This window comes from [Acidovorax] ebreus TPSY, assembly GCF_000022305.1.
Taxonomy (GTDB): domain Bacteria; phylum Pseudomonadota; class Gammaproteobacteria; order Burkholderiales; family Burkholderiaceae_C; genus Diaphorobacter; species Diaphorobacter nitroreducens.
This window is the reverse complement of record NC_011992.1, coordinates 1,377,873-1,432,887: the sequence shown is the minus strand read 5'-3', so window position 1 is coordinate 1,432,887 and position 55,015 is coordinate 1,377,873. Positions and strand designations below refer to the sequence as shown.

Genomic DNA, 55,015 nt, shown 5'->3' with positions numbered 1-55,015 from the left:
TGAGCAGCGCAAAGCCGAAATCGGCCGTGGTCTCGGTCAGCACGTCGGGCGTGTTGGTGCCCTGCACGCCGGCGGCGGTCATCGCGGCGATGTCGAAGTTGTTGTAGCCCACCGTCATGTTGGCCGCGATGCGCAGCTGCGGGCAGGCGGCCAGCAGCTCGGCGTTCACCGGCTGGGTGCCGGTGAGCAACGCGCCGTCCTTGCCCTGCAGCCGCTCGATGAGCTCGGCCTGCGTCCACAGGTTGTCGTCCTGGTTGGCATACACCTCGAAATGCTGCGTCAGGCGCTCAATGACCTCGGGAAAGATCTTGCGCGCGACGAGGATGTGGGGCTTGGACATGGGAAGTGCTCCTTTCGGTCAGGTGTCGGCAGCCTGAACGCGGGGCCGTGCCGAGGCACCCCGCGGTTCAGGCCCGGGCTCATTGCAACCAGATGAAGGTCATCATGACGAACAGCGGCACCAGGATGCCGCACGACCACAGCATGTAGCCGAAGAAGCTGGGCATCTTCACGCCGCGGTCCTCCGCAATCGCCTTGACCATGAGGTTGGGCGCGTTGCCGATGTAGGTGTTGGCGCCCATGAACACGGCGCCCGCCGAGATGGCGGCCAGCGTGGCGGCATGCGTGGTCATCAGCGTGGCCGCATCGCCGCCGGCCGTGTTGAAGAACACCAGGTAGGTGGGCGCGTTGTCCAGGAACGAGCTGAGCAGGCCGGTGGCCCAGAAATACATCGCCGGATCGGGCGAGCCGTCGGGCCGCGTGACGGCGGAGACGATGGCGCCGAAAGGCCCGTTCACGCCGGCCTTGAGCATGGCAATGACGGGAATGATGGTCAGGAAGATGCCCGCGAACAGCTTGGCCACCTCCTGCATCGGGCCCCAGCCGAACTGGTTGTCCGCATGCACTTGCCGCGGCGTCAGCGCCAGCGATGCCACGGTCACCGCGATCAGCCCCGCATCGCGCACCAGGCCGGGCAGGCCCAGCGGCGTGCCGGCGATCACCCATTCCACGGGCGACTTCCAAATGCCGCTGAGCAGCACCAGCCCCACCACGGCCAGCAGCAGCACGAAGTTGATCTTGCCGTCAAAACCCAGCGCGGCCGGTGCCGAATCGGGGGTGGGATCGGCCGCGCCCAACTCGCCCGCCTGTCGGTAGTACCAGCTGTCCAGCGCATAGAACAGCACCAGCAGCACGCCGATGAGGAACAGCGTTTCCGGAAACACGTGCGCGGCCGTCCAGAAGAAGTCCACGCCCTTGAGGAAGCCCAGGAACAGCGGCGGATCGCCCAGCGGCGTGAGCGAGCCGCCGGCGTTGGAGACGATGAAGATGAAGAACACCACCACGTGCGCCACATGCTTGCGGTTGTCGTTGGCACGGATCAGCGGACGGATCAGCAGCATGGACGCGCCCGTGGTGCCCATGAAGCTGGCCAGCACCGCGCCCACGGCGAGAAAGCCGGCATTCAGGGCCGGGCTGCCGTGCAGGTTGCCCCGGATATAGATACCACCGGCCACGGTGAACAGCGCCGTGAGCAGGATCACGAAGGGCAGGTATTCTGCGACCAGCGCATGCGCGAAGCCCGCCGCCGCCACGCCGGGGCCAAAGACCACGGCAAACGGCACCAGAAACGCCAGCGCCCACGCGGCGGTGACCTTGCCGAAGTGGTGGTGCCAAAACAGCGGCGCCAGCAACGGCAGCAGCGCAATGCTCAACAGCACGCCGGCAAACGGGACACCCCACAGCACCGACAGCTGGCTGCCGTCGATCTCCGCCGCCCCCGCCAGCGCGGGTGCCAGGCACAGCAGCCCAAGGGCCAGGGTGCGGATGGGGTTCATGGACAGGTCTCCTCGGGTCGTTCTTGGGAAAGTTGAAATGCCGCCGGCGGCGCCAGGCGCGCGCTCACTGCGGCGAGGGAATCTCGAACACCTGGCGCAGGTAAGCCAGGTATTTTTCGTCGTTGCACATGTTCTTGCCGGGTGCGTCCGACAGCTTGGCCACGGGCTGGCCGTTGCAGCGCGTCATCTTGATCACGATCTGCAGTGGCTCGTAGCCCAGGTCGTTGGTCAGGTTGGTGCCGATGCCGAACGCCAACTGGCAGCGGCCGTTGAAGCGCTGGTACAGCTCGATGATGCGCGGCACGGTCAGCGCGTCGCTGAAGATCAGCGTCTTGGTCAGCGGGTCGACACGGTTGTCGCGGTAGTGCTGCAGCAGCCGCTCGCCCCATGCGAAGGGATCGCCGCTGTCGTGGCGCGCGCCATCGAACAGCTTGCAGAAGTACAGGTCGAAGTCGCGCAGGAAGGCGCTCATGCCGTACACGTCGGACAGCGCGATCCCCAGGTCGCCGCGGTATTCCTTGGCCCACATTTCGAAGCCGAACACCTGGCTGTCGCGCAGCCGCGGGCCGAGGGACTGGCAGGCCTGCAGGTATTCGTGCGCCATGGTGCCCAGCGGCGTCACGCCCAGCTTCATTGCGTACAACACGTTGCTCGTGCCCGCAAACTGCCCCGGCGCGCCGCGCCGGTCGTCAGAGCCCAGGCGCACGCACAGCACGCGCAGCACCTCCTCGTGCCAGGCGCGCGAAAAGCGCCGGCGCGTGCCGTAGTCGGCAATCTTGAGACTGTCCAACCCCGGCTGCTGCAGCTGGCCGATCTTGGCTTCGAGCCGGCGGCGCCCCTCGGGAAAGTCGGGCACCTTCTGCGTGTTGCGGAAGTACACCTCGTTCACGATCGCCAGCACGGGGATCTCGAACAGGATGGTGTGCAGCCAGGGCCCGGTGATGGTGATGTCGATCTCGCCCGAGGGCAGCGCGCTCACGCGGATGTACTTCTCGTTGAGGCGAAACAGCCCCAGGAAGTCGACGAAGTCGCTCTTGATGAAGCGCAGCGAGCGCAGGTAGGCCAGCTCCGCGTCCTGGAACTGCAGGCTGCACAAAGCGCGGATCTCGTCGCGGATCTCGCTGACGAAGGGCGCCAGCTCCACACCCGGGTTGCGGCACTTGAAGCGGTACTCCACCTGCGCGCCCGGAAACTGGTGCAGCACCACCTGCATCATGGTGAACTTGTACAGGTCGGTGTCGAGCAGGCTGGTGATGATCATGGATGCGCGCGGGGCAGACTGTCCCGCTACTGGACATGGCGATGGGGGTCCGCCGCGCCGCCACACACGCGTGGCCGGGCCGGCGAGCCCCTGATTCTGGCATCAACCCACCCGGGCCGCCGCGAACCGGCGCGCAGCCCCGGCAGACCTCAGGGAAAGCCGGCGCGCCACGCCCGCGATCAACGCGCCACGCACAAGGGCTGCAGTGCCTGGCGCAGCCGATCGGGCAGCGCACGCGGACGGCGGTCGTCCCGTCCCACGTACACATGCACGAAGTGGCCGCAAGCTGCACTCATGGCCTCGCCCTGGGCGAACAGGCCGACCTCGTAGCGCACGCTCGTGTCACCCAGCCGCGCCACACGGATGCCGGCGTCGATGGTTTGCGGGAACGCCAGCGACGCGAAATAGTTGCACTGCGTCTCGATGACCAGCCCGATGGTGTCGCCGTGATGGATGTCCAGCGCGCCCTGCTCGATCAGGTAGGCATTCACCGCGGTGTCGAACCAGCTGTAGTACACGACGTTGTTCACATGGCCATAGACGTCGTTGTCCATCCAGCGTGTACCAATGGAGCGAAACACCGCGTAGGCCTCGCGCGGCTGCGGCCGGGGCCGCTGGGCCGTGCCCGCAGCGCCTGCCGCACCTGAGGGAGAGAGGGACGTGTTCATGAGGCGCTGATTCTGCCAGCGGCCAGCGGCGGCTTCCCCTTGTCCCCTGTCTTCGTAATAGGCAGCGCGCAGTCCACCGCCGGTCCAGATGTAACCAACAGAACTTTGGGAGTTGCCCCTAAAAATGCTGCATTGCAACAAAAATGCTTGCGCCTATCGACAGGATCCCTAAAATTCGATTCATGCTGCACTGCAACATGACGCACAGGTCAGTCAGGGCAGATGTCTCAACCCGCCCATCCCGGGCATCCAATGGAGATATGACATGTCGCTGACCCCTGAGCAAATCCTCGCTTCCCACAAGGCCAACCTGGAGACCCTGTTCGGCCTGACGAACAAGGCCTTCGAGGGCGTGGAGAAGCTCGTCGAACTGAACGTGACCGCCTCGCGCGCTGCCCTGGCCGAAGCCGCCAGCCACACCCAGGCCGTGCTGTCCACCAAGGACGCACAAGAGCTGCTCGCACTGCAAGCCAGCCTGTTCCAGCCCCTGGCGGAAAAGGCCGTGGCTTACAGCCGCCACCTGTACGACATCGCTTCCGGCACGGGCGCCGAGTTCGGCAAGACCTTCGAAGCACAGGCCGCAGAAGTGCAGCGCAACTTCACCAACCTGGTGGACAGCGCCGCCAAGAACGCCCCCGCTGGTTCCGAGACCACCGTCGCCGTCTTCAAGAGCGCTGTGTCTGCCGCCAACAACGCCTTCGAGTCGGTGCAAAAGGCCGTGAAGCAGGCCAGCGATGTGGCCGAAGCCAACTTCAACGCCGTGGCCAGCTCTGCCGCCACCGCGGCCAAGACGGCGACCGCCGCAACCGCTGCTCCCCGCAAGCGTTGAGTGAATCGCTGCCACGCCGCTGGCAGATTTCAGGGTTTACCCCTATAATTCATCCACTGGCCCGGCGATGGGAATGAACGTCGCAGGGCCCTCCAGTTGTCTCCTTGGATCCTCTCGAAACTCTGGTTTCCTGGATCCCTTCAAGCCCAGTCCCTGACTGGGCTTTTTTTTGGGCGGATGACCGCCGCGGCCTACCGGCGCCTTCGGCAGCAGCCGAGGCTCCGGCAGCGCCCGTCAATCAGCGGCCTGGATGGCGCCCGCCTGCGTGAGGCGCTCGGCCACCAGCAGCTTGTGCATCTCGGCCTGGGTCATGATGCCCAGGTCCTCGGCCACCACGGCAATCGGCTTGCCCGTGGCAATGGCCGACTTGGCGATGGCGGCCGCCTCCTCGTAACCGATCAGCGGGTTGAGCGCGGTCACCAGCGTCACCGACGCGGCGATGCGTTCCGTCAGCAGCCCCTGGTTGGCCACGATGCCCTCCACGCAGTTCACCTGCAGGGTGTGGCAGGCCTTGGCCAGGTGGTGCAGGCTCTTGTGCAGCGCCCAGCCCATCAGCGGTTCAAAAGCGTTGAGCTGCAATTGCCCGGCTTCGGCAGCCATGGTGATGGCGGCGTCGTTGCCGATCACTTCGAAGCACACCTGGTTCATCACCTCGGGAATAACGGGGTTGACCTTGCCGGGCATGATGGACGAGCCCGCCTGGCGCGCGGGCAGCTGGATGTCGCCCACACCGGCCTGCGGGCCCGAGGACAGCAGGCGCAGGTCGTTGCTGATCTTGGAGAGCTTGGCGGCGATGCGCTTGAGCACGCCCGAGATGTCAACGAAGGCCCCCGTGTCCGACGTGGCGGCGATCAGGTTGGCCGCAGCCTTGACCGGCACGCCCGACAGCCGCGCCAGCTCAGGGATGACCACGTCCACGTAGCCGACGGGCGCGTTGATGCCGGTGCCGATGGCGGTGCCGCCCATGTTCACCTCGGTCATCAGGTAGGCGGACTCGCGCAGGCGGCGCTCATCGTCGGCAATCATGGCGGCGAAGGCGGCAAACTCCTGGCCCAGCGTCATGGGCACGGCATCTTGCAATTGGGTGCGGCCGATCTTCAGGATGCCCTTGAATTCCTCGGCCTTGGCCTCGAACGCGCCGCGCAGGGCCGACAGGGCCTTGAGCAGCGTCTCGATACCGAAATAGGTGGCGATCTTCAGCGCCGTGGGATAGGCATCGTTGGTGCTTTGCGATGCGTTGACGTGATCGTTCGGGTGGATCGTGTCATAGCGGCCTTTGGGCAATCCCAGGTGCTCCAGGGCACGGTTGGCGATCACCTCATTGGCGTTCATGTTCGTGGAGGTGCCGGCACCGCCCTGGATCACGTCCACGACGAACTGGTCGTGCAACTGTCCGGCGATCAGGTCGTCGCAGGCTTGGGCAATGGCGCGGGCTTGGGTTGCGTTGATCGCGCCCAGCTGCAGATTGGCGTGGGCGGCGGCCTTCTTGACGAAGACAAAGGCCCGGATCAACTCGGGCATGTGGGCCACGGTGTGGCCGGTGATGGGAAAGTTTTCTACGGCACGAGCGGTGTGGACGCCCCAATACGCGTCCGGGGGAATGGTCTTGATACCGATGAAGTCATGTTCTGTTCTTGACGCATGGTCGATCTGCTTTCTAGCGAAATGGAATAAACAAAAGGGGAACAAAGCCAGGCCCCAAGTGAAAACACCGCCTGAGGTGCAGGCGGTGCTTGGTGGGTGCAGCCGTGGAGCGCCCTGGAGCCGGGCGCGCACCTTGTGGGCGCAAGTGCCGTGCCAGACGTGGCAATGCCCCGGGCACCATGGCGCCCAGGGCATTGGGTGCGGATTATGGACCACTGCCTCGCACGCGCATGAGAACCTTAGCTTTGCGCATAACCATGCCCACGCGGCGGGCAGGCGCCGGCCACGAGCGCTCTACACTGCGGCCGTGCCATTTCCTTGCGACCCCACTTTTCCGCCCCTTTCCCCCTCAGGCGCACGGCGCCGCACGCTGCTGCAGGCGCTGGGCCTCGCCCTGGCGCCCGGCATGCCCGCGCTGGTCCGGGCGGGCACCGCCCAGCAATGGCCGCAGGCCCTGGCCGTGCCCGGGGGCGTGGCCCGGCTGTCGCTGGGCCCCGCGGCCGAGCGGCCGGTGGTGCACGCGGGCGACATCCCGGTGCTGGTGCTGGGCGATGCGATCGAGTGGACGGCCATCGTCGGCATCCCGCTGGCCGCGCCCGTGGGCGAGGCCGAGGTGACGGTACAGGCCGCGCCGACCGCACCGGCGCGGCGCGTGGCTTACCGCGTGGCAGCCAAGCAGTACCGCGAGCAGCGCCTGACCGTGGCACCGCGCACGGTGGACCTGGCACCCGAAGACCTGGCCCGCCACGAGCGTGAGCGCGCCCACCAGCAGCACGTCATGGCTACCTTTTCAACGCCCCTGCCAGAGGGGCTGCAGATGCGCCAGCCCGTGCCGGGACGGCGCTCCAGCAGCTTCGGTCTGCGGCGCGTGTTCAACGGCCAGGCGCGCAATCCGCACAGCGGCATGGACATTGCCGCCGCCACGGGCACCCCTGTCGCCGCGCCGCTGGCGGGCCGGGTGATCGATGTGGGCGACTATTTCTTCAACGGCGGCACCGTGTGGCTGGACCATGGCGGCGGCCTGCTCAGCATGTACTGCCACCTCAGCCGCATGGACTGCCAGGTGGGTGACGTACTGCGCACGGGCGATGCGTTCTGCAGGGTAGGGGCCACCGGCCGCGTGACCGGCCCGCACCTGCACTGGGGCGTGATGCTCAACCGCACCATGGTGGACCCGGCCCTGTTCCTGCCCGCATGAGCACGCCCCCCGCCCCACGCCCGCGCCTGGCGCTGCGCCGCCCCGCGGCCGCGCCAGCACCCGCCCCCCAGCACGCGGCGCGGCTGCTGCGCTTCAACAAGCCCTATGGCGTGCTGAGCCAGTTTACGCCCGAGGGGCGCTGGCGCGGGCTCCAGGACTTCATCGACGTGCCCGGCGTCTATGTGGCGGGGCGGCTCGATGCCGACAGCGAGGGGCTGCTGCTGCTCACCGACGACGGGGCGCTGCAGGCACGCATCAGCGATCCGCGCCACAAGATGGAGAAGACCTACTGGGTGCAGGTGGAGGGCATTCCTGACGAGGCCGCGCTGCAGGCCCTGCGCCAGGGCGTGCAGCTCGGCGACGGCCCCACCCTGCCCGCACGCGTGCGCCGGCTGGAGCCGCCGCCCGCCCTCTGGGAGCGCGATCCGCCCATCCGCGTGCGCCAGAACATTCCCGACTGCTGGATCGAACTCATCATCCGCGAAGGCCGCAACCGCCAGGTGCGCCGCATGACCGCCGCCGTGGGCCACCCCACGCTGCGGTTGGTGCGCGCGGCCATCGGCCCCTACGCCCTGGACGGGCTGGAGCCGGGCTGCTGGCAGCCCGCCAGCCCGCCCTCGCCAGTGCCGCACCACCGCAAAAAGTAGAGCTGCTGGCGCTTTCCTGTATTGGCTTTCCGCCGGATTCTTCACTTACGCTCAGCCCCCTCCACCCAGCAGCGACAATCGCGGCGGGAGGAACTGAACACCATGACCACGAACCCTGGCGACGGCCTGTCCCTCGCCCCGCTCGACCCCGCGCCCACGCAAACCGCGCCTGCTGCGGCCTCATCGCACGTCGCACGCACCTGCCCACGCTGCCACTACACGCGCCAGGCCAGCGACACCGCCCCCGCCTGGCAATGCCCGCGCTGCGCGGTGGTCTACGACAAGGCCACGCCGCGCCCCCGCGCACGCGCGGGCCACGATGAAGAGGACGATACCCAGCCCGTCCCGCTGGACCCGCGCCGCGCCCGGGCCAGCGCGGGCCTGCCCTGGGCCTGGATCGCCCTGGGCAGCGCCGTGCTGGCCGGGGCCGCGCTGCTGGGCTGGAAGTGGAACGGCGAGCGCCAGCGCAGCGCCCAACAGGTGCAACGCGCCGCCAGCGACAGCCGCGCCGCCGATGTCAGCCAGGCCCGCGCCGTGCAGGACGGGCGGGCGCGCATCGATGCACTGGAACACCAGTGGCGCATGGGCGAAGGCGCCCAGGCGCTGCCTGCCGTGCGCGCGCTGGCCGACGAGGGCGAGCCGCGGGCCATGGTGCTGCTGGGCTCCATGCTGCTGGGTGGCAGCAGCTACCGCAACGCGATCGGCCAGCCGCTGGACCCGGCCGAGGCGCAGCAATGGCTGGAGCGCGCCGCCCGCGCGGGCGATGCCACTGCCGCCGTGCGCCTGGGGGGCCTGTATGAGCGCGGTGAACATGTGCCGCGCCAGCCCTCACTGGCCGAGAACTGGTACCTGCGTGCCGCGCGCCAGGGCGACGGCGCGGGCCTGTACAGCCTGGGCATGCTCTACGCGCGGGGCGCCGATCCCGTAAGCCAACGCCCCGTCCCCGCGTGGATGCTGCTCACGCTGGCCGAACGCGCCTCGCGCGCCGCGCCGGAGCGCGACGCGCTGCTGACCGAGCAGCACTACCCGTCCAGCGCCCGTGCAGGCCCGGTCCGCCTCAAGGACAAGCTGCATCCCAGCGACATTGCCGAGGCCGAGCGCCTGGCCGACGCCTGGAAGCCCGGCCAGCCGCTGGGCTTCTAGCGCGGCACGCGCCCGCCAGCGCCACGGGCGGCCTGCACGGTGTGCAGTGCGCCGCGCGGCGCTAGCGCTTGCGCCACCAGACGACCAGCGCGAGGAACACCACACCCGTGAGTAGCGGCACGGCGGACATGAGCAGCTCGACGAACGAGCTGCGCCGCATGCCGGACCACACCTCCACGCGCACGCCGTCCAGCCGCAGGTTGCTCGCGCCTGCGAACTCCAGCGCCGGCGCCACCTTGCGGTCCTCCTTGAAGCTCACCGGCCCGGCCGTGCCCGCCAGCTGCAGCACCTGGCCCGCGCGCGTGCCCGTCCCGAACGAAGCGCCCTGCACCATCGACAGGCGCGTGCCGTTGTCCGTGTCCCAGCCGGCCATCCAGCGCGTGAGACCCTCGCCGTCGGCCTGGGCCACGCCGGCCACGTGCACCACCAGCGTGTAGGGGTTGCCGCTGGCGGGCAGGTCCAGCGCGCGCGGCGCCTTCCAGGCCACCGTTTCGGAGAAAAAGCCCGCGGGCTTGCTGCCGGCCGTCTTGTCTTGGTGGCGCGCCAGTCGCGCCAGGTCTTCGGGCGTCAATTCGAACGACTCCACCAGGCGCTTGCCCCAGGCGGTGGACGCGTCGCGCGCGCCCGCGGGCGTGGCGGGCAGCGCCAGCAGGCCAGCGGTGGCCAGGGCGAAGCACAAGCCCGCCGCAGAAAAGACGCGCAAACGCTGGCGCGGACAGGACACGGTGGCGTGCATGTGGGGGCTCCCTCGGGTGGCTGTGCGGTGCTGCGAATGGCACCGTTTGCATCGATTTTAATAGCTGCAAGCGCTTGATGGACGGGCGCTAGAGCGGTTTTTTGTCTTGAACCTGCACGGCTGGACGGCGCAGGCGCAGTGCGCCGTCCAGCACCAGCAGAGCCACGGCGGCGAAAATGGGGCCGTAGGTGGGCCACTGCGCCGCGCCGATGCTCTCGCCCAGCGCCAGCGCCACCAGTGCCAGCAGCACCGGCTCCACATAGCTCAAGAGACCAAACAACCCCAGCGGCAGCAGGCGGCTGGCGGCCATGTACAACGCCAGCGCCACGGCGCTGAGCACGCCCAGGACGGGCACCATCGCCCATAGGTGCGCATGCTCCAGCACCAGCGGAAGGGACGACGGCGCGCGCACCACGAACCACAGCGCCGCGGGCACCAGCAGCAGCATGTCCAGCCAATGGCCGCCCAGGTGGTCGGTGGCCAGGCGCCGGCGCAGCACGAAATACGCGGTGTAGCCCAGCGCGACCAGCCAGGTCTCCCACGACATGCCGCCGGCGCGCAGCACCTCGTGCAGCACACCCGCGCCCGCCAGTGCCGTGGCCAGCCACTGCAGGTGCGACAGCCGCTCGCGGTACAGCACCCGCCCGGCCAGCACCATCACCAACGGCAGCAGGAAGTAGCCCAGCGACACCGGCAGTGCCCGCCCGTGCAGCGGCGCCCATAAAAACAGCCACAGCTGCACGCCCAGCATGGCGGCGCTGGCCAGCAGCCCCAGCGCCAGCAGCGGCTGCCGCCACGCGCGCGCAGCCAGCAGGCGCACGCGCGGCCACTGCCCGCGCGCCAGCAGCAGCGCCGTGGTGAACGGCAGCGTGCACAGCACGCGCCAGCCGAAGATTTGCTCGCCATCCAGCGGCGCCAGCGCCGGTGCCAGGTAATACATGGCGCCGAACAGAACGGACGCGACGATGGACGCAACAAGACCTTGGATCACAACGGCAGCAGGTGGACAAGAAACGATGCGGGAAACCCGGCGACAACACGGCGTCGCCGCCTCGGGCAAGACAACAACAGGCACGCATCCGGATGAGAACAGCAGGCATGTACCCGAACGAGGAAAGGGCAGGCCTTTGCCCGCGTGCGACCCGCGATTGTCGGCCATTGGCGCGCGCCCCGCCGCCGCACCACTTATGCCCACCGCCTGTGGGCGGCCCTGTGGACAACCGCCGGGACAACCCCGCGCAGGCCGCGCCGGCTTTGGGCTGCAGCGCATCGCCCATTTTTTAGGCAATCGGCATGGGCAAGGCCGCGATGCCGCGCGGACCTGCAAGCGCGCATCCCACGCGGTTATAGTGCGCGCCCTTGCGGCGTCACCATGCGACAGCGGCGCGGCCGCAGCGGCCGCATGCCGACGCGCCACCGCCACCGCCACCGCCACCGCCACCGCCACCGCCACCGCGCCGCGCTTTTATCCGCTCTTCACCTCTGCCCCACCCGTGTCCGCTGCCGCCCTCCTCTGCCTTGTGATTGCCATCAGCGATGGCGACACGCTCACCGTGCGTTGCGGCACGCCGGGGGCCTGGCGCCCGCAGCGCGTGCGCGTGGTGGCGATCGACGCGCCCGAGAGCCGCCAGGCCTTCGGCCAGCGCGCGCGCCAGAACCTGGCGCGCCTGTGCTTTCGCCAGCAGGCCGCCCTGCGCACGCTGGGCCGCGACGACTACGGCCGCACGCTGGCGCATGTGCGCTGCCAGGGGCAGGACGTGGGCACGGCCCAAGTGCGCGCCGGCCTGGCCTGGGTCTATACACCGCAGGCCAAGCGCTACCCCCACCTGGTGGCGCTGCAGCGCCAGGCACGCGCCAGCCAGACCGGGCTGTGGTCGCAGCCGCGCCCGCAGGCACCCTGGGACTACCGGCGCCGGCAGCGGTAGGCAACTATCATTTCAATAGCTGTTCGCGCTTTTCCATCAAGCGCTACGGGCCATTTTGGCTAGGAACTCGCACCCGTTTCGTCGGCCTGAAACACGCCGGACAGCAACTGCGCCAGCCGCTCGCCAGGCAGGCGAAAGCCGCAGGCCTGGGCATGGCCGCCACCGCCCATGCTCACGGCCAGGGGCGAGCAGTCGTAGCCGCGCTGCGAGCGCAGGCCCACCTTGACCTGCCCGTCCTTGCCCACCACCCACATCAGCGCGAAGGTGCCGCTCTGGCGCGACAGCAACTCGCCCACCAGGCTGTGGAAGGCGCCGGGCGCATTCACCATCAGCCCGGCCTCGCCGTTGAACACCAGCGGCTGCGCACCGCCCGCCACGTCCTGCGCCAGGTGGCGGAACTTCTCGTCCATGGCCTGCCCGCGCGCGACGAAGGCCGCCGTCTCGGCGGGCGTGAAGTCGGCGATCTGCTGCCAACGGGCGAAGTCGAATGGCTCCATGTCCAGCGCCGCCACATAGCCCGCGGTGTCGGGGTACTGCCAGGCCCACAGGTCGCGGTCTTCCACGTGGCGCACCAGGGCGGGCAGTGGTGCGTCACGGTGGAAAAACTCCCACGCCAGGCGCGCGCCAGACTTGCCCATGTCGAAGTGCAGGCCCCCGCAGCGGCAGGCAAAGCCCTCCAACTGCTCGGCCGCGCTCTTGTGGTGGTCCAGCAGCACCAGCCGGGCGGCACGCGCGTCGATGGCGGCAAGCAGGTCGGGCGCAAACGCAAAGTCCAGCACATAGACGGCCCGCCCCTGCAGCGACGGCAGGTCGTCCACGGTGGCCACCTGCCCGTGGGTCAGCCCCAGGCATTCGACCTGACCGCCATAAAAGCGCCAGGCGGCCAACGCGGCGGCAAAACCGTCGGCGCAGCGGCCGTGGTACAGCACCAGCGGGTGCGGGTCGTCCCGCTGCGGCGCGGCCAGCAGCGACAGGGGCAGGAAGGTGGAGCGCGAAGACACAGTCATGGCGGGATTGTCGGTCAGCGCGCGGCACCGAACTGCCCACTTGAGAACGGGGCCTTTGTTGTACCGGCCTCGCCCCAGGGGCCACAATAACCCCGTCCGCCGCACCGTTTGCGCGGCGCAGCACCGGGAGCCAGTCACATGCCCATGGAACTTCTCCGTCAACTTGCGCAGCGGGACCAGTTTCCCGCCCCCGTCGTCGGTGAGGCAGAGGTGGACAAGCTGCGTGTCCTGCGCGCTGCGGGCATGGTGCAGGCTGAACTGCCCGGCGAAGGCGAATCCGTACGCTCCGCACGCGTCATCACCATCACCGGGCTGGGCCGGGCCACCCTGCGCGCCCAGGCGGCCCGCGAATTCATCGCCCGGCGCGACCGACTCCCCGGCACGCCCCTCTCCACCGCCAAGGCGTAGCGCGCCCGCGTCGCCTGCGGGAGCTCCTGGCCGCTGCAGCCCCCGCCACTGTTATCATGGCTGTACAAACATCCAGTTAACACCCTATCACCACGCAACGGCCACATCACCATGGGACTTGACCAGATCGCCATCGCCCTGCTGGGTGCCACCGCCGCCTGGCTGTCGCAGGCGCGCAGAACGGCGCTGCGCCGCTGGGCCTGCATCTTCGGGCTGCTGGGGCAGCCGTTCTGGTTCTACGCCTCGTGGAAGGCCGAGCAGTGGGGCATCTTTGCCGTGTCCATCATCTACATGGGCGCGTGGCTGCGCGGCCTGTGGGTGTACTGGCTCACCTCGCAGCAGGACCCGCCCCATTCGGGCCTGAGCACCATCCAGCTCACCCCGGGGCGCAACCCCTGACGCCCGCGCACCCTCCGCTGCGCCTGCTGTGGCAGGACGCGCACATGGTGGCCGTTTTCAAGCCGGCAGGCTGGCTGGTGCACCGCACAGGACTGGACGCGGGCGAAACGCGCTTCGTGATGCAGGCGCTGCGCGACCAGATCGGCCAGCACGTCTACCCCGTGCACCGGCTGGACAAGGGCACCTGCGGCGTGCTCGTCATGGCCCTGCACCCCGCCGCCGCGCGGGCCCTGGCCGACGCCTTCGCCCGGCATGCCGTGCGCAAGCAATACTTGGCGCTGGTACGCGGCTGGGCACCGGCGCAGGCCGAAGTGGACCACCCGCTGCGCCCCGACGACGCGCCGCCCGATGCCCCCACCCAGCCTGCCCACACGCGCCTCACACGCCTGGCGCGGCTGGAGCTGCCCGAGTCCAGCGACCCCCGCTTTGCCACGACGCGCGCATCGCTGGTGCGGGCCGAGCCGACCACGGGGCGCCGCCACCAAATCCGCCGCCACCTCAAGCATCTGGCCCACCCCATCCTGGGTGACGCCACCCACGGCAAGGGGCCGCTCAACCGTTGGTGGGCACAGCGCCTCGGCCTGCACCGCCTGTGGCTGCATGCGTGGCAGCTCAGCCTGCCCCACCCCGCAGACGGCCGCCTGGTCACGCTGCACAGTGGATTGCAGTGGCCCGCTGCCAGAACATCCACCACCGCCAGCGCACCCCCGCAGCCAAACGCGGACGCAGCGCCGGATTGGCAGCAACACATCTGGACCCTGCCCTGGCAGCAGGACATCGAAGACGCGCTACCAAAAGAGTAGCTTTTCGCGCTTACCTAGCAAGCGCTACCGGCCAATTTTTATCTAACGCCCTGCAGCTTTTCGGAGCATCCCGCCACCCGGCCGTGTCCTACCCACAGGAGCGGCGGCCGCCGCTGCCCACCCCGGTCTGCGCGCTTCACACTGGCGGCCATGCACCGTGCAGCGCCCCACGCTTTCCTCCCCGCTTTGCCCCTTTCTCGCCTGGTCTTCAGGCCTGGCACGCCATGACCGGCTGGTGGGCTGACGCCCTGGCCGTGGCCGCCCACGAGTTCTCGGACATTGGCGACCCCCAGCAAACCACGCGGGTGGTCTTGCGCATGGGTGTGGCCGCGCTGCTGGGCGGCCTGCTGGGGTGGGAGCGCGAGCAGGCCGGCAAGGCCGCGGGCATGCGCACCCACATGCTGGTGGCCATGGGCGCCGCGTTGTTCGTGCTCGTCGCGCAGCAGGCGGGCATTGCCCCGGCGGACAACAGCCGTGTGCTGCAAGGGGTGATCGCCGGCATCGGCTTCCTGGGTGCGGGCACCATCCTGAAGGGCGACGCGGAAAGTCAGGTCAAGGGCCTGACCACCGCAGCCGGCATCTGGCTCACGGCCGCCATCGGCGTGGCCGCGGGCCTGGGGCGTGAGAGCACGGCCATCCTGGGCACGCTGCTGGCAGTGGTGGTGCTGTGGGTGATTCCGCTGGTACAGCGCGCCGCCCCGACGGACCCGGGCCAGCCCGCGGCTCGACGCAAACGCCTGCGGCGCAAAACGCGCGCTGGTCTGACAACCGACACTCCGCAGGATGGCCTGTAATGCGGTAGGGGGCACCCGTCCCCCTTTTGACCGCAACGACCCAGGAGCACGCACATGCCCCAGCAAGCCACCATCCAAGGCCACGTCACCTACCGGGAAGGAGACGGCATGCCCATTGCCATTCCGGAAGGACCGGTGGAACTCACCTTCGCCACCGACAGCGTCACGCTGAGCTGGCGCGACGACAACAACACCGCAGGCCTCACCGCCCTGCCGCGCGACCAGTACGAGCTGTATGTCGCCGACGGCAAGATCGTGCTGTAGTCCCTCCCGCGTGCGGGCCCCGGTCGGCAAGGCCCCGCGCTGCCCGCCACAGCGGCAGAACCCAGGCCCATCCATGGCCGACGCCCCGCTACCCATGGCCCGTGGGGGCCCACGGGCCGCACATTGATGGCGCAGCGGTGTCGGCGCTACCATGCGCCACACAACCGTGCGCCTTTGCCATGCCCAGCCCCTCTTCATTCGTGCCTCCGCCTGCCAGCGCGGTCAAGCCGGCTCTGTCCGAAGAGCCCGGGCTGCCGGTGGACGACGGATTGTGCGCAGGCGATGCAATGGACGCGGCGCAACTGCGGCGGCTGCTCCAGGCCGCCCTGCCCGACAAGAGCCAGCACAAGGCAGCCGGCTGGTTCGGGCAGACGGACTTTCTGCTCACGCGCAGCCACGTGGATGAAGACCAGGACGCCTACCACGACGCCCTGTTCATCACTCTCTGGAAGCGCTGGGACTTCTGGCTCGCCCTGCCCCCTGCCGAGAATGCACCTACCCACGCGCTGGCGCAGGCCTGGGCGCGGTTACGCTCTGGCGTCCCGCCTCCGCCCCCCGGCGCGGACGGCCTGGTGCGCCAATACCGCGCCTACGACAGCGCTGGCCAGCCCGGCGCATGGCAACCGCTCCCCGCACAGGCCGGGGTGGGCGACGCGGCAGCCGGCGCGCTGGCCGCCTGCGGAGAGGGCTGGCGCAAGGTGCTGGCCTACTGGCGCCTGGCCGAGGGCCAGCGCCGCGCGGGCCGGCCGCTGCGCGAGCGGCTGCATGCCACGCTCACCCCCGCACGCATCGAGGCGCTGACGCTGCTGCCCGTATTCACCACCCGCTACAACACATGGAGCGACCCCGAGCGCAACGGCTGGTGGGAGGGCGACGTGTGGATCGGCGCGCGCCAGCCCGGCCAGCAGGGGGGCCATTCATGGGGCCGGGCGCTCAAGTTCAGCTGGCGCAACGGCAGGGAGCGCGCTGGCGACCCCGAGGACGACGCACATGCCTGCTACCAGATCGACTTGACACCCGGCGATGCCCTGCCGGAGGGCACGGCCCACCCGAACGGCCTGCGCATCAGCTACAGCCAGCGCCAGAGCGATCCGCGCACGCCGCTGCCCAACCACGCCGTGCAGCACATGCAGCACCTGCTGGAGCTGTTCACCACGCTGGAGCAGCGCCTGCACGCCGCCCATGCACAAGAGCAACAGGCGCTGCACACCAGCGGCTTGTCCGGCGATGCCCCGCCCCTGCCCCGCCTGCCGCCCTTCGCGCCGCACGAGGCCGACGCCGAGGTGTTCGGGCCCGTCCTCATGGCACTGTCGCACGACTGGCAGGCCCACGGCCGGGCCCACGCCGCCCGCGTGCGGGAGCACTGGCTGCGGCAGGCCGACGCCGCTGAGGCCGCGGCGGCCCTGGAGCACGGCACGGAACCCGCGGCGGCGGCCGCTGCCGTGGCGGCCGCTGCGGTAGGCGATGCTGTACCCGCCCATGGTGTGGCGCCCGGTGCCGCGGCAGCCGGCACGCCCCCGGTGACCGTACCGCCGCCCGCCCCTGTGCATTTCATGCCTGCGCAGCCCACAGACCCGCGTGGCCCCCAGGCTGGCGCCGTGCTGCAACTGTCACGCGCTGTGCACGCGCTGGCCGACGGCGACCTGTCCGCACGCTTTCACCGGCGCTTTGCCTTCGCGCCCCATGTCTATGCCCACCACGCCGCACGGACCGGCCACGCCGTGGACACCCTGCAGTGGCTGGAAGATGGCCGTCTGCTGGCCCGCACGGAGCCCGTGCATCCCACGCAAGCACCCGCGTGGTGGCGGATCAGTGTCGATGCGTGGGCGCTGAGCCCCACGGCCGCACCGCCAAACCTGCCTGCATCGTGCCCCGCCGCCACCGTCCATGGCCTGCGTGTGGAGGGCGACGCACAGGGCGATCTGCACGGCCTGGCCGAGGACGGCACGGCCCTCTGGCGCCACCACATCGGCGGCGCCATCCTGGCGATCGCCGCAGCGCCCGACGGCCACACCCTGGCCGTGGGCAGCGCCAGCGGCTACCTGGTGCTGCTGCGCAAGGGCAGCGGCACCGACCCGGCCCTGCTCAGCACGTCGCGCTATGCGGAGCTGCGGCGCTTCATCTTCTGGGCGGATGCATCCAGCCCGCTGGCCTGGTAGGGGCAGCGCGTGCATTGCTTCAATATCCATAGCTGCTCGCGCTTGACAGGCGGGCGCTAGAGGCATTTTTCATTCAAACACCACCATGGCCATTTACCACGCCGAAATCACCTGGACGCGCGACGCCACGCCGCAGGACTTCCTCAAGAACCGCTACAGCCGCCGCCACCTGCTGCGCTTTGACGGTGGCGCGCAGTTGGCCGGCTCCTCGTCGCCCCACGTCGTGCCGCTGCCCTGGTCCGACGCGGTCGCCGTGGACCCGGAGGAAGCCTTCGTCGCCGCGCTGTCGAGCTGCCACATGCTGTGGTTCCTCTCCATCGCCGCGCGGCAGGGTTTTTGCGTGGACGACTACCGCGACGCAGCCGAGGGCGTGATGGCCCGCAACGCCCAGGGCCGCATGGCCATGACCGTGGTCACGCTGCGCCCGGCGGTGCGCTTTGGCGGCGACCCGCAGCCCACGCACGAACAGTTGCACGCCCTGCACCATGAAGCGCATGAACAATGCTTCATCGCCAACTCGGTCACCACCGAGGTGCGCTGCGATCCGGTGCTGGCCTAGGGCCTGTGAACTGCGCAGATCCTGCGAGCGAACCTGGCCCTGATCAGTCCTCGTCCCGCGGGGCGTTGCGCGCGCGGCGCTCGTTGCGGCGCAGCTGCTCGGCCTTGCGCGCGGCGCGTTCCTTTTCCTGCACCTCGGCGGCGGCCAGCCAGGCCTCGAACTCGGCCGGCGTCTCCAGCGTCACACGGCCCAGCGCTGCGCTGCGCAGGTCGGTGAGCACGATCTCGGCGGCCTTTTGCAGGTTGAGGCGCCCGCCGCTCATCACCGCGCCGCGCTTCCTGGCAATCAGCTCCAGCAGCTCATCATCGTGCTTGGCGGCGATGGCCGCCGCGTCCAGCCCCAGCTTGTAGCGCGCGTCCAGCAGCGGTGCGTAGTGCTGCTTGAGGTAGGCCAACAGTTCCAGCGCCACTTCTTCCTCGTCGTACGCATTGCGGCCCACGGCGCCGCTGGCGGCGAGCTTGTAGCCGCTTTCGGGCACGGTGATGCGCGGCCACAGCATGCCAGGCGTGTCCCACAGGTAAAAGTCATCGTCCAGCACGATGCGTTGCTCCTGCTTGGTCACGCCGGCCTCGTCGCCCGTCTTGGCTTCGCGCTTGGCGGACAGGGTGTTGATCAGCGTGGACTTGCCCACATTGGGAATGCCGCAGATCAGTACCCGCATGGGCTTGGAGAGGCCGCGCCGGTTGGGCGCAAGCTGCCGGCACGCGTCGATGAGCCGACGCGCGGGCGCGGCGTCGGACGCATCCAGCGCAATCGCGCTCGTGCCGGGCCGCGCGTTGTACCAGGCCAGCCACGCGGGCGTGCGCGTCGGGTCGGCCACGTCCTGCTTGTTGAGCACCTTCAGCGCAGGCTTATGGCCCGTCAGCTCGGCCAGCAGCGGATTGCTGCTGGAGCCCGGCAAGCGCGCGTCCAGCAGCTCGATCACCACGTCGATGTCCTTGATGCGCTCGCCGATCGCTTTGCGCGTCAGGTGCATGTGACCGGGAAACCACTGGATGGCCATGGACTGTGTACTTTCACGAATGGGGGCTGCGAAGCCGCCAAGGATAATCGCCGCCATGCCCTCTTTCTCCCAGCGCAAACAAGATTCCGAGCTGCTGCTCAAGGGCGCGGTGTGCGCGCTCATTGGCGTGATCATCCTGCTGGCCCCCTACATTGCCCGCTCGCCCGACGTGCGCGAGATGATGGCCCAGGGCCACGTCGTGGGGTGGTTCGCGCTGGTGCTGGGCTGCGCCTTCCTGGCGCGCTACGGCCTGATCCGTTGGCGCGGGCGCCGGTAAGGCCCCGTCACCTTCATGCTGCAAGCCACCCGCCAGCGCTTCGCCGCTCTGCAGGCGCAGGCCGCCCACGCCGGCGTAGCGCTACGCCCACCGCCGCCTGAGCCCACCACCTGCTGCGGGCGCGGGTGCAACGGATGCGTGTGGGAGGGCTTTTATGCGGCCGCGCAGTGGTGGTGCGAAGATGCGCAGGGCGCGCTGGCGCAGCCTGGCGGGAGCCCCTCCTGACGCTGCACCGGGGCTGAACGTGTACCGCGGCCCGCGAGGCTCTTGCATGCCAGGAAGAGCCGCCTCTGCAGGTCAAGGCTCCAGCAGAGCCCCCAGCGCCTTTGCGCCCACGGGCGGGGTCGCCGCCCAGGGAATCAGATAGAACCGGCCTTGCGCCAATGCTTGAACCCGCTCCATCTGCCGCCTCTCGCTGTTCAACCGGGCCTGAAGAAGGGGATCGCGGGTGTTGCTGGCCAACAGCGACTTGTTGACCACCCAGGCGAAGGTGCCGATCCGGGCCCGCTGCAGGTCCTCCTTCAGCGCGGCGGCCTGCGACACCGGAGTGGCCTCGGGCAACGTCACCAGAATGATCTTGGTGTAGTCAGGGTCCTGCAGCCGCATCAGGGGCGTGGTGATGCGCCCCGACGCCTTGCCTTCAAACTCCCGCACCATCTGGCGGTGGTAGGCGCCCGTGGCATCCATGAGCAGCAGCGAGTGGCCCGTGGGCGCGGTGTCGAGCACCACGAACGCACTGCGGGCCTGAGACACCACATGCGAGAACGCGTGGAAGACCGCCACTTCCTCCGTGCATGGAGAACGCAGATCTTCCATCAACAGGTCCTTCTCCGCCGGGGTCATGCCGGCCGACTTGGCGGCAACGACCTTGTCCACGTATTTCTGGGTCTCTGCTTTGGGGTCAATGCGCCCGACGGTCAGGCCCGGGATCTCGCCGTCGAGCGTCACCGCCAGGTGGGCGGCGGGGTCCGTGGTGCTCAGGTGCACGGACTTGCCGAGCTTGACCAGTCCCAGGGCGATCGCTGCGGCAATGGTGGTCTTGCCCACGCCACCCTTGCCCATCACCATGATCAATCCACGCTCGCCCCGCGCCAGCTCCGCCACCAGCGCGGACAGTTTCTGGTGCGCGAAGTCGGGTGCTTCCAGGGCGGCCACAGGCACCTCGGTCGGTGATGGCGACAGCAGCGCCCGCAGCGCCTGCAGCCCCACGGAATCGACGGGCCGCATGGGAATCACGTCGGCCGCCAGACGTTTCAGCGCCTGCGGCATCTCCCGCATGGCCTCCTGTCCCAGAGCCTCGATGGCCAGGGCGACGGCATCGCGAGGGTCTTGCGCCTTGAAAACCGCGTTGATCACCAGGCGCTGGTGGGAAAGGCCCAACTCACGCAGTTCGTCTGAAGACCTGGCGGCTTCGTTGAGCGCTCCCGCCTCAGGCCGCGCCACCAGAACAATGGTGGTGAGCGAAGCGTCGTTCAGGGATGCCAGCGCCCGGTTGAAAAGCTGCTCCTGCATCTTCAACCCCGAATGCGGCCCCAGACAGGATGCTCCGCGGTCATTGCCCTTGAGGAACCCGCTCCATGCCTTGGGCAGGCTGAGAAGCCTCAAGGTATGGCCCGTGGGGGCGGTATCGAACACGACATGGTCGAAACCCCGCCCTCCCTCCGACAGAAGTTGAGAGAACTCATCGAAGGTGGCGATCTCGGTGGTACAGGCACCCGAGAGTTGCTCGCGCACGAGGTCCACCTCCTCAGCCGTAGCCTGCGTGCCCATTTGTTCAATGACACGGGCACGGTAGTTCTGCGACGCGGCTTCCGGATCGATGTTCAGGACCATCAGGCCCGGAACCCCTGGCACAGGAACCGGATGGTTGCGCAGCGCAATGCCGAGCATTTCATCGAGGTTCGACGCCGCGTCGGTACTGACCAATAGAACCTTCTTACCCGCGTCTGCCAAGGCGATGGAAACCGCTGTGGATACCGAGGTCTTGCCGACACCACCCTTGCCGGTGAAGAACAGGTACCGGGTGGGCGCGTCCAGAAGGGTGAAGTGAGATGGCATAAGCGTTCGTGGTCAATGCACCGAATGGGCGGGGATAAGGGGTTGCCTCAGGCATGCGCAATGTTGCACCGAAGAAATTTACAACACTTCCAATATCGTTGTATAGTCGTTTTATGCAAGAAATCGATGTCATCCGCTCCCTCGCTGCGTTGGCCCAAGAAGTACGCCTGCGGGTGTTTCGCGCACTGGTCGTGGCGGGCGCAGAGGGACTCACACCGGGCTCGTTGTGCGAGCAACTGGCGGTAGCACCCAACACCCTGTCCTTTCACCTCAAGGAGCTCGTGCACTCCGGCCTCGTCAGCCAGGAGCGTCAGGGGCGCAACCTGATCTACCGGGCCTCCTTCGACACGATGGACGATCTGCTCGGCTACCTCACGGAGAACTGCTGCCAGGGCGCGTCCTGCCTGGCGGAGACAGCAAAGAGCTGCGACTGTTGACCCACTTTTGAAGGAGAACCCCATGAAGCGATTCCATGTCCACCTGCATGTGGAAGACCTGGCCCAGAGCATCCGTTTCTACTCCCAACTCTTCGCGGCCGAGCCCGCTCGCGTGGAGGCCGATTACGCGAAGTGGATGCTCGACGATCCGCGAGTCAACTTCGCGATCTCCACGCGGGGCACCACCCCAGGTCTGGATCACCTGGGCTTTCAGGTGGACGACGCGGCCGAACTGTCAGAACTGAAGGCCAGGGCCGCATCGGCCGACATGGCCCTGCTCGACGAAGGCGCCACCACCTGCTGCTATGCGCGCAGCGAGAAGCACTGGGTTACCGACCCGCAGGGCATCGCGTGGGAGCACTTTCACACGCTCGGCGACATTCCCGTGTTCAACGAGTCCAGCCCAACGGCTGCCGCCGGCGCGTGCTGCGCGCCAAAGGCGCCTGCGGCCACGGCATCCAAGGCGCCCTGCTGCGGGCCCGCCACTTCCTCATCCACCTGCTGCTGATCCGCTGAAGGTTCTTCATGACAACGCCCTTGAACGTTCTTTTTCTCTGCACGCACAACTCCGCGCGCAGCATCCTGGCCGAGGCCTTGCTCAACGCCATGGCAGGCGGGCGCTTCAAGGCCTGGTCTGCCGGCAGCAGCCCGCGCGACAACCAGCAGCCGCATCCCCTGGGGCTGCAGGTCCTGCAAAAGGCAGGCGTCTCCACCGAGGGCTTGCGCAGCAAGAGCTGGGATGAGTTTGCCGCCCCAGGCGCGCCCACGATGGACCTGATCATCACCGTGTGCGACAACGCCGCGGGAGAGGTCTGCCCGATCTGGCCGGGGCACCCCGCAACGGCGCACTGGGGCTTCGCCGATCCTTCCGAAGGCGACGCGCCTGACTCAGAAAAGCTGGAAGCCTTCCGCCAGACGCTGCACCTGATCAAGCGCCGCCTGGACCTGCTGATCAACCTGCCCGCCGACAAGCTGGAGAAAGCGGTATTGCAGACCAGCGCCCGCGAACTCGCAGGGAAATGACATGAGTGCCCAGTGCGAAACGACCGCCCAACGCGCGGCAGGCGCTCCCATGAGCGTGTTCGAGCGCTATCTCACCGTGTGGGTGCTGCTATGCATCGTGGTGGGCATCGGGCTGGGCCAGGCGTTTCCCGGTGCAGCGCGGACCATTGGGTCGTGGGAGGTGGCCCGCGTGAACCTGCCGGTGGGGCTGCTCATCTGGGTGATGATCATCCCGATGCTGCTCAAGGTGGACTTCTCCGCCCTGGGCGAGGTGCGGCACCACGTGCGCGGCATCGGGGTCACGCTGTTCGTGAACTGGTTGGTCAAGCCGTTTTCCATGGCCTTTCTCGGCTGGCTGTTCATCCGCCAGTGGTTTGCCCCCTACCTGCCAGCGGACCAACTGGACAGCTACATCGCCGGCCTGATCCTGCTGGCCGCCGCCCCCTGCACGGCCATGGTGTTCGTGTGGAGCCGCCTGACCGGCGGCGACCCCCTGTTCACGCTGTCCCAGGTCGCGTTGAACGACAGCATCATGATCGTGGCGTTCGCGCCGCTGGTGGCCTTCCTGCTCGGCCTGTCGGCCATCACGGTGCCATGGGACACCCTGCTCACCTCGGTGGTGCTGTACATCGTCATTCCGGTGGTGCTGGCCCAGTGGTGGCGGCGCGCCTTGCTGGCACGGGGGCAGGCCGCGTTCGATGCGGCACTCCAGCGCATGGGGCCATGGTCCATTGCGGCGCTGCTGCTCACGCTGGTGCTGCTGTTCGCCTTCCAGGGCGAGGCCATCCTGCGCCAGCCCCTGGTCATCGCACTGCTGGCCGTGCCCATCCTGATCCAGGTGTTCTTCAACTCGGCGCTGGCCTACTGGCTCAACCGCGCGGCGGGTGAAAAGCACGCGGTCGCCTGCCCGTCCGCCCTGATTGGCGCATCCAACTTCTTTGAGCTGGCCGTGGCCACCGCCATCAGCCTGTTTGGCTTCGAGTCGGGCGCGGCACTGGCCACGGTGGTGGGCGTGCTCATCGAAGTGCCGGTGATGCTGCTGGTCGTCAAAGTCGTGAATTCATCCAAGGGCTGGTACGACGCGGGTGCAAAGCGTGCAGCGTAGAACCACCACCACGCTGATGCTGGGCGTGGCCCAGACACTGGCGTGGGCGTCGTCGTACTACCTGCCGGCCGTGGTGGCCGCGCCGATGGGGCAAGACGTCGGCATGTCCTCGTCGGCGGTGTTTGGTGCGTTCTCGATGGCGCTGCTGTTTGCCGCAGCAACCGGCCCCTGGGCGGGGCGCGCCATTGACCGGGCTGGTGGGCGGCCGGTACTGGTCGTCAGCAACCTGGTGTTTGCCGCAGGGCTCGCGGCGCTCAGCCTGGCCTCACAGCCCGCCCATGTCTTTGCTGCCTGGGCCCTGATGGGCCTGGCCATGGGCAGCGGCCTCTACGAAGCCGCGTTCGCCACCGTGGTCCGCCTGCATGGCCAGGACGCCCGGCGGGCGATCACCGGCATCACCTTGCTGGCAGGCTTTGCAAGCACGATCGGCTGGCCATTGACGGCCTCCCTGGAGTCGGCGTTCGGCTGGCGGCAGGCCTGCCTGACATGGGCGGCGCTGCATCTGCTCATCGGCCTGCCGCTGAACGCGATGCTGCCCACGGCCGCGCCGGCCGCTTCGGCCGGTGCGCAGGCCGCTGCGGCAGGGAGTCCTCATCCACAGGCAGCGGCAAGCCCGGCACCGGCCCGGCGGCGTGCGGCCGTGCTCATGGCCTGCGTGTTTGCCATTGCGTGGTTCAACAGCACCGCGATGGCGGCGCATCTGCCGCAGGTTCTGCAGGCTTCGGGCGTGGCCTTGGCTGGCGCGATCGGCATTGCGGCGCTGGTGGGGCCGGCCCAGGTCGCGGGGCGATTGGTCGAATTCACCGTGCTCAAGCGGTCGCATCCGCTGTTGTCGGCGCGGCTGGCCACGCTGGCGCATCCGCTGGGCGTCGTACTGCTGATGCTGCTGGGCAGCCACGCGGCGCCCGCGTTCGCCGTGCTGCACGGGCTCGGCAACGGCATCCTGACCATTGCCATCGGCACCCTGCCGCTGCTGATCTTCGGCGCACAAGGCTATGGGCAGCGGCAGGGGTTCCTGATGGTGCCTGCGCGCATCGTGCAGGCCGGGGCGCCATTCCTGTTCGGGCTGGCCGTGGAGCGCTGGGGCGGCGCGGCGCTCTGGCTCTCCGCCACACTGGCGGTCCTGGCGTTTTTGGCACTGGCCGCCCTGGCCGCAGGCATGAAACGGTCCGGCGACGCTTGACCACTATTGCCAGGGAAGGTGCCCGCCCACAATGCGCACCATGCGCTCATCCGCCAACGCGGCCCAGCTCCCGCTGGCCCGCCACCTCCCGCAGCCACGCCCTGAAGGCCTTCACCCCCGCCGACTCTGCCCGCGCCAGCGGCACCACGAGGTAGTACGCATCGCTGCTGGTCAGCACGCCACCGGGCAGCTCCACCAGCGCGCCGCTCGCCAATTCCTCCTCCATCAGAAACCGCGGCAGCAGGGCCACGCCCAGGCCGGAGATGGCGGCCTGGGCGATCATGGCGAACTGCTCGAAACGCGGGCCGCGCAGGGCCTGGGGCGCGGGCACGCCCTCTTGCTCGAACCAGTCGGCCCACAGCACGGGGCGCGTGGTCTGGTGCAGCAGGGTCAGGCCGGCCACGTCGGCAGGGGTCTCGATGCGGTGGCGGGTGCGCAGCGCGGGGCTGCACACCGGCACCACTTCTTCGTGCATCAGGTAGTCGCACACGGCGCCGGCCCAGTGGGGCGCACCGTAGTGGATAGCGGCATCGAACGGCTCCTGGGCGAAGTCAAAAGGCTCGCCACGGGCAGAAAGATTCACCGTCAGCTCCGGGTGCAGCGCGGCAAACGCAGGCAGGCGCGGCACCAGCCAGCGCGCGCCCAACGTGGGCAGCACCGCCAGGTGCAGGAGTCCGCCGCCATCGGCCAGGGCCATGGCCTTCTGCGTGGCGGCACCGAGCTGCTGCAGCACGGCGCGTACGTCGGCGGCGTACAGGCGCCCCGCATCCGTCAACACCACGCGCTGGCGCACCCGGGTGAACAGGGCCTGACCGAGCTGTGCCTCCAGTTGGCGCACCTGGCGCGAGACGGCGCTTTGCGTGAGGTGCAGCTCCTCCGCCGCACGTGAGATGCTGGCGTGGCGCGCGGCGGCCTCAAAGGCGAGCAGGTCGGCCACGGGCGGCAGGAAGAGTTTGCGAAACATGGCGTTAATTCATGCAATCAGAGAATGAACCCGACCAAGGCTTGTGCTAACACATAAGGCGCCAGCGCTTGATCCATAAGCGCTGGCGGCAGGCAGGGTTGAGACGGGATATTGCCACTTGATGCGATTTAAGGAACAAGTCGTTCCGCTTTTTTGCTATGCAAGCGCGCGTGGCTGGGCGATATTTGCAGCTTCGCCTTCTCTTGGACCTCCATGCCGCACACCGCTACCTCCACCGCCGCATCTCGCACGGGCGGGCAGATCCTCGTCCAGCAGCTCATCGTGCACGGCGTGCAGCAGCTCTTTTGCGTGCCGGGCGAGAGCTACCTGGCCGTGCTGGACGCCCTGCACGACGCCAACATCGCCGTCACCGTGTGCCGCCAGGAGGGCGGCGCGGCCATGATGGCCGAGGCGCAGGGCAAGCTGACCGGCCGCCCGGGCATCTGCTTCGTGACGCGCGGGCCGGGGGTTACCAACGCATCGGCGGGCATCCACATCGCGCACCAGGATTCGACGCCGTTGATCGTCTTCGTAGGCCAGGTGGCGCGGGGTGCGCTGGGGCGCGAGGCGTTCCAGGAGCTGGACTACGGCGCCGTGTTCGGCACCATGGCCAAGTGGGTGGTGCAGATCGACGATGCGCGGCGCGTGCCGGAGCTGGTCTCGCGCGCATTCCACGTCGCCACCTCGGGCCGCCCCGGCCCCGTGGTGGTGGCCCTGCCCGAGGACATGCTGACCGATGCCGTGCAGGTGGCCGATGCCCTGCCCTACACCATGCCCGAGACCTACCCCGGCGCGCCCGCACTGCAGGCACTGGCGGCGCGGCTGCAGGCGGCCGAGCGGCCGGTGGTCATCGTGGGCGGCAGCCGCTGGTCCGACCAGGCGGTGCGCGACATGCAGGCCTTTGCCAGCACCTGGCGGCTGCCGGTGTATTGCTCGTTCCGCCGGCAGATGCTATTCCCGGCCAACCACGCCAGCTACGCGGGCGACCTGGGCCTGGGCGTCAACCCCCAGCTGCTGGCGCGCATCCGCGCGAGCGACCTGGTGCTGGTGCTGGGCGGGCGGCTGTCGGAGATCCCCTCGCAGGGCTACGAGCTGTTCGACATTCCCGTGCCGGCGCAGCCGCTGGTGCATGTGCATGCCGACGCCGACGAGCTCGGCCGGCTCTACCGCCCGGTGCAGGCCATCCACGCCACGCCGCAGGCCATGGCCGCCGCCCTGGCCAGCCTGCGCCCCGCGGCCGAGCCGCGCTGGACCGCGCACACCGAGGCTGCGCGCGCCGAGTACCTGGCCTGGAGCGACCCGGCGCCCATCCGCATCCCCGGCAAGCTGCAGATGGGCGAGGTGATGCAGCACCTGCGCGCGGTGCTGCCCGCCGACACCATCTTCTGCAACGGCGCGGGCAACTTCGCCACCTGGGTGCACCGCTTCTGGCCGTTCACCACCTATGCGAGCCAACTGGCCCCCACCAGCGGCTCGATGGGCTACGGCCTGCCGGCCGGCGTGGGCGCCAAGCGCCTGTGGCGCGAGCGCGAGGTGGTGGTGTTTGCGGGCGACGGCGACTTTCTGATGCATGGCCAGGAGTTCGCCACCGCCGTGCAGTACGGCCTGCCGCTGATAGTGGTGCTGTTGGACAACGCCATGTACGGCACCATCCGCATGCACCAGGAGCGCGAGTACCCCGGGCGCATCAGCGCCACACAGCTCAAGAACCCCGATTTCAAGGCCTATGCCCAGGCCTTCGGCGGGCACGGCGAGCGCGTGGAGCGCACCGAAGACTTCGCCCCGGCACTGGCACGCGCACGGGCGAGCGGGCTGCCCAGCGTGCTGCACTGCCTGATCGATCCGCAGGCGATCACACCCACGGGAACGCTGGATGGCATCCGGTCGGCGGCGATGGCGCGCAAGGGGTGATCTGAAGGGCTAAATGGGGCTCTGCGCTTGTGGGGCAAGCGCGGACAGCTATCGTTTTTGAGTTTTTGCTGCCGAATGCTTGGGTGCTGACCGGGTTATGCGCCCCCGCGCAGCAACATCAAAAAGAATAGCTGGCGGCGCTTACGCCATAAGCGCTGCCCTCAAAAAACTACCCCAACTGCTCGACCGCCATGAACCGCTCGCGCCACGCCTCGAACGGCAGGTCATCTGCCACTTCAATGGCCCGCTGCTCCTCCAGCGACCGCTCGGCCAGCGCCTGGTAGCGCGCCTGCTGCGACTCGCTCCAGGGCTGCCCCATCAGGATGTCCCGCGCCGACTGGGAATGAGCGAGTGCGAAGGCGGTGAAGTCGTTGTCATGCTGCTGTTGCAGCTCGGCCAGCACACGCGCGGACGGTGTGGAGTGCGGGGCCGCCAGTGTCGCCTGGGCCGCCGTCAGCGCGTGCGCATAAGCCTCGCCGCCGTGGGCGGCATCCAGCGTGGCGGCGATGGGCGCGCATTCGGCCAGCACCTCGGCGGCCCAATCGGTCAGGAGCACACGCTGGCCGCGGCGCATGAGCTGTAGGCCGGCCTCGCGCCCGCGCTCGGCCGCCAAGTGCTGGTTGTTCTTGAGTTCGGCGATCTCGGCCGGCGTGTCGGGCGGGCTGTCCGACAGCAGGCAGTGCAGCAGGAACACGTCCAGCAGGCGCATGGTGTCGGCGGTGATGCCCACGGGCACAAACGGGTCCAGGTCCATCAGGCGCACCTCGACATACTCCACGCCGCGCTCGCGCAGCGCGTGCAGCGGGCGCTCGCCGCTGTGGACGGTGCGCTTGGGCCGGATGGTGCCGTAGAACTCGTTCTCGATCTGCAGCAGGCTGGTGCCCATCTGGTTGTAGTCGCCGCCGGGGTTGCGCACGCCAATCGCCTCGTAGGCCGGATAAGGCCGCGTGAGCGCCTCGTGCAGCGAATCGGCATAGCCCTGCAGGCCGTTGTAGCTGACGGCCAGCGTGGCCTGGGCGTCGCTCTGGTAGCCCAGGCGCCCCATGCGCAGCGAAGTGGCATGCGGCAGGTACAGCGCGCGCTTGCCGTCGCCCAGCGGCTGCAGGCTGTGTTGTCGCCCTTCGACGAAGCACGGGCACAGCGCAGGCGATGCGCCAAACAGGTACAGAAGCACGAACGCGTGCCGGCGGAAGTTGCGGATCAGCGCAAAGTACTCGTCGCTGCCCACGCCGGGCAGCGACCAGTTGTAATGAATGCCCGAGATGGTCTGCATGCGCCGGCCGTAGCGGTGGCCCAGGCCCATGCGGTACACGCTCTTGGCACGCCCCGGGTTGGACGAGCCGTAGCGCGCCAACGGAATGGTCTCGTCCGTAGGCAACATGCAGGGCATGCTGGACACCCAGAGCATCTCGCCGCCCGGCTGCTGCTGCAGCACGCGGTGCACGAACTGGTGGATCTCGGTCAGTTCATCCTGGCATTCCTGCACCGTGCGGTGGGCACCGGTGATGAGCTCGATCTGCGATTCGCTGTAGTCCGTGGTGATGCAGGGGTGCGTGAGGGCCGAGCCCAGCGCCACCGGATGGGGTGTGAGCGCCAGGGCGCCCGTGGGCAGCACGCGCAGCCCCTCCTTCTCGATGCCGCGGCGCATGCCGGCCAGCCGGTCGGCGGGCAGGGCTGCGATTCGCTGTGGGAGTGTGCTCATGGTGGTGGTTGTTCCATCTTTTTTGAGGTGGGGCCGGAACTTAGCACGCCGCGCTGCGGCCTGCCCGCGCCCACATCAAGCGCCAGCCTGACACCGGGGAACTGCCGCCGGCCTCTGCACGGTCGCTCTCGGTACGGTAGCAGCGGGGCAGCACCGCCCCGGACAGGCCGTGTCAGCGGTGCGCAGCCAGGGCCTGCGCCACCTCGTTCGTCCCCTGTGCGGCGCCGCTTTGCGGTACCTGCTCACCCGCTCCGCGGGCCGTCACCTCGGCCAGGCGCGCGGCCAGTTGCTCCGGCACATCGGCACCTTGTCCCAGGTGGATGCCCTGGGTGAGCGTAATGTGCGCGGCCTCGAATGTGCCCGCGCCTGCACACAGAATGGTGCGCGTGGGCGCGCTCTCATGCGCCAACACCAGCATGGCGGGCACCACCGCCTCGGGCTGGAGGGCAGCCAGCACGTCCTCGGGCATCAGGCCCTCGGTCATGCGGGTGGCGGCCGTGGGTGCCAAGGCGTTCACATGGATGCCGTACTTGGCCCCTTCGATCGCCAGCGTCTGCATCAACCCCACCTGTGCCAGCTTGGCCGCGCCGTAGTTGGCCTGGCCGAAGTTGCCGTACAGGCCCGTGGAGGACGTCGTCATCACGATGCGCCCATAGTTCTGCGCCTGCATGTGCGGCCACACCGCCTTGCAGCAATGGGCCGCGCCCATGAGGTGGACCTGGACCACGAGGGCGAAGTCCGCCATGTCCATCTTGGCAAACGACTTGTCGCGCAGGATGCCGGCGTTGTTCACCAGGATGTCCACGCGACCCCACGCGTCCATGGCCTGCTGCACCATGGCCTGCACGGCCGCGAAATCGGTCACCGACGCACCGTTGGCCAGCGCCTCGCCGCCTGCGGCGCGGATCTCGTCCACCACGGCCTGCGCGGCGGACACCGAGCCGCCGCTACCGTCCACGGCACCGCCAAGATCATTGACCAGCACCTTGGCGCCACGCGCTGCCAGCGCCAAAGCATGCTGACGGCCCAGGCCGCCACCCGCACCCGTCACGATGGCCACACGGCCGTGGAAATCAAGGGACATGTTGAAGTCTTTGAACGAAGGATTGCCACCAGACACGCAGGCCCGCGGCCACCGGTGGCCGGGCACACGCGCAGCGAAAAGAAATCGCCCCGGCCGATGACCGGGGCGATTCAAAGGATACAGGAAGCAACCAGGTTCAATCAGCGGCTGCCTAGACCGCTTGTATGCCTTCGCCCCACCATGATTGCATGCAAGGCCACCAGGGCTATAGGTGGCGTTTTTCCCCAAGCGCCTTGATCGCCGGCCCGATGGACACGGCAGCCTCGTCATAGCCCGACCAGGGGCCATTGCCCGTCTTCAAGCGCCGGTCCACGGTCTGTACCGTCCAGTGGGCGCCACCCGTGAGCGCGTCCAGTTCCTGCCAGGCGACGGGCACGGACACGCCCATGCCCGGCCGCGCGCGCGCCGTCCACGCACAGGCCGTGGTGGCGCCAAAGCCATTGCGCAGGTAGTCCACGAAGATCTTTCCCACGCGGTTGCGGGGCCCGCTCTTGGCCACGAAGCGCTGCGGCAGGGTGCGCGCCAGATGCTGCACCACGGCTTGGCTGAAGTCTTTCACGGCATCCCAGCCGTGCAGTCGCTTGATGGGCACCACCACATGCAGCCCCTTGCCGCCGCTGGTCTTAACAGGCCGTTGAAAAAGTGCTTTTCGAACGCATCAGGGACGCTGAGTTCGAAGACATGAGCTGCCCAGACGCGTCTGCGCAGCGATTGCAACGGCCAATCTGGCCGGTTTGCAGGCCCTCCCGCCCATTTCGGGCGCACGTATCCCTGGGCTCACGCATGATGCGCGTTCCACCAGCCGCCGATGCTGCCCATTCGCACAAGGTTGTAGGTGGCAAAGCACAGCAGCGCCTGGCCCGTGAGCTTGGCCTGACCGATCAGCTTGGTCTTTGCCAGACCACCGACGGTCTTGATCCAGCCAAAGGCCTCTTCGATGCGCTTGCGCACCTTCAGGCTGGTCTTGTAGCCCTCGTGCCGTGTCACTCGCGCATCCACCGCCGAGTGTTTGTCCTTGGCCGCCACGTGGGGCGTGACTTTGAGCTTGCGACAGCCTTTGATGAAGGCCTTGCTGTCGTAGCCCTTGTCGGCACCGACCGTGGCCCGTTTGTTCCTGTTGCCCCGACGCTCCAACATGGCCAGTGCCGCCTCGCGCTCGGCCGTGCCGCTGGCATGGGTGATCTCGACATCCACGATCAGCCCGTTGCGGTTCTCCATGAGGATGTGTCCCATGTGGCACAGGCGGGATTTGTCGCCCCGGCTCTTCTTGAACAGCCGGGCATCGGCGTCCGTGGTGCTCTTGTGGGTGTCGTTGCAGCGCTCCTGCCCCTTGAAGTCCACCTCGGGGTTGCGCCCAGGCGGCGTGCCGCTGTCGTCATCTTTGCGCTTGAAGCTCTTGTGCGAGGCCCAGGCGTCAATGAGCGTGCCGTCCACGCTGAAGTGCTCGTCGCTGGCGAGCTTGCCCCACTGGGCACTGAGCTTGACGCGCTCGAAGAAGGTGCGGGCGAGGTCTTCGTTGAACAGACGTTCGCGGTTGGCGCTGAAAGTGGAGTGGTCCCAGACCTTGTCTTCGATGTTCAGGCCTACGAACCAGCGGTACAGCAGGTTGTAGTTGATCGCTTCGACCAACTGGCGCTCGCTGCGGATGGAGAACAGGATCTGCAGCAGCAAGGCCTTGAGCAGCATCTCCGGTGGCACCGATGGGCGGCCACGGCGGGCGTACACCGCTTCGAATTCGCGGTTCATGGTTGCCAGCAGCGCATCAACCACCGCGCGCAACTTGCGCAGCGGGTGTGCCTGCGGCACGCGCTCTTCAAGGCTGATGTAGCTGAACATCGCCCCCTGGAAGTCTTGGTTGCCTCTCATCGTCCTCGTCTGGGTCGTTCACCTATGGCTTCAGATCGTAGCGGCGAACGCGGGCGTCGGAGGGGGATTTTTCAACGGCCTGTTAAGGAACGATGGCAGTCCCAGCTCGGTGAGCATCAAGCGCACGAGCGCTGCGCCCTCTTGCACGTGCGCCCACGGCACGCCCTCGCCCGGATCCAAGTCGAAGGTGATGCGGTTGGGCCGCTCAATCCGGTCCTTGCGAGCATTCCATGTGTGAAACTCCACGGTGTTCATTTGCGCGGCCGACAGCAGGCCCTGCGCCGTGGCCACTTCCAGCAGCGGCGGGTGGCTAGGATCCAGGTCGGGTGACAGCGCACTCACCCCGTCCAATGCCCCTGTGTCCAGGTGCTTTTGAAAGAAAAGGTCGCCCTCCAGACCTTGCGGCGCCCGCAGCAGGGACACCGGCCGCCCCTGCAGGTGGGGCAACATGAGGGGCGCTACCGTGGCGTAGTACCGCACCAGATCAAGCTTGGTGAACCCGGTGGAGGGATCCACCACGCGCGCCGGGCTTGTCACCTGCAGCCCCCCCACGCGCGCGGCGCGGCTGGGCGCAGCCCCCTGCAGGTGCGCAGGCTCCTCGTGGACGATGGCGGCGGCGGGCTTGTCGTCGCGCAACCCGCGGAACACGGCGTGGCGCACCTTGCCCTCTTTCGTCCATTCGGCGAAGGAAACCTCCGCCACCAGCGTGGGCCTCACCCAATGCACCTTGCGGGGGATGGAGCGCGGCTGGGCAAACGGGCTGCCCTGGGTGCGCAAAGCGCCTAGCCGCCGGGCCAGGTCCGCGAGGACGCGCTCGCTGAAACCCGTACCCACGTTGCCGGCATAGCGCAGGGCACCGCCCTCGTCATGCACGCCCAGCAGCAGTGAACCGATCCCTGTGCGTGAGCCCTGCGGGTCCGTGTATCCGCCGATGACGAACTCTTGCCGATGGCTGCACTTGAGCTTGATCCAGTCCGTGCTGCGGCGCGAGGCATACACGCTGTCCTTGCGCTTGCCGATCACCCCTTCAAATCCCAGCCGGCAGGCCGAGGCCACCAGGTCCGCGGGCCGGGCTTCGAACGCTTCGCTGAACCGCACACGGTCTGAGGAGGCTGGCTGCAGCACGCTGCGCAGCAGCGCACGCCGTTCAGCGAGGGGCAGTTGCCTCAGATCGCGCCCGTGCGCAAAAGGCAAGTCGAAGGCGTAAAAGACCAGCGCGTCGGTCGATCGCCCGTCAAACGCGTTCTGCAGCGCCTGGAAGTCGGGGACACCCTGGGCGTCCAGCACCAGCACCTCGCCGTCGATCCATGCAGAGGACAGCGGCAAGGCGGCCAGCGCTTGCGCCAGGGCGGGCATCCTCGAGGTCCAGTCGTTGCCGTTACGGGTGTACAGCCGTGCCTTGCCGCGCTGAACCCGCGCCAGCATGCGATAGCCGTCGAACTTGAGCTCCCACAGCCACTGCGAAAGGTCGGCCGGCGGTCCGTCCACCAGCGTGGCGAGTTGCGGGGATAGCTGGTCAGGCAGCGGTGCCGTGGGCGCGGATGTCCACGGCACCGCCGCTGCCGTGGGAGGCTGAATCTGCGCGGGCCCGGCCCTCTGAGCGAATGCGCGCGCTGGTGGCGCAACCGGCGGCTGGTCTGCCACGCTGTCGGGCATTTCGTCCACCACGTTGAACTCCTCGGCCGCACGCTCCAGCCCGTCGCGCTCCTTGATCAGCAGCCAGGGGGGCTGCTTATCGTCGTCCCGGCCATGCATACGCACCAGGGTCCAGTGACCATGCAATTTGTGACCGTGGATCTCGAACTTGAGCTTCCCCTTGCGGTAGTCTTCGCGCGGATTGCCCTGCGGCACCCAATAGCCGCGGTCCCAGATGATGACCCGCCCCGCGCCGTATTGGCGCGGCGGGATCTGCCCTTCGAATTGGTTGTAGGAAATCGGGTGGTCTTCCACCTGCACGGCCATGCGTTTGTCCGCCGGGTCGTAACTGGGGCCCTTGGGTACGGCCCAGCTCTTCATGGTGCCGTCCAGCTCCAGGCGCAGGTCATAGTGCAGGCGGCTGGCCCAGTGCTTCTGGATCACGTACTGCAGCGCCTGCGACTGCGCTCCGCCGTCCGCGGGCTCTGGCGTCACGGCAAAGTTGCGCTTTTGTTTGTACGCCGCCAGCGGGTCTTTGCGGGGCATGGTCCGTCGCCTTGTCCGGCACCGCTATCCGTGCGCGCGACGAGGCTTCTTGGCCGCAGCGGTCTTGGCAGGCGCCGCCTTGGCCGCAGTCTTGCGGGCCGGTGACTTTTTGGCGGCGGTGGATTTGGCCGCCGCCTTACCCGACGGTGCAAGGCGGGTCACGGAGGCGGGTTTGTCCTTGCGCGGCGGGGTGGCCGAGGCGCCCTCCAGGCTGCGCTTGAGCAACGCGGTGAGGTCCAGCACCTCCGCGCCCGCAGCCACCGCCGGTCCTTCATCCGGCTGAGCGACATGGGCAATCTCTCCCGCAGAGGCCTTGGCCTCGACCAGCCTGTGGATCTCCTCAGAGAAGGAATTGCGGAAGCGGTCCGCGTTCCACTCCTGCGTCATGTCCTCGATGAGCTGCATGGCCATGGCCAGCTCCGCGTCCTTGATACCCGCGGCTTTCGCATCCAGCGGCGGCAGGGCCAGTTGCTCAAATGAGCGGATCTCCCCTCCCCAGCGCAGCAGGTTGAGGATCAGCGCTCGGCCGCACGGAATGAGCACGGCCAGGTGCTGCTTGGACTGGATCACCACTTTGGCCACGCCCACGCGGTTGCTCTGGCGCAGGGCCTCGCGCAGCAGTGCGTACACCTTTTCGCCACGCTTGAGGGGTGCCGTGTAATAGGGACGCTCCAGGTAGACAAAGGGGATCTCGTCGGCGTTAAGAAACGCCTCGATCTCGATCGTCTGCGTGACCTTAGGAAAGGCGGTCGCGATTTCCTCGGGCGTCAGAATGACGTAGCGGCCTTCTTCATACTCCACACCCTTGACGATATCGGCCGTGGCGATTTCCTTGCCCGTGATTTTGTTCACACGCTTGTACCCCACCGGCTCCATCGACCGGCGGTCCAGCCAGTCAAAGTCGATGCCCGAGCTGACGGTCGCCGAGTACAAGCCCACGGGAATATGGACGAGGCCAAAGCTGATCGCCCCCTTCCAGAGGGTGCGTGTCGAGGTGGGGGCCTTGCCCTGCCCCTGCTTCGCGCCAGATGGGAGAGCGTCGCTCGCGGTGGGTTGCTTGGATCGCATGTGCAAACGCTATCCATGGCGCAGGGGCGCAGATGTAGGACAGCGGTTGCTTCTATCGTGGTGGAATCTCCGGCCTATCCATGGGTTTCAAACAGCGTGCGGAGAGGCAGGCGGAGGACTGCTGCTGGCGTTCGGCCACATGCCAGCGCGAAAAGGGTGGCCTCAGCAGATACCCGACGCGCTCAAAGATTACAGAAGCAACACCCCGACCGGCGCTAACCACGTCACCACGTGAAGGTGTACGGGCCGTACTGTGTGTCCACCACCGCCTCGATCACCTGGTCGCAACCTTGGACACGAAAGCGCCGTGCGCCGCCGAACTTCAGCGCAAACGGCAGATGGATACCCGTCGCCACCTTGCCCGATTCAGCCATCACGCAATTGCCGCGGTTAAGCGTTATGCCATGCACTTCCAGCCGGTCCGCCCGCGACCGCAGCCGCAGATAGCGAATGGGCATCTGCGGCCCCAGGCTGTAATCCATCAGGAACTCAGCGGTCAACGGTGGCTGTGCATCCGCCCAGACTGCGTGGCCCGTTGGGGGCGCCGCCGTATCCATGATCACGGTTGCCGCGTCAGCACGCGGATCCGCGGCCGTCACCTCGCGCGCCGCCTCCATGGCGCTGCGCCAAGCCTCCTGGGCAGCCGTTGACAAGCCGTCGGGCATGGGCGCGTCCGCGTCCATCGTGGCGGAGCCGTCCTGATGCATGGGCGCTGCCGCGTCCTGCTCGCCGGGCCCACCCGGCGCATCACCCTGCGCTGACGGCTGCGCTTCTGGCACAGGAACCAACGGCCCGTCCTGCTGGTTCAAGCACGCCGCCAACGCCAGCACCAGCACACTGGCACAACCCATTGCCGCCCATCGCCGCACGTTCGCGGTGCGTCCCGCGTGCGCACCCCCCTGCGCAATCCGCTCACTCTTCACAAACACAATCCTTACTTACATAAACAAGGCTGTAACGCCCTTCCAGCAAGCGCAAGCAGCTATTATTTTCATATCAAAAAACAACGCCCGGCGTCCAGGCCGGGCGTTGTGCGGAGGTTGAGGGAAGCTACAGGAACGGCACCTACTGCCTCCTAGACGCCGGTGAGCGTCACTCCCACTCGATCATCAACAGGTCTCGCAAACCCGCGTGGTTAAAGGGATTCGGCCTGATCAACATGGGGCACTACCGTCGCTTTTACCGTCAAGGGCGAACATCTTTTGCTGGCGCGGGAGATGGAGCGCTTTGCGCGGGAGCTGGGTTTTCGACACCATCATCAATCAGCTCTCAGGATACCGGAGAAATCCCCGACCGTCAGCCGCCGCAAGCGCGCGCAAGCGAGTTCCATCCGGTAGCTGACACTTCTAGCGGGTCTTCTAGGGATGCTCACCTGATTGCTCGGAGTCCCAAAAGCGCTGCATCGCTTCGAACGCTTTTCGCTCAACGCCCTGCATTCGTGTCAAAGCATGAGGCTCGGGTACGGGCCGGAAGCTTGACGACAACTGTTCGACGTCGCGTCGAGCGGCTAGCCAAGCCTGCAGCAAAGGCTGCCACTGCCGATCCCAGTGGCCGAAGGGCCGCGAGTCCGGCGATGACACTTTGCGTAGCGCCTGATGCATGACGGCTCCGGCAGTCCGCGTCGGGTCGTCCCATTTGACCGGAACGCTCCAGCCGGCGTCGCGGACGCCACTGGTGCTTCGGAGGTCTGGGCCCACCGTGGCAACAGGTGCGCCCACGACGGTTCCGAATCCGAAGAGCTTGTGATCAATGCGATCACCTTCCTCAAGTGGGCAGTTCGAACTACTCATTCTGGTCTCCTCTCTTCATGCAATTTCATTGGCTTTGTGTGGGCACTGCTCAAACCATAAACGCGGGTTGAGCGATAACGACCGGGCTGACCACGTCGCGAATCTCACTAAGTCCCGCAATGAGCAGGTCGTACTGCTCGGTGCGCCGTCCCTGATCCCAGATGATCGGCAGCACTTTTCGATAGGGGCTGCCACGCTTCAAGTAGAGACTGACATCCTCACCAATCTGCGAAATCAGGTCCTGCGGCGAGCTTCTGGTCCGCCAATACTTGACCTCGATCACCAGGTGCAACGACGGAATCACCAGGTCTGCCCGAGGCTTCTTTTGTCCCACCGACGCGAGCCACTCTTCATCGCGCAGATCGGGCACCACCGGCGCAAGCACCGCGCACAGAAGATTCTGAAAGTGGTATTCGTTTTCAACGGCCCACTTCTGCGCTGTCGAGTTCGGTGTCTTCTTCTGATCGTCCCAGGTCCATCGGCGCAATCCGGATGGGAGCCTGCGAAGCAGGAGACCGACATCGTCGAGGCTCGGCGCACGCAGATCGATCTGGGCCGCGCCCTGTGCGAGGTAGTGAAAGGCCGCCAAGTCCACGGCCGCCTGCTCAGGATCGTCGTAGACCACCGACTTGATGCGGCTGAGCAGCCGCGATGCAAAGTCGTCATCGACCGCCGGCGCAGCGTCTGCCAACCGACGTGCAACATAGACCGCTGCGCAGGCGCTGGCGGGCACCACTGTCAGCTCGCCGTCCAATCCCACCTCGGACCGCGTCTTGATCATGGATAGCAGCTCATGGCGCCAGCCGACTTCCGCGGGCAACAGCGGTTGCAGTCTTGCATAGAGCGACGCGAACCATGTGCCGAACTTCGTCCATCGCACCCCATCGGCCGTGGCCGACAAGCCAACCAGAACGCCGGTATGCGCTAACGGTTGCATCAGGCTGACGAGGGCCGTCTGTGAATCACCGCTGCGCCCCATCAACCAATCAACCCCCTGCGCAAACGAGTCGCGGCATGCATCGCTCAAGGTCCGATCGATGCTCAGCAGGAACCCCAAGGCCGCAACGGCATGAATCGACCGACCGCCGCCGGAAAGCTCCTCGCATAGCTCCCGTGCCATTCCTGCGCTTTGCTGGGCGGGCAACCCCTCGCCGAGCACCCAGTGATAAAAGGCGATCGACACCGGGCCCGCACTCGTCAGCGTCTCGGCCTGAGCTGCTACGGCTCGCAGCGCCTCGTGCAGCATCGGGTTGCCGGCGCTCACAGAAACCACCGTGTTGTGCCAATCTTGCCCAGCATCACACTGGGACTCCACCGGCTACCCAACCGGTCAAGCCGCCCTAGGAGGCCCGCGACAAGGTCGGAGTAATAGATGGTGACGGGCATCGCCGCTGGCAGGAAGCTGCGCCAGGAATGGTTCGAAAACCAGTAGACCTGCTTGGTCAGATAGATGATGTCCGTGAACGTCGAATCACGATGAAGACTCAGCAGTAGCGGTTTGGGCAAGCCATCCGTCGGGCGCTTGAGCTGCTGCGGCCCCGTCAACGTCAACAACGTCTCGTTGTGGCCGACTTCCGCAAAGAGGCCCCGGATCGGCGTTTTCTCTCCCCTGCCCTTGGTCCCGATGGAATCGTCGTCGAACAGCAGATACGGATGGTCCTGCTTTACATGCAAGAAGGCGAACCGCAGATCGAATTCAGAGAACTCCTTCAACGCCGCTTTAACCGACTCGACCTCCGTATTGCGCATCGGCTTGAACGCATGAACGATCACGCGGACAGAATCGCCCTTGATCCAGTTCATTTCACTTCGCACACGCTGAAGGGTTCCCTGCAGTGATTCCGTCAGTGCCTCACCGTACTTCGACATGGGCACGGCGTTCGACAGATTCGATAGCAGATAGCCGCCGTCGCCGCGAAAGACGCTAGTAATGCCGACGATTCTCTCTTTTCTGGAAAATCGGGACTCGCCGATAGCGGCGCTGCCGAGCCCGATGACTACTTCATGTGCGATGCCCTTGTCCGATTTGATCAGCCATGGGATGCCGCCGAGCTTGGCATAGACAGCAAGCGCGAGGTTGCTCAGGGTGTAGGCAAGACTGGCCGGGGCCATCGAGAACGTCTCGAACGCGATGAACTGCGTGGGGATCTGATTGGAGAGAAACGCCGCCTTGGCCACCAGGTACGGATTCTTCTGGGGCGCCAACTGGCGCGAGTCCCGCTCGGTCTGCACCAGGGCAAGATGCCAGGGCGCGCCCTCGGCAGCCATCCGGACTGCTTTGGAAGCAGCGGCATGGTATGCGTCGGCCGTGAACGCGTCCGCCTCCACGAACGTCAGTGTGATGTCCTGCAGTCCGTAAATGCCGAGAAATCCTCGCCCGAACGGCAATGACTTGCCGTCGACCGACAAGCCGTCTCGAAACTTTCGAAGGAACAGTTCAAATTGACCACGCCGCGCGCGATCGCAGATCACGCAGACGTTCGGTCGAGTGGGCGTGAACACGTGCCTGCTGTAGGGGCCAAACTTGCTTAGCCCGACCGCTGCACGCGACTCCGACTTGAGCGTGCCGGCGTCGAAAACATAGGTCGGCGTCGTGGCTTCCGTGAAACGGGGAAAGTTCGGCGCGTCCTTCTCGCTCAGCAGGTTGCCAATGCCGACGCTGAGACCTTCCTGCAGTTCGATTTCACCGAGACCGCGTAGCCAGTCCGAAATGCGTGCAATGTGCTCCATGCGAGCACGCCCTCGGCTGTTCTCAAACACGATCTCATCGATCTTGCCAAGCACCCTGCCCGATGCGTTCCGCGTGAAGTGCTGCAGAAGGTGCCGAAGATTCTCTGGCGACGCCTCCAGATACAGTTCGTCGAGTGGAAGCGACTCATCCACATTTTGAAAGCGCTCCGACATGCGAGCGTTACCGTCTGCGATGGCCCCGACTCGGCCCACCAGCCTGCGATAAGGCAGCATGCGCGCATCCTCAACCGGTACCATGCGCTCAACCGTCAAACCATCAAGTCGAACTCCGTGCTCATGCAATACGGCAAGGCTCGTTGCGCAAGTCTTCTGGATCTCGATGTCCCACAAAAGACCGAGTGGTTCTGAGTCCGGCAGCTTTAACGATCGAATGGCGATCAAGACGCGCGACTGCAGATGAAGATGCTTGTCGGCTTCGCTGAAGCCCGTCGGCAAGGTCCGCCCTACGGTGGTAATCGGGTTATAGCGCGCTACCAGTCGCCGATTGGAACTGAGCAACGTCACGAGACGCTGCTCAAGCAGAGGACGAATGAGGGACGCATACTCAACCACCGACACAACCTTCTCTTCGCCAATGGGCGCGGTGCCCAATGCGAGAGGTAACGCCACGATCTGATCCGCGCGACGGGTTACGGCGTAATGCGTGCGGTACTCATCACGCAGGTTCCGGAACTGCTGCGCGTCCTTGAAGGGCAAGGTCTGCAGCCGAACGGCATCGCCGCGCACATACAGCGGCGTGAAATTGAGCTGCAGCTGTCGTCCCATAGGTCGTCACATCCTCTTGTTTTGCCAGACCCGCGTCCGCAATTTTTTGGTTGATGCACCGATGAACCGGGTCCAACGCGCCAGCTGGGATGGTTTCCCGAAACCGTGATCGACGCCATCAAAAAGAGCCTCAATGAGTTGGCGGTTCTTGCCACAATAGATGCCGTTGTCCTGCAACATAACTAGTGAGGGCTCGATCGAAATGGCATTGACCTCCATGGGCGCGCCGATCAACGCTTCGGCGTAAATCTAAACGGCACGACATTGCCTTCCGTGGCAACAGGTGCATCCGGGCTGGGCGCTGAACGCAAACGAGCCAACTGCACAACCTTGGGTTTGCCCTGAAAGTATCCTTCCGACAAGCCCGCCAGCATCTCAATGTCATGGGCCGCCAAGCCAATGTGCCTGGGGATCGAGTCGAGGGGCATCACGTTCTCCTCGACAAGAAGATCGATCGTTCGACGTAGCAGGCGCGGCCGTTCTGGCGACCTATCGCCATCGCCCGGCTCGGACTTGGCGCCCCAACGTGCGGACCGTCGTTTGAAGAGTGACTGCGCCGCCTCTTCATCGAGAATCTTCAACGCACGCAGACGCATCACGATCGCCGCGACGGAAACACCCCATCTGCGTTTGAGCAAGAGAAGATCGTCCAGCGTGACTGGCGTGCGGACCTCACTCGCGAATGTTTCCGCCGGCAGCAGGAACGCGCCCGCAAAGCGATGGGCCTGCTGTTCCAGCTGCTTATGGCGGTCACGCTCAGTCGGTCGGGGAATGAACCGATGCAGGATCAGGTGGCCGAGTTCGTGCGCCAAGTCGAAGCGGCTTCGATAGCCGTTATCCTTGTCGGCCGAGAGCAAGACCAGCGGACGCCCCAGCGCATCGCTCCATGCCGACAGGCCCTCGATCTGCGAAATGCCAGTTTCCTCGCGGATCAGGACGACGCCAGCGCCTTCAATGGCCAGCGCCAAGTCCGGCACCGCCGTGCGGCCGATACGCCAAAGATCGCGGCACTCGCTCGCCGCCAGCTCAATCTCGTCAGGCGTGATCTCGTCGGGCTCTTTGAACTGCCGGATCGGCAAATTCAGTGTCGGATAGTCCACGAACTCCGACAACGCGAGCGCGACGTCCTGCGCCCACTCCATGCGCGCTTCCAGCATCGCACGTGCCGCCACGTGGGCGGACGCATTGCTACGAAACAGCGGCAGCGACACCTTGGCAGAGGGCGCCCGGGTGAACCATTCAGGCGTGACATTGACCACGCCGGCAAGACGCTCCAGGGTTTCACGTTCGGGGGCCTGATTGCCCGAACGCCATTTGCTGACCGTTGCGGGGGACACGCCGACCAGCGAGGCAAGTTGCGCCTGGCTCAAACGCCTCGCGGCAAGAATCTGACTGAGGCGCTCACTCTCAAAGCCTTGAATACCTCCGCGGCTCATGGCACGCTGCCGTCGTTGCTCTGCTTCTTGATCTTCTTGAGCTTGGGCTTGGCCAAATCGTCTTGCGCCGCAGGCTTTTGCTCGTACCGCTGCAGGAACGCAGTCAGCGGCTCCTTGAACAGCCAGCCCCGCATCTCACGATCAGGCACCGCGATCTGGATCGATACGGGCGCATCCGGATGTATATGCAGCGAGCCCGAGAAGCACGCCACGAAAAACGCGACGGCATCGGAAGGCGCGGTGTATTGATCGAACAATTCCGGTTGCACCAACGGCTCGATGGCCTTGTTGGCAAATGACATCTGGCGGCGCGTGTGGCTACGTCGGCCATTGACCCAGAAGCCATCCGGAATGTTGAACCTGGCCAGTGTGAAAACCCCTGCCCGGCCGCTAACGATGCCGTTGCCACGAATAGCAGTCGGCGAGGCCTCTCCCATCGCCAGCGCTCGGTGAAACGCCTCATTCATGTGGAAATGCCGCAGCTGACCAACCACATGCGGCAAGTGGCCCTCGTCCATGCCTTTGGACGCCGCGTGCGCACGCTGGGCACCGACGCTCAACGCTTCTTCGACGGCCATCACCAGTTCGCGCGGCAAGCTGCGCTGCAAGAGGTCGGGGATTGTGTCTACGGGCGGCTGGGTCATACGCTCTCCAAGTCTGATTTCGCTTGTCGGCATTTTGCCACGTAAAAGTTTCGTTTAGCGCGAAAAGATGTGTGATTGGTTGCCTCTATGGCAATCCGTACCGTGCGTACCCCTTGAAAAGTGTCAGAAAAAAGAACATACTTCTACCATTCAGGAGATTCCCACCATGCAGACCCTCGCCAAACAAGTGCTGGAACACGCCGCCGGATTGCCGGAAGGCGCGCCCTTGGTCGCCAAGGAACTGCTGCACCTGGGAAACCGGGCGGCGGTGGACCAAGTCCTGTCCCGGCTCGTGCAGCGCGGCGCCCTGCTGCGCGCTGGCCGCGGTATCTATGTCCTGCCGGTGGAAAGCCGCTTCGGGTCGCGCGCGCCGTCGACCTCCAAAATGGTCGAAGGGCTGGCTCACCAGCGCGGAGAAACCATCGTGTCGCATGGCGCGGCGGCCGCGAACGCGCTGGGCCTCACCACGCAAGTGCCGGTGCGATCCGTCTATCTGACCTCCGGCCCCAGCCGCCGTTTGAAGCTAGGGGCCCAGACCGTCGAATTCAGGCACGCGCCGGTGTGGCAGCTGATTTTTCCTGGCCGCGCTGCCGGCGATGTCGTGCGGGCGCTGGCATGGCTGGGGCCAGAGAAAGCCGGTGAAGCGCTGCGAACGCTACGCGCCAAGCTGCCGCTGGCCGAGATGAAAGAAGTCGCATCGGCACGTGCCCGCCTGCCGACATGGATGGCGCAGGAAGTCAGCGCGCTGGTGTCGCATGGCTGAGTTCTTCGAATTCTCTGTCGATGAACGCCTGGAAGCCCTTGCCCAGGCTGCCGATGCTTCCGGCCGCCCGCCCCACCTGCTCGAAAAGGACGTTTGGGTGGTGTGGTCCCTGCGCCACCTGTTCGCCGCGCCCTATGCGCCGCATCTCATATTCAAGGGTGGCACCTCGCTGTCGAAGGCCTACGGCGTCATCCAGCGCTTTTCCGAGGACGTGGATCTCACCTACGACATCCGCGCCATCGCCAGCGATCTGATCGGCGAGGCCGGCGCGCCCCTACCCGCCAGCCGGAGCCAGGAAAAGAAATGGAGTAAGGAGATTCGCACCCGTCTGGCTGAGTGGGTGACGGCCGAAGTCATCCCCGGGCTCCAGCAGGACCTAGAGCAGCACGGCCTACCGGCCAAAGCACGAGCCGAAGGCGACAAGGTGTTCATCGAATACACGCCGCTGGTCTCAGGAACGGGCTATGTGCCGCCGGCGGTCATGCTCGAATTCGGCGCGCGCTCCACCGGGGAGCCTTGCGAACTGCGCCCGGTCCGTTGCGACGCCGCCGCGCACCTGCAGGGCGTGGAGTTCCCAGAAGCGATGCCGAAGGTTATGCGTGCCGAGCGAACCTTTTGGGAGAAGGCGACCGCGATCCACGTCTTCTGCGCGCAAGGTGTCTTTCGGGGCGGCGAACGGTTTGCACGTCACTGGCACGATGTCACGCGCTTGGATGCTGCCGGCTTTGCCGACGCCGCGATCGCCGACAGGGCGCTCGCGAATGCGGTGGCCGATCACAAAAGCATCTTCTTTGCGGAAAAAAAGTCAGAGGGCGAACTGATCGACTACCACGCTGCCGTCTCGGGTGGCCTGTGCCTGGTGCCCGACGACGGTGCCTTGGCCAAGCTGGCCGCCGACTACCAGCAGATGGTCGACGACGGGCTGTTCCTCGATGAGGTCGAATCGTTCGACGCCCTGCTCCAGCAATGCCAAGCTATTCAGCAGAAGGCGAATGCGGTTGGAACGAACGGGGAGCTGGAAGGCCGACCGCCTGCGTGAGTCCTGGGCGAAGCAAGGCGAGCACCTAGTGGGATGCCGCAGAGCCAGGGCTTTGAGTTTGTCGCGAGGTTGTGCATTGCGTTTCGCAGCGCGCTCATCTGATCATGACTGGGGCTACGCAATTTGCGCAGTCGCGAACACACCGGGAATTCGTCAATTTAACAGGGGGCGTAATGCTGCAGCGAATGACACCAAAAGACTATTCGGAGTTCTGGGAGCGTGAATCGTCCCAATTCGCCAGTGACAACATCTATGCACATCTTAGGCAGATTGTTCCCACCGAAGCGACCTTGGAAGTAGGTTGCGGCGCGGGATGGAGTACGTTGAGTCTTGCGACAAATCGGCCTGTCTTGGCGATCGACAACAACGCCCATTTGATTGGCCTCGCTCGATCCCGATTGAACACCCACGGGGTGAATGCGGAGATCATCCAATCTGACTTGTTCGAGCCGTCCGACGACCTGCTCAAGGCGATCGAGGCATTCCAGCCGAAGGTCGTGGTCGGATGGTTCATCGGCTCTCATCCTGACGACAATGACAAGCGTACTCCGGCCGACCTGCGTATCGACCAAAAGCCCAAGGTCTACCGAGAAAATGTCGAGGATCGACTGGTTGCGCTGCCGCTCTGCCCACCATCCGTGGAGTGGGTCCACACCGTGCAACGCGGTGCCGCCCCACCCGGGGTTAGCGAGGCTCAAATAAAGGACGAGATGGCGAAAGAATACGAAAAGTACATGCTCATCAACTCAGGATTTACCGTGACGGACGTGCAGGTGCTGGACTGGAACCAAGGGGCAACCCCATTCCCATATGTTCAGACCGCGAGACCGGACCTGCCCCCCGGCAAGCCCAAGCCCGTGATCATCTCCATACTTGCTCGTCGAATGTCCAACGTGTAGGGTTCGCAGCCCTCGCCTCGACCACGCAAAAGCGCGATTGAGGGTGTGCATTGGATTTTCCCTTCGGGGCCACAACTGCTCTGATCGCACGTGCAAGAGGGCAGCGCGCGACGCTGCAGCTTCATATTTGATAGGACGGGCATATTTACTGCACAGTAAATATGCCCTTTACGTGCCGCCACATGCCGTGCGTCGCGGCAGCGGCCGTTGCTCGAACTAGTGGCCTAGGACGATCCCCCTTTGACACCCCTCCCCCGTTTGAACTCGCGATCCCCTGCGATAAATGCTTCCAGCATATGAGGAATCAGCGTGGTCGCATCGACCGCTTCGCCGTATGCCTGCGCATGCAGTGCGGCGTAACGGTCCAGATCGGCCTTTAAAGCGGCAGGACACGCGAAGGTCAGCTTGACGCTTTCGGTTTTGGGCAGCGGCCCGAGTCGCAGCTTGCGCGTCGTACTCATTGCGAAGTCCCCCGATTGAAGAACAGCGGCTGGTAGGGCCGCAGCACGAGGTCGCGGTTGACGATGATGCTGACCGGCAGGCCCGGCCGCTCTGTCAGCGTCGGCTGGATGTTGAGGTTGCGCCGAGTCATCTCCTGTCCTGCCTGGTTCACACTGTCTTGCAAGCTGTCGCGCCCGGCAATGATGACGCGATCGCCGCCCTGCCGGTTCTCCGGCGCGGCCAGTTCGGCACCGACGCCCAGCACCGTCGTCAGTGCCGCGCCAGCAAAGATGCGATCCCAATGCCAATCAACGCCATCCTCCAGGCCGGCATAGCCGGCCGGATCGGTGCCGGCCAGGTTGTCGAGTGTGAGCGATGACGTGTCCGGCAGGATGACCCGGTTCCACACCACCTGTACCCGGCTCTGCCCATAAGCGACCTGGCTGTTGTATTTGCCGAAGATGCGCGATCCCTGCGGGATCAGCAGGTATCGGCCGGTCGCGGTGTCGTACACCGGCTCCGTCACCGTGCCGATCACATTACCCGGCAGGTCGGACTTGATGCCCGTGACGAGTGCTGCCGAGATTACCGTGCCAGCCATCACTTGATACGGCGAAGTCGGCATTTGCAGATTGCCGGAATTACGGGTTTCCGTAGTTCCGGCTTTCTGGAACGCCTCCTTCTGGTCTTGCCGGTTCTGCACGGCGGTCGGGTCGGCGGGCTGGGCCGCCGTCGAGGCCGGCCCAGCGGCCTGCGGATCGAAGCCCGCCAAGCCAGAAGCTGGGCCAGCAGCGGCCACCTGCGCCGGCGCGGTAGCGGCGCGCTGGTTGCTGGAGCGGAAAAACACTGACGATCCCGCTGCCGCTTCAGCCTCCTTGCGCCGCGCGTCACGCTCGGCGGCGCCGGGGTCTTGGCCGGGCGGCGAGTAGCGGGCCACCGCTTGCTGCTGAGACTTCACGATGGCTGGCCCCAGGTCGCCGGGCAACGGCGGCCCCAACTCTGGCACCTTGGGCGGTAGCTTGGAGTAGTCGGTGGGAAGCTGGTCCAGTCCTTCTGAGCGCGAGACGCGATCAACGTTGTAAAGCTCGGCCGGCTCGTTGCCGCCTCGCCGATGCGTCGGCTGCAACGACCACATCGTTGCGCCCAGCACGGCCACGCCGAGGCCGCCAGTCAGCAGCGCCAGCGTTCGCCGATTGAGGCGCGTCACCGGGCGCGGTTGCGCCCGCAGCGCCACGTTCTCGGGCGCGACCTTCGGCGCAGCGTCGGGAATGGGCACATCCGGGGTTTCGTCCTGGCTCATGGTCATTTCCCCCGCGTGCCATCCGTGCGCTCGATGCGCACCACGTCGCCCTTGTCCCCGCCCAGGCGAAGTTCGGCCGCGCCGAACAGCCGATCCACGATGTAGTACGGTGAGCGGAAGCGGTAGTTCACCAGTTGCCCGTCGCCCTGCGCGCCGATCACGAACAAGGGAGGCAACTCGCCCTGCGCGATGCCTCCCGGGAACTGGATATAGACCTTCTCGCCGTCGTCGAAAGCGCGCAATGGCTTCCACGGTGGATTGCTGCCGCTGACCGCATAGCGGAAGCGAATCTTCTCCAGCGACAAGCCCGTATCGACCGGCGCGGTCGCCTGCGCGGTCTGCGACTGGCGCTGCAAGGCCAACATCCGGTCTTTCGGATAGTCCCAAGACACCGATGCCATCCACGCTTTTTCCGTCGAGGTCAGTTCCAGCAGGTATGTCCTGCGGTTCGTGGTGACGACTAGATTGGTCTTGAGGCCCGACCGGGTGGGCTTCACCAGCACGTTGAAGCGCAGCTCGGCGCCGGCGCCGCTGGACGTATCGCCAACAATCCAGCGCACCGTGTCGCCGGCGGCGACCGTCACCAGTTCCTCGCCCGGCTGTAGGGACACGACGGTGACGCGCCCCGGCGCGGCGTAGACCTGATACAGCGCGCCATCAGTGAAAGGCCACACCTGAATCGCGTTGACATAGCCCTCGCGAGTCGGCGCGATGCGCGCCTCGGCGTTGGCACGCGAGACGCGCACGGTTTCGTCGACAGGCTCTGGCGTGGGCTTGTCTTCGTCCACGTCAGGCAGCGGCTTCATCTGCGCCGGCATCGGCAGCACCTTCGGCACCTCCACCACTTCCACCGGCTTCGGTGGTTCGGGCAACGGCTGCGCCAGCACCGGCTCATCGAGCGAGATGCGTGGCGGTGGCTTGCCCTGCGAGGCGCAGCCCGACAGGGCCGCCAAGGTCAGCACAAAAGCGTAAAAGCGGAAAGACAGGTTCATGGCTTGGCTCCTTCGGACGCATCCAGTTCGCGGCTCCACGACAGCCCGTTGACGTAGATGCCCAAGGGGTTCTTGCGCAGGCGTTCTTCGGTGCGCGGCGGCTGGAGCACGATGGACACCACGGCCGTCCACCGCTCCAGGCCAGCCGCGGCGCCGTTGACGTAGCGGCGTTCCGTCCAGCGCACGTTGAAAGACGTATCGCTAGCGCGCACGACACTGGTGATCTGCACCGTCACCGACTCCTTGCCGATGCGCGCGAACGGGTCGTTGACCCGCGCGTAGTCGTTGAGCACGGCCGCGCCCTTGTCGGTCGTGTAGTCGTAGGCGTCGAGCCAGTTCTGGCGGACGACGATGGGGTCGATGGACAGCGAGCGCACCAGCGTCACGAAGCGCGCGATGTGGTGCGCCGTCTGTGCATCGTTGGGCCGGTACGGCGTGGCGGCTTCGCCCACGGCGCGCACCTGTCCCGCGTTGTCCACTTCCACGACGTAGGGCGTCACGATGGACTGCGCCGAGCGCCACACCAGGCCACCGGCCATCAACAGCGCGAGCGTCAGGCAGCCGAGGGCCATCAGGCGCCAGTTCTTCGCCTGCACGCGCGGTGAGCCGATACGGTCGTCCCACACCTGGCCGGCAGCTTGGTACGGCGTGGCAGGGTGCGGCGTGTCGGCATAGCGCACCTGCGGTTTTCTGAATCGCATGGTCAGTTCTCCTTGTAAATCGCTTTAGTCGTCGGAGCCGCGCAGGCTCGGGCCTTGCCCCGAGCCGCCACCGTCGCCACCGCGCAGCGTGTGCGCGGCGGTGGTCGCGGCGTGGGTGAGTTGCTGGCGGCGATGCAGCCGCTTGGCCCAGGCGGGTTGTTCCGGCTTCTGTGCAGCGGCGCCGCCTGCGGGGGCTTCTCCTGCGGAGGCTTGGCCGGTTGACGCGCCAGCGTCGGCCGTCGTGCCATTCCAGCCAGCACGGAACGGAGCGGCCATCCGCTGCCCGGCAGCGGAAGCACGGGACGCTGCGGCGCGTCCGGCGGACTGCGCGCCGGTCTTGGCGACGTTGCCCAGGCCCGCCATCGCGCCCTTTGCGGCGCCGCCAGCGGCGGCGGAACCGGCCTGAAACGTCGACTTCGCACTGCTGGCCGCCGACGTTGCGGCGCGCGCACCGCTACCGGCCAGCTTTGCGGCAGCCGGGGCCATGCGCGCGCCAGCAGCCACGGCGCCACCCACGCCCGTCGCGGCGGCACCGATGACAACGGCCGTGCCGGCAGCGCCGACAGCAGCACCAGCCATCGCGCCCGCGCCGAGCTGCGGCGCACCGGACACAAGGCCGGTGGCGATGCCGGGGCCAAAGATCCCGAGCGCCAGCAAGGTGAGCGAGGCCAGCATGATGACCAGCGCGTGGTCGATAGACGGCTCGGCAGGATGGACTTGGAACTGAGCGAACAAGCCCGAGCCGATACCGACGATCACGGCCAGTACCAGAACCTTGACGCCGGAGGCCACCACGTTGCCCAAGACCTTTTCGGCGAGGAACGCGGTCTTGTTCCAGAGCGCGAACGGCACCAGCACGAATCCGGCGAGCGTGGTCAGCTTGAACTCGATCAGCGTGATGAAAAGCTGGATTGCCAGCACGAAGAAGCACAGCACCACGACCAGCCAGGCGAGGAACATCACCACGATGGGGTCGAGGTTCACGAACACTTCGGGAAAGCCTGCCATCTCGCCGATCTGCTCCAGAATCGGCGCCCCGGCGTCGATGCCGGTTTTCGCCAGCCGGCCCGGCTGCAAGAAGTTCTCCATCGTGATGGCCGAGCCGGTGGCGGTGATGCCCAATCCCGCAAACGAGCGGAACACGATGCTGGCCAGCCAGTTGAAGTTGTTGATGATGTAGGCGAAGGCACCGACGTAGAGCACCTTGCGCAGCAGCTTGGCGATCACGTCCTCGCCTTGGCCGGTAGCGTGGCTCATGGCCCAATACAGGCCGGCGATCGTCATGTCGATGACGATCAACGTGGCTGTGAGGAACGCCACTTCGCCCCGCAGCAGTCCGAAACCCGAGTCGATGTAGGCGGCGAATGTGGCGAGGAATTGGTCGATGATGGTCACGTCATTCATGGCGTGTCCTCCGGTTCGGCGGGAACGGCCGGTGCCGTGCCATCGGCCGGTTCCTCGAAGCTCGGCGGGATCGGCGGCAGGTCGGCCAGCGTCTGGTATTCATCCGGCCCGGCCTCGCCGGAAAAGAAGCGCCGCCGGAAGGCTTCGGCGGCGGCGCGGCAAGCGTCCTCGCCCGTGGCCTGCCGGTCAGCCGCGCATTGCGCGCGCAATGCCTTGAGCCGCACGGGATCGGCGGCCAAGGCATCGGCAAGGTTGTCGGCCGGCTGCTCGCCGCAGGCGGCCAGCAGCGCAGCAAGCACCACAACAGACGGGGCGAGGACGCATCGCATGGCGGCCTCCCGTCAGTCGCCGTAGAAATCCACGCGCTGCGGCGTGTACGGGGTGCCGTCGCCCATGAAACGCCGGCGTACCTCGCGGGCGCGCTCGGTGGCTGCCGCCTGCCGCGCCAGTTCCAGCGAAGCGGCCCGGTCTTGCGTGATCTGGAGCCGCTGCGACTGGATCGACTGCTTGGCCTGCAAGGCCAGCAACTGGTTCATGGCCTGCATCGCCTGCAGCGCGCCTTCGGCCGACTGGCTCCTGCCCACGAGGTCGGCCAGCACGCTTTCGTCTTCCCCCAGGTTCTGCGACACCTGGGCCTGCATCTGCATGGTGGTCTGCAAGCCGTTGAGCGTGTTCTTCCAACGCTCCTGCGCATCGCGGACCATCTGGTCGCCGGTCACGGTGGCGGCGTACTGCTCCGGATACAGGCGCTGGAACTCCCGATCCAGGTTCGTTACGTCGTAGGCCAAGCCCCTGGCCTGGGCGATCAGCCGCTCGGTCGTCGCCAGATTGGCGCGCAACTGGCCGACCACGCTGGACGGCAGGCTGGCGAGGTTGCGCGCCTGATTCATCAGCATCTGCGCCTCGTTCTGGAGCTGGCGAATCTGGTTGTTGATCTGCTCCAGCGTGCGGATCGCGGTCAGCGTGTTCTGCACATAGTTGGTCGGATCAAAGACGATGCGCCAGGCCAACGCTGGTGACGAGGTCAACAGCGAGAGCGACAACGCGGCGGCGAGCGAAATGGAAAGCGCATGGGTCTTCATGGCTGGTTCTCCTGTGGGTGGTCAGCGGTACGAGAGGAACCCGGCGCAAGTCCGGGGAGTGAGGGCAGCAGGTCGGCCGCCCAATCGAGCCTGCGATGGCGCAGCCAGGCGCCCGCGAAGCCGGTCACGCCGGCATCCAGCAACACGCGATCCATGTCGCGCTGGTCCTGCGGCGTGGAAGCGCCCGCAAAGGCCAGCGTGGCCGGCCCCAGGTCGAGGTCGAACAGGCGATTGCCGAGGCGGGACTGGTAGTAGTAGTCGCGCTTGGGCTGCGCGGTCGCCACGATCTCGATCTGGCGCGAGTTCAACCCGAAGCCCTCGTAGATCGTGCGAATCTGCGGCTCGGTGGCCTGCGGGTTGGGCAGGAAAATGCGGCTGGCGCAGCTTTCGATGATCGCGGGCGCAATGCTCGAATCCTTGATGTCGGCAAGGCTCTGCGTAGCGAAGATCACCGACACGTTCTTCTTGCGCAGCGTCTTGAGCCACTGCCGGATGCGTGCCGCGAATACCAGGTCATCGAGAAACAGCCACGCCTCATCGAGCATCAGCAGCGTGGGCGCACCGTCGAAGCGTTCGTCGAAGCGCGCGAACAGATAGCCCAGCACGGCCATGACGGCGGCCTTGCTGTGCATCAGTTCCTCCATCTCGAAGCACTGCACGTCGGCCATGCCCAGCTGGTCATGGTCGGCGTCCAGAAGCCTGCCGTGGGCGCCACCGAGCACATAGGGCGCGAGGGCCTGGCGCAGCGCGTTCGATTGCAGCAGCACGGAAAGCCCGGTCACGGTGCGCTGCTCCAGCGGCGCACCGGCGAGGCTTCCCAGCGCCGACCAGATTGCGACCTTCTCATCGGGGCCGACCGCCACGCCTTCATGTAGTAGTCTGCCTTCGATCCATTCAGCGGCCCAGGTGCGGTAGCCCTCGCGGTCGATGCGCGCGAGCGGCTGGAAGGCAATTTCGCCATCGGCACCCAGGTCGTAGTGCTCGCCGCCCAGCCCGAGGATGGTGGCGCGCATGGAGCGGCCCATGTCGAAGGCAAAGATGCGCGAGCCGGAGTAGCGCCGGAACTGCATAGCCAGCATGGCGAGCAAGACGGACTTGCCCATGCCCGTCGGGCCAGCGACCAGCGTGTGGCCCACGTCGCCGATGTGCGTGACCAGCCGGAACGGCGTCGCGCCGTCGGTGCGCGTGACGATCAGCGGCGGGCCATCGAGGTGCGCGTTCTTCTCCGGCCCGGCCCACACCGCCGACACCGGCATCATGTGCGCCAGGTTCAGCGTCGAGACGATGGGCTGGCGCACATTGGCGTAGGCGTTGCCAGGGATCGAAGACAGCCAAGCATCGACCGCGTTCAGGGTTTCGGGAATCGTCACAAAGCCCCGGCCCTGGATGACGCGCTCTACCATGCGCAGCTTCTCGTCGGCCACGGCCGGATCGGCATCGAGCACCGTCACCGTGGCGGTGAGGTAACCGAAGGCGACTTGATCGCCGCCCAGCTCCTGCAAGGCGGCATCGGCGTCGGCCGCCTTGTTGCTGGCGTCGGTATCGACCAGCGGCGATTCCTGCTGGAAGATGGTCTCGCGCAGCAGCGCCATCACGTTTTTGCGCTTGGCAAACCATTGGCGGCGCAGGCGGGTGAGTTCGTTTTCCGCCTCGGCTTTGTCCAGGCAGAGAAAGCGCGTACTCCAGCGATAGGCAAAGCCCAGGCGGTTGAGTTCGCCCAGAATCCCCGGCCAGGTCGAGGTCGGAAAACCCCGCACCGACACCACGCGCAGGTGCTGCTCGCCCAGCATGGGAGCCAAGCCACCGACCAGTGCGGAATCGGCCAGCAGCGCGTCGATGTGAAACGGCACTTCGGGCACCGCCACTCGATAGCGCCGCGTCGAGATGGTCGCGTGCAGGTAGGTCAGCGTCTGCCCGTCATCGATCCAGGCTATCTCCGGCATCACGCCATCGAGCAGGTCAAAGACGCGATCCGTTTCCGCCACGAAGGCCGTCAGGCGCTCGCGCCAGTCCACGCCTTCGGTGGGACGGTTCTCGTACAGCATCCCCTCCGCGCGGGCGCGTGATTCCTCGGGCGGCAGGTACGCCAGTGTCAGGTGATAACCGCTCTCGAAGTGGTTGCCCGATTCCTCGAAGGTGGCCCGGCGTTCCTCGTCCACCAGCCACGACAAAGGCTCGGGGAACTCCGAGTGCGGATAGTTGGCGGCGGGCCGGCGCTCGGCCTCGATGAAGAGCGCCCAGCCCGAGCCGAGCCGGCGCAGCGCGTTGTTCAAGCGCGCCGACGTGGCGATCAGCTCGCCCTGCGTCGCGCTGTCGAGGTCAGGCCCACGAAAGCGCGCCGTGCGCTGGAAACTGCCATCCTTGTTCAAGACGACGCCCGGCGCGACCAGCCCGGCCCACGGAAGCCAGTCGGCGAGCAGGGCCGGACGCTGTCGATATTCGGCGAGGTTCAGCATGGCATTCCCCTCACACGTCCAGCAGCGGCTTGTGCTTGATGTGCCGCGCAAAGACCTGCATGAACTGCGGATCGACGCGCGCACCCCAGACCGCCAGCGAATGGCCGACGATCCAGAGCACCACGCCGGGAATCCACAGTTGCAGGCCCAGCCCCACGGTGGCCGCGAGCGTGCCGTTCGCAATTGCGACCGTGCGCGGCGCCCCGCCCAGCAGAATCGGCTCGGTCAGTGAGCGACGCAGCGGCACCTCGAAACCGGCCGCGAAAGTGTCCGGGGCACTCATACGACGGCCCCGCCCGAGAAGCTGAAGAACGACAGGAAGAAGCTTGAAGCCGCGAAAGCGATGGACAAGCCAAAGACGATCTGGATCAGCTTGCGGAAGCCGCCCGACGTATCTCCAAAGGCCAGCGCCAAGCCCGTGGCGATGATGAT

At 66.7% G+C, this 55,015-nt stretch carries 56 protein-coding genes and 1 pseudogene (2 of these 57 only partly in view); 23 read left to right on the top strand and 34 right to left on the bottom strand.

The window, feature by feature from the left end; genetic code table 11:
* From DTPSY_RS06875 to DTPSY_RS06860, 4 genes are all read right to left on the bottom strand, one after another.
* Nucleotides 1–340, bottom strand: the start of a protein-coding gene (locus DTPSY_RS06875; protein WP_011805690.1) for a 2-hydroxyacid dehydrogenase. It extends 641 nt beyond the left edge of the window; only the first 340 of its 981 coding nucleotides appear in the window; it begins with the start codon at nt 338–340; the stop codon falls past the left edge of the window.
* A 79-nt stretch (nt 341–419) separates the two neighbouring features.
* Nucleotides 420–1,835: a sodium:proton antiporter gene (locus DTPSY_RS06870; protein WP_015912987.1), complete on the bottom strand. Its 1,416-nt coding sequence runs from the start codon at nt 1,833–1,835 to the stop codon at nt 420–422.
* A 64-nt stretch (nt 1,836–1,899) separates the two neighbouring features.
* Nucleotides 1,900–3,096 (bottom strand): nicotinate phosphoribosyltransferase, encoded by a 1,197-nt coding sequence (pncB, locus tag DTPSY_RS06865; protein WP_011805692.1) that lies wholly within the window; start codon nt 3,094–3,096, stop codon nt 1,900–1,902.
* A 179-nt stretch (nt 3,097–3,275) separates the two neighbouring features.
* Nucleotides 3,276–3,764, bottom strand: a complete 489-nt coding sequence (locus DTPSY_RS06860; RefSeq protein WP_015912986.1) for an acyl-CoA thioesterase — start codon at nt 3,762–3,764, stop codon at nt 3,276–3,278.
* 265 nt (nt 3,765–4,029) lie between these two features.
* Here DTPSY_RS06860 and DTPSY_RS06855 point away from each other — a divergent pair, with 265 nt between their 5' ends.
* Entirely contained in the window at nt 4,030–4,593 is a 564-nt protein-coding gene (locus DTPSY_RS06855) for a phasin family protein (RefSeq protein WP_015912985.1), read from the top strand.
* Between the two features lie 234 nt (nt 4,594–4,827).
* Here DTPSY_RS06855 and DTPSY_RS06850 read toward each other — a convergent pair whose 3' ends face one another.
* Nucleotides 4,828–6,243: an aspartate ammonia-lyase gene (locus DTPSY_RS06850; protein WP_041838987.1), complete on the bottom strand. Its 1,416-nt coding sequence runs from the start codon at nt 6,241–6,243 to the stop codon at nt 4,828–4,830.
* A gap of 301 nt (nt 6,244–6,544) precedes the next feature.
* Here DTPSY_RS06850 and DTPSY_RS06845 point away from each other — a divergent pair, with 301 nt between their 5' ends.
* From DTPSY_RS06845 to DTPSY_RS06835, 3 genes are all read left to right on the top strand, one after another.
* The gene (locus DTPSY_RS06845; RefSeq protein WP_491066606.1) at nt 6,545–7,435 is read left to right on the top strand and encodes a peptidoglycan DD-metalloendopeptidase family protein; all 891 of its coding nucleotides are present in this window, start codon (nt 6,545–6,547) and stop codon (nt 7,433–7,435) included.
* Nucleotides 7,432–8,082, top strand: coding sequence for a pseudouridine synthase (locus DTPSY_RS06840; RefSeq protein ID WP_015912982.1), 651 nt, complete (start codon nt 7,432–7,434; stop codon nt 8,080–8,082). Before DTPSY_RS06845 ends, DTPSY_RS06840 begins: the two co-directional genes overlap by 4 nt.
* A gap of 102 nt (nt 8,083–8,184) precedes the next feature.
* Complete coding sequence (locus DTPSY_RS06835) at nt 8,185–9,225, top strand: tetratricopeptide repeat protein (protein ID WP_015912981.1); 1,041 nt, start codon at nt 8,185–8,187, stop codon at nt 9,223–9,225.
* 61 nt (nt 9,226–9,286) lie between these two features.
* On the opposite strand, the gene DTPSY_RS06830 is transcribed toward DTPSY_RS06835, so the two are convergent.
* Both DTPSY_RS06830 and rarD read right to left on the bottom strand, forming a co-directional pair.
* Nucleotides 9,287–9,961: a hypothetical protein gene (locus DTPSY_RS06830; protein ID WP_015912980.1), complete on the bottom strand. Its 675-nt coding sequence runs from the start codon at nt 9,959–9,961 to the stop codon at nt 9,287–9,289.
* 88 nt (nt 9,962–10,049) lie between these two features.
* Nucleotides 10,050–10,952 (bottom strand): EamA family transporter RarD, encoded by a 903-nt coding sequence (gene rarD / locus DTPSY_RS06825; protein ID WP_015912979.1) that lies wholly within the window; start codon nt 10,950–10,952, stop codon nt 10,050–10,052.
* A gap of 502 nt (nt 10,953–11,454) precedes the next feature.
* Between rarD and DTPSY_RS18655 the strand changes: the two genes are divergently transcribed.
* A complete protein-coding gene (locus DTPSY_RS18655) occupies nt 11,455–11,886 on the top strand; it encodes a thermonuclease family protein (protein WP_041838985.1) in 432 nt (143 codons plus the stop codon).
* 59 nt (nt 11,887–11,945) lie between these two features.
* On the opposite strand, the gene DTPSY_RS06815 is transcribed toward DTPSY_RS18655, so the two are convergent.
* The gene (locus DTPSY_RS06815; protein WP_015912977.1) at nt 11,946–12,893 is read right to left on the bottom strand and encodes a DHH family phosphoesterase; all 948 of its coding nucleotides are present in this window, start codon (nt 12,891–12,893) and stop codon (nt 11,946–11,948) included.
* Nucleotides 12,894–13,037: 144 nt separating this feature from the next.
* Between DTPSY_RS06815 and DTPSY_RS06810 the strand changes: the two genes are divergently transcribed.
* From DTPSY_RS06810 to DTPSY_RS06780, 7 genes are all read left to right on the top strand, one after another.
* Nucleotides 13,038–13,301: a hypothetical protein gene (locus DTPSY_RS06810; RefSeq protein ID WP_231403416.1), complete on the top strand. Its 264-nt coding sequence runs from the start codon at nt 13,038–13,040 to the stop codon at nt 13,299–13,301.
* A gap of 111 nt (nt 13,302–13,412) precedes the next feature.
* Nucleotides 13,413–13,700, top strand: a complete 288-nt coding sequence (locus tag DTPSY_RS06805; RefSeq protein WP_011805703.1) for a hypothetical protein — start codon at nt 13,413–13,415, stop codon at nt 13,698–13,700.
* 44 nt (nt 13,701–13,744) lie between these two features.
* A complete protein-coding gene (locus tag DTPSY_RS06800; RefSeq protein ID WP_238526581.1) occupies nt 13,745–14,503 on the top strand; it encodes a pseudouridine synthase in 759 nt (252 codons plus the stop codon).
* A gap of 224 nt (nt 14,504–14,727) precedes the next feature.
* Nucleotides 14,728–15,297: an MgtC/SapB family protein gene (locus tag DTPSY_RS06795; RefSeq protein WP_015912975.1), complete on the top strand. Its 570-nt coding sequence runs from the start codon at nt 14,728–14,730 to the stop codon at nt 15,295–15,297.
* Nucleotides 15,298–15,351: 54 nt separating this feature from the next.
* Entirely contained in the window at nt 15,352–15,561 is a 210-nt protein-coding gene (locus tag DTPSY_RS06790; RefSeq protein WP_011805706.1) for a hypothetical protein, read from the top strand.
* Nucleotides 15,562–15,740: 179 nt separating this feature from the next.
* Nucleotides 15,741–17,720, top strand: a complete 1,980-nt coding sequence (locus tag DTPSY_RS06785; protein ID WP_015912974.1) for a hypothetical protein — start codon at nt 15,741–15,743, stop codon at nt 17,718–17,720.
* 85 nt (nt 17,721–17,805) lie between these two features.
* Nucleotides 17,806–18,279 carry an OsmC family protein gene (locus tag DTPSY_RS06780; RefSeq protein WP_015912973.1) on the top strand — a complete coding sequence of 158 codons (474 nt, stop codon included), beginning with the start codon at nt 17,806–17,808 and terminating at the stop codon, nt 18,277–18,279.
* A 43-nt stretch (nt 18,280–18,322) separates the two neighbouring features.
* On the opposite strand, the gene ylqF is transcribed toward DTPSY_RS06780, so the two are convergent.
* A complete protein-coding gene (gene ylqF, locus DTPSY_RS06775) occupies nt 18,323–19,282 on the bottom strand; it encodes a ribosome biogenesis GTPase YlqF (protein WP_015912972.1) in 960 nt (319 codons plus the stop codon).
* Nucleotides 19,283–19,337: 55 nt separating this feature from the next.
* Here ylqF and DTPSY_RS06770 point away from each other — a divergent pair, with 55 nt between their 5' ends.
* A complete protein-coding gene (locus tag DTPSY_RS06770; protein WP_011805710.1) occupies nt 19,338–19,559 on the top strand; it encodes a hypothetical protein in 222 nt (73 codons plus the stop codon).
* 15 nt (nt 19,560–19,574) lie between these two features.
* On the top strand, nt 19,575–19,784 hold the full coding sequence (locus DTPSY_RS06765) for an oxidoreductase-like domain-containing protein (RefSeq protein WP_015912971.1): 210 nt from the start codon (nt 19,575–19,577) through the stop codon (nt 19,782–19,784).
* A 72-nt stretch (nt 19,785–19,856) separates the two neighbouring features.
* On the opposite strand, the gene arsA is transcribed toward DTPSY_RS06765, so the two are convergent.
* Nucleotides 19,857–21,617 (bottom strand): arsenical pump-driving ATPase, encoded by a 1,761-nt coding sequence (gene arsA / locus DTPSY_RS06760; protein ID WP_015912970.1) that lies wholly within the window; start codon nt 21,615–21,617, stop codon nt 19,857–19,859.
* A 113-nt stretch (nt 21,618–21,730) separates the two neighbouring features.
* Here arsA and DTPSY_RS06755 point away from each other — a divergent pair, with 113 nt between their 5' ends.
* Genes DTPSY_RS06755 through DTPSY_RS06735 form a run of 5 tightly spaced genes read left to right on the top strand, consistent with a single transcriptional unit; the run spans nt 21,731 to nt 25,344 of the window.
* The gene (locus DTPSY_RS06755) at nt 21,731–22,054 is read left to right on the top strand and encodes an ArsR/SmtB family transcription factor (RefSeq protein WP_015912969.1); all 324 of its coding nucleotides are present in this window, start codon (nt 21,731–21,733) and stop codon (nt 22,052–22,054) included.
* 22 nt (nt 22,055–22,076) lie between these two features.
* Nucleotides 22,077–22,562 (top strand): ArsI/CadI family heavy metal resistance metalloenzyme, encoded by a 486-nt coding sequence (locus DTPSY_RS06750; protein WP_015912968.1) that lies wholly within the window; start codon nt 22,077–22,079, stop codon nt 22,560–22,562.
* Between the two features lie 17 nt (nt 22,563–22,579).
* Nucleotides 22,580–23,077 (top strand): arsenate reductase ArsC, encoded by a 498-nt coding sequence (locus tag DTPSY_RS06745; protein WP_015912967.1) that lies wholly within the window; start codon nt 22,580–22,582, stop codon nt 23,075–23,077.
* Nucleotide 23,078: 1 nt separating this feature from the next.
* Nucleotides 23,079–24,161 (top strand): ACR3 family arsenite efflux transporter, encoded by a 1,083-nt coding sequence (gene arsB / locus DTPSY_RS06740; RefSeq protein ID WP_015912966.1) that lies wholly within the window; start codon nt 23,079–23,081, stop codon nt 24,159–24,161.
* Nucleotides 24,162–24,177: 16 nt separating this feature from the next.
* Nucleotides 24,178–25,344: an MFS transporter gene (locus DTPSY_RS06735; protein ID WP_041838983.1), complete on the top strand. Its 1,167-nt coding sequence runs from the start codon at nt 24,178–24,180 to the stop codon at nt 25,342–25,344.
* 46 nt (nt 25,345–25,390) lie between these two features.
* Here the strand turns inward: DTPSY_RS06735 and DTPSY_RS06730 are convergent, their stop codons facing one another.
* Nucleotides 25,391–26,308, bottom strand: coding sequence for a LysR family transcriptional regulator (locus DTPSY_RS06730; protein ID WP_015912964.1), 918 nt, complete (start codon nt 26,306–26,308; stop codon nt 25,391–25,393).
* 213 nt (nt 26,309–26,521) lie between these two features.
* Between DTPSY_RS06730 and DTPSY_RS06725 the strand changes: the two genes are divergently transcribed.
* Nucleotides 26,522–28,219 (top strand): thiamine pyrophosphate-binding protein, encoded by a 1,698-nt coding sequence (locus DTPSY_RS06725; RefSeq protein ID WP_015912963.1) that lies wholly within the window; start codon nt 26,522–26,524, stop codon nt 28,217–28,219.
* A gap of 169 nt (nt 28,220–28,388) precedes the next feature.
* Here DTPSY_RS06725 and gshA read toward each other — a convergent pair whose 3' ends face one another.
* From gshA to DTPSY_RS06665, 13 genes and pseudogenes are all read right to left on the bottom strand, one after another.
* Nucleotides 28,389–29,921: a glutamate--cysteine ligase gene (gene gshA / locus DTPSY_RS06720; RefSeq protein ID WP_015912962.1), complete on the bottom strand. Its 1,533-nt coding sequence runs from the start codon at nt 29,919–29,921 to the stop codon at nt 28,389–28,391.
* 172 nt (nt 29,922–30,093) lie between these two features.
* A complete protein-coding gene (locus tag DTPSY_RS06715; protein WP_015912961.1) occupies nt 30,094–31,005 on the bottom strand; it encodes an SDR family NAD(P)-dependent oxidoreductase in 912 nt (303 codons plus the stop codon).
* A gap of 205 nt (nt 31,006–31,210) precedes the next feature.
* Nucleotides 31,211–31,633, bottom strand: a pseudogene (ligD, locus tag DTPSY_RS06710) (non-homologous end-joining DNA ligase LigD); the annotation flags it as partial.
* A gap of 149 nt (nt 31,634–31,782) precedes the next feature.
* Nucleotides 31,783–32,871, bottom strand: a complete 1,089-nt coding sequence (locus DTPSY_RS06705) for an IS5-like element ISDisp1 family transposase (RefSeq protein WP_012655322.1) — start codon at nt 32,869–32,871, stop codon at nt 31,783–31,785.
* Nucleotides 32,872–32,901: 30 nt separating this feature from the next.
* On the bottom strand, nt 32,902–35,052 hold the full coding sequence (ligD, locus tag DTPSY_RS06700; protein ID WP_238526579.1) for a DNA ligase D: 2,151 nt from the start codon (nt 35,050–35,052) through the stop codon (nt 32,902–32,904).
* A 24-nt stretch (nt 35,053–35,076) separates the two neighbouring features.
* A complete protein-coding gene (gene ku / locus DTPSY_RS06695) occupies nt 35,077–36,120 on the bottom strand; it encodes a non-homologous end joining protein Ku (protein ID WP_015912960.1) in 1,044 nt (347 codons plus the stop codon).
* A 224-nt stretch (nt 36,121–36,344) separates the two neighbouring features.
* Nucleotides 36,345–36,929 carry a hypothetical protein gene (locus DTPSY_RS06690; protein WP_148215366.1) on the bottom strand — a complete coding sequence of 195 codons (585 nt, stop codon included), beginning with the start codon at nt 36,927–36,929 and terminating at the stop codon, nt 36,345–36,347.
* A 549-nt stretch (nt 36,930–37,478) separates the two neighbouring features.
* On the bottom strand, nt 37,479–37,910 hold the full coding sequence (locus DTPSY_RS18380; protein WP_148215365.1) for a hypothetical protein: 432 nt from the start codon (nt 37,908–37,910) through the stop codon (nt 37,479–37,481).
* 49 nt (nt 37,911–37,959) lie between these two features.
* Nucleotides 37,960–39,174: a PD-(D/E)XK nuclease domain-containing protein gene (locus tag DTPSY_RS17775; RefSeq protein WP_148215364.1), complete on the bottom strand. Its 1,215-nt coding sequence runs from the start codon at nt 39,172–39,174 to the stop codon at nt 37,960–37,962.
* Entirely contained in the window at nt 39,171–41,426 is a 2,256-nt protein-coding gene (locus tag DTPSY_RS06680) for an argonaute/piwi family protein (RefSeq protein ID WP_015912957.1), read from the bottom strand. The genes DTPSY_RS17775 and DTPSY_RS06680 overlap by 4 nt, the downstream gene beginning before the upstream one ends.
* A gap of 6 nt (nt 41,427–41,432) precedes the next feature.
* On the bottom strand, nt 41,433–41,645 hold the full coding sequence (locus tag DTPSY_RS06675; protein WP_041838816.1) for a hypothetical protein: 213 nt from the start codon (nt 41,643–41,645) through the stop codon (nt 41,433–41,435).
* A gap of 11 nt (nt 41,646–41,656) precedes the next feature.
* Nucleotides 41,657–42,862, bottom strand: a complete 1,206-nt coding sequence (locus tag DTPSY_RS06670; protein WP_015912956.1) for an XRE family transcriptional regulator — start codon at nt 42,860–42,862, stop codon at nt 41,657–41,659.
* A complete protein-coding gene (locus DTPSY_RS06665) occupies nt 42,859–43,506 on the bottom strand; it encodes a hypothetical protein (protein WP_015912955.1) in 648 nt (215 codons plus the stop codon). Before DTPSY_RS06665 ends, DTPSY_RS06670 begins: the two co-directional genes overlap by 4 nt.
* A gap of 166 nt (nt 43,507–43,672) precedes the next feature.
* Here DTPSY_RS06665 and DTPSY_RS06660 point away from each other — a divergent pair, with 166 nt between their 5' ends.
* From DTPSY_RS06660 to DTPSY_RS06650, 3 genes are all read left to right on the top strand, one after another.
* Nucleotides 43,673–44,269 carry a DUF6088 family protein gene (locus DTPSY_RS06660; RefSeq protein WP_015912954.1) on the top strand — a complete coding sequence of 199 codons (597 nt, stop codon included), beginning with the start codon at nt 43,673–43,675 and terminating at the stop codon, nt 44,267–44,269.
* Entirely contained in the window at nt 44,262–45,308 is a 1,047-nt protein-coding gene (locus DTPSY_RS06655; RefSeq protein WP_015912953.1) for a nucleotidyl transferase AbiEii/AbiGii toxin family protein, read from the top strand. The genes DTPSY_RS06660 and DTPSY_RS06655 overlap by 8 nt, the downstream gene beginning before the upstream one ends.
* 185 nt (nt 45,309–45,493) lie before the next feature.
* Nucleotides 45,494–46,207: a class I SAM-dependent methyltransferase gene (locus tag DTPSY_RS06650; RefSeq protein ID WP_202944280.1), complete on the top strand. Its 714-nt coding sequence runs from the start codon at nt 45,494–45,496 to the stop codon at nt 46,205–46,207.
* Between the two features lie 224 nt (nt 46,208–46,431).
* On the opposite strand, the gene DTPSY_RS06645 is transcribed toward DTPSY_RS06650, so the two are convergent.
* The 10 genes in view from DTPSY_RS06645 to DTPSY_RS06600 are tightly spaced (at most 24 nt apart) and all read right to left on the bottom strand, a layout consistent with a single transcriptional unit that may run on beyond the window.
* Nucleotides 46,432–46,668, bottom strand: coding sequence for a DUF2274 domain-containing protein (locus DTPSY_RS06645; protein ID WP_015912951.1), 237 nt, complete (start codon nt 46,666–46,668; stop codon nt 46,432–46,434).
* Nucleotides 46,665–47,948 carry a TraB/TrbI/VirB10 family type IV secretion system protein gene (locus DTPSY_RS06640; RefSeq protein ID WP_015912950.1) on the bottom strand — a complete coding sequence of 428 codons (1,284 nt, stop codon included), beginning with the start codon at nt 47,946–47,948 and terminating at the stop codon, nt 46,665–46,667. The genes DTPSY_RS06645 and DTPSY_RS06640 overlap by 4 nt, the downstream gene beginning before the upstream one ends.
* 2 nt (nt 47,949–47,950) lie before the next feature.
* Nucleotides 47,951–48,940 (bottom strand): P-type conjugative transfer protein TrbG, encoded by a 990-nt coding sequence (gene trbG / locus DTPSY_RS06635; RefSeq protein WP_015912949.1) that lies wholly within the window; start codon nt 48,938–48,940, stop codon nt 47,951–47,953.
* Nucleotides 48,937–49,641, bottom strand: a complete 705-nt coding sequence (gene trbF / locus DTPSY_RS06630; RefSeq protein ID WP_015912948.1) for a conjugal transfer protein TrbF — start codon at nt 49,639–49,641, stop codon at nt 48,937–48,939. The genes trbG and trbF overlap by 4 nt, the downstream gene beginning before the upstream one ends.
* A gap of 24 nt (nt 49,642–49,665) precedes the next feature.
* Nucleotides 49,666–51,045 carry a P-type conjugative transfer protein TrbL gene (trbL, locus tag DTPSY_RS06625; RefSeq protein ID WP_015912947.1) on the bottom strand — a complete coding sequence of 460 codons (1,380 nt, stop codon included), beginning with the start codon at nt 51,043–51,045 and terminating at the stop codon, nt 49,666–49,668.
* Complete coding sequence (locus DTPSY_RS06620) at nt 51,042–51,374, bottom strand: hypothetical protein (protein WP_015912946.1); 333 nt, start codon at nt 51,372–51,374, stop codon at nt 51,042–51,044. Before DTPSY_RS06620 ends, trbL begins: the two co-directional genes overlap by 4 nt.
* Before the next feature lie 12 nt (nt 51,375–51,386).
* Nucleotides 51,387–52,127 (bottom strand): P-type conjugative transfer protein TrbJ, encoded by a 741-nt coding sequence (trbJ, locus tag DTPSY_RS06615; RefSeq protein WP_015912945.1) that lies wholly within the window; start codon nt 52,125–52,127, stop codon nt 51,387–51,389.
* A complete protein-coding gene (trbE, locus tag DTPSY_RS06610) occupies nt 52,124–54,583 on the bottom strand; it encodes a conjugal transfer protein TrbE (RefSeq protein WP_015912944.1) in 2,460 nt (819 codons plus the stop codon). Before trbE ends, trbJ begins: the two co-directional genes overlap by 4 nt.
* 10 nt (nt 54,584–54,593) lie before the next feature.
* Complete coding sequence (locus DTPSY_RS06605) at nt 54,594–54,866, bottom strand: VirB3 family type IV secretion system protein (protein ID WP_015912943.1); 273 nt, start codon at nt 54,864–54,866, stop codon at nt 54,594–54,596.
* Nucleotides 54,863–55,015, bottom strand: partial view of a TrbC/VirB2 family type IV secretion system protein gene (locus DTPSY_RS06600; protein ID WP_015912942.1) — the 3' portion only. 234 nt of this gene lie beyond the right edge of the window; 153 of the gene's 387 nt are visible here — the last part of the coding sequence; its start codon lies off the right edge, out of view; the stop codon is at nt 54,863–54,865. Before DTPSY_RS06600 ends, DTPSY_RS06605 begins: the two co-directional genes overlap by 4 nt.

Excerpts from the sequence above, each read along its gene's own strand:
- DTPSY_RS06870 (WP_015912987.1), bottom strand. The coding sequence starts at position 1,835 with ATGAACCCCATCCGCACCCTGGCCCTTGGGCTGCTGTGCCTGGCACCC.
- pncB (WP_011805692.1), bottom strand. The coding sequence starts at position 3,096 with ATGATCATCACCAGCCTGCTCGACACCGACCTGTACAAGTTCACCATG.
- DTPSY_RS06860 (WP_015912986.1), bottom strand. The coding sequence starts at position 3,764 with ATGAACACGTCCCTCTCTCCCTCAGGTGCGGCAGGCGCTGCGGGCACG.
- DTPSY_RS06855 (WP_015912985.1), top strand. The coding sequence starts at position 4,030 with ATGTCGCTGACCCCTGAGCAAATCCTCGCTTCCCACAAGGCCAACCTG.
- DTPSY_RS06840 (WP_015912982.1), top strand. The coding sequence starts at position 7,432 with ATGAGCACGCCCCCCGCCCCACGCCCGCGCCTGGCGCTGCGCCGCCCC.
- DTPSY_RS06835 (WP_015912981.1), top strand. The coding sequence starts at position 8,185 with ATGACCACGAACCCTGGCGACGGCCTGTCCCTCGCCCCGCTCGACCCC.
- DTPSY_RS06830 (WP_015912980.1), bottom strand. The coding sequence starts at position 9,961 with ATGCACGCCACCGTGTCCTGTCCGCGCCAGCGTTTGCGCGTCTTTTCT.
- DTPSY_RS06815 (WP_015912977.1), bottom strand. The coding sequence starts at position 12,893 with ATGACTGTGTCTTCGCGCTCCACCTTCCTGCCCCTGTCGCTGCTGGCC.
- DTPSY_RS06810 (WP_231403416.1), top strand. The coding sequence starts at position 13,038 with ATGGAACTTCTCCGTCAACTTGCGCAGCGGGACCAGTTTCCCGCCCCC.
- DTPSY_RS06805 (WP_011805703.1), top strand. The coding sequence starts at position 13,413 with ATGGGACTTGACCAGATCGCCATCGCCCTGCTGGGTGCCACCGCCGCC.
- DTPSY_RS06800 (WP_238526581.1), top strand. The coding sequence starts at position 13,745 with ATGGTGGCCGTTTTCAAGCCGGCAGGCTGGCTGGTGCACCGCACAGGA.
- DTPSY_RS06795 (WP_015912975.1), top strand. The coding sequence starts at position 14,728 with ATGACCGGCTGGTGGGCTGACGCCCTGGCCGTGGCCGCCCACGAGTTC.
- DTPSY_RS06790 (WP_011805706.1), top strand. The coding sequence starts at position 15,352 with ATGCCCCAGCAAGCCACCATCCAAGGCCACGTCACCTACCGGGAAGGA.
- DTPSY_RS06785 (WP_015912974.1), top strand. The coding sequence starts at position 15,741 with ATGCCCAGCCCCTCTTCATTCGTGCCTCCGCCTGCCAGCGCGGTCAAG.
- DTPSY_RS06780 (WP_015912973.1), top strand. The coding sequence starts at position 17,806 with ATGGCCATTTACCACGCCGAAATCACCTGGACGCGCGACGCCACGCCG.
- ylqF (WP_015912972.1), bottom strand. The coding sequence starts at position 19,282 with ATGGCCATCCAGTGGTTTCCCGGTCACATGCACCTGACGCGCAAAGCG.
- DTPSY_RS06770 (WP_011805710.1), top strand. The coding sequence starts at position 19,338 with ATGCCCTCTTTCTCCCAGCGCAAACAAGATTCCGAGCTGCTGCTCAAG.
- DTPSY_RS06765 (WP_015912971.1), top strand. The coding sequence starts at position 19,575 with ATGCTGCAAGCCACCCGCCAGCGCTTCGCCGCTCTGCAGGCGCAGGCC.
- arsA (WP_015912970.1), bottom strand. The coding sequence starts at position 21,617 with ATGCCATCTCACTTCACCCTTCTGGACGCGCCCACCCGGTACCTGTTC.
- DTPSY_RS06755 (WP_015912969.1), top strand. The coding sequence starts at position 21,731 with ATGCAAGAAATCGATGTCATCCGCTCCCTCGCTGCGTTGGCCCAAGAA.
- DTPSY_RS06750 (WP_015912968.1), top strand. The coding sequence starts at position 22,077 with ATGAAGCGATTCCATGTCCACCTGCATGTGGAAGACCTGGCCCAGAGC.
- DTPSY_RS06745 (WP_015912967.1), top strand. The coding sequence starts at position 22,580 with ATGACAACGCCCTTGAACGTTCTTTTTCTCTGCACGCACAACTCCGCG.
- arsB (WP_015912966.1), top strand. The coding sequence starts at position 23,079 with ATGAGTGCCCAGTGCGAAACGACCGCCCAACGCGCGGCAGGCGCTCCC.
- DTPSY_RS06735 (WP_041838983.1), top strand. The coding sequence starts at position 24,178 with ATGCTGGGCGTGGCCCAGACACTGGCGTGGGCGTCGTCGTACTACCTG.
- DTPSY_RS06730 (WP_015912964.1), bottom strand. The coding sequence starts at position 26,308 with ATGTTTCGCAAACTCTTCCTGCCGCCCGTGGCCGACCTGCTCGCCTTT.
- DTPSY_RS06725 (WP_015912963.1), top strand. The coding sequence starts at position 26,522 with ATGCCGCACACCGCTACCTCCACCGCCGCATCTCGCACGGGCGGGCAG.
- gshA (WP_015912962.1), bottom strand. The coding sequence starts at position 29,921 with ATGAGCACACTCCCACAGCGAATCGCAGCCCTGCCCGCCGACCGGCTG.
- DTPSY_RS06715 (WP_015912961.1), bottom strand. The coding sequence starts at position 31,005 with ATGTCCCTTGATTTCCACGGCCGTGTGGCCATCGTGACGGGTGCGGGT.
- DTPSY_RS06705 (WP_012655322.1), bottom strand. The coding sequence starts at position 32,871 with ATGAGAGGCAACCAAGACTTCCAGGGGGCGATGTTCAGCTACATCAGC.
- ligD (WP_238526579.1), bottom strand. The coding sequence starts at position 35,052 with ATGCCCCGCAAAGACCCGCTGGCGGCGTACAAACAAAAGCGCAACTTT.
- ku (WP_015912960.1), bottom strand. The coding sequence starts at position 36,120 with ATGCGATCCAAGCAACCCACCGCGAGCGACGCTCTCCCATCTGGCGCG.
- DTPSY_RS18380 (WP_148215365.1), bottom strand. The coding sequence starts at position 37,910 with ATGAGTAGTTCGAACTGCCCACTTGAGGAAGGTGATCGCATTGATCAC.
- DTPSY_RS06680 (WP_015912957.1), bottom strand. The coding sequence starts at position 41,426 with ATGGGACGACAGCTGCAGCTCAATTTCACGCCGCTGTATGTGCGCGGC.
- DTPSY_RS06675 (WP_041838816.1), bottom strand. The coding sequence starts at position 41,645 with ATGGAGGTCAATGCCATTTCGATCGAGCCCTCACTAGTTATGTTGCAG.
- DTPSY_RS06670 (WP_015912956.1), bottom strand. The coding sequence starts at position 42,862 with ATGAGCCGCGGAGGTATTCAAGGCTTTGAGAGTGAGCGCCTCAGTCAG.
- DTPSY_RS06665 (WP_015912955.1), bottom strand. The coding sequence starts at position 43,506 with ATGACCCAGCCGCCCGTAGACACAATCCCCGACCTCTTGCAGCGCAGC.
- DTPSY_RS06660 (WP_015912954.1), top strand. The coding sequence starts at position 43,673 with ATGCAGACCCTCGCCAAACAAGTGCTGGAACACGCCGCCGGATTGCCG.
- DTPSY_RS06655 (WP_015912953.1), top strand. The coding sequence starts at position 44,262 with ATGGCTGAGTTCTTCGAATTCTCTGTCGATGAACGCCTGGAAGCCCTT.
- DTPSY_RS06650 (WP_202944280.1), top strand. The coding sequence starts at position 45,494 with ATGACACCAAAAGACTATTCGGAGTTCTGGGAGCGTGAATCGTCCCAA.
- DTPSY_RS06645 (WP_015912951.1), bottom strand. The coding sequence starts at position 46,668 with ATGAGTACGACGCGCAAGCTGCGACTCGGGCCGCTGCCCAAAACCGAA.
- DTPSY_RS06640 (WP_015912950.1), bottom strand. The coding sequence starts at position 47,948 with ATGAGCCAGGACGAAACCCCGGATGTGCCCATTCCCGACGCTGCGCCG.
- trbG (WP_015912949.1), bottom strand. The coding sequence starts at position 48,940 with ATGAACCTGTCTTTCCGCTTTTACGCTTTTGTGCTGACCTTGGCGGCC.
- trbF (WP_015912948.1), bottom strand. The coding sequence starts at position 49,641 with ATGCGATTCAGAAAACCGCAGGTGCGCTATGCCGACACGCCGCACCCT.
- trbL (WP_015912947.1), bottom strand. The coding sequence starts at position 51,045 with ATGAATGACGTGACCATCATCGACCAATTCCTCGCCACATTCGCCGCC.
- DTPSY_RS06620 (WP_015912946.1), bottom strand. The coding sequence starts at position 51,374 with ATGCGATGCGTCCTCGCCCCGTCTGTTGTGGTGCTTGCTGCGCTGCTG.
- trbJ (WP_015912945.1), bottom strand. The coding sequence starts at position 52,127 with ATGAAGACCCATGCGCTTTCCATTTCGCTCGCCGCCGCGTTGTCGCTC.
- trbE (WP_015912944.1), bottom strand. The coding sequence starts at position 54,583 with ATGCTGAACCTCGCCGAATATCGACAGCGTCCGGCCCTGCTCGCCGAC.
- DTPSY_RS06605 (WP_015912943.1), bottom strand. The coding sequence starts at position 54,866 with ATGAGTGCCCCGGACACTTTCGCGGCCGGTTTCGAGGTGCCGCTGCGT.